At 37.7% G+C, this 57,671-nt stretch carries 46 protein-coding genes and 1 other annotated feature (2 of these 47 running past the window's edge); of the genes, 32 read left to right on the top strand and 14 right to left on the bottom strand.

Annotated elements, in window-relative coordinates; all coding sequences use genetic code 11:
* From CD31_RS14095 to CD31_RS14085, 3 genes are all read left to right on the top strand, one after another.
* Nucleotides 1-618, top strand: the 3' portion of a protein-coding gene (locus CD31_RS14095) for a DMT family transporter (RefSeq protein ID WP_036078437.1). 288 nt of this gene lie to the left of the window's left edge; the window shows 618 of its 906 coding nt (coding positions 289-906); its start codon lies off the left edge, out of view; it ends in the stop codon at nucleotides 616-618.
* A gap of 767 nt (nucleotides 619-1,385) precedes the next feature.
* On the top strand, nucleotides 1,386-2,654 hold the full coding sequence (locus CD31_RS14090) for an L-lactate MFS transporter (RefSeq protein ID WP_004226054.1): 1,269 nt from the start codon (nucleotides 1,386-1,388) through the stop codon (nucleotides 2,652-2,654).
* A gap of 266 nt (nucleotides 2,655-2,920) precedes the next feature.
* Nucleotides 2,921-3,613 (top strand): AIM24 family protein, encoded by a 693-nt coding sequence (locus tag CD31_RS14085; protein ID WP_016991793.1) that lies wholly within the window; start codon nucleotides 2,921-2,923, stop codon nucleotides 3,611-3,613.
* A 40-nt stretch (nucleotides 3,614-3,653) separates the two neighbouring features.
* Here the strand turns inward: CD31_RS14085 and CD31_RS14080 are convergent, their stop codons facing one another.
* Complete coding sequence (locus tag CD31_RS14080) at nucleotides 3,654-4,904, bottom strand: BaiN/RdsA family NAD(P)/FAD-dependent oxidoreductase (protein ID WP_036078435.1); 1,251 nt, start codon at nucleotides 4,902-4,904, stop codon at nucleotides 3,654-3,656.
* A 287-nt stretch (nucleotides 4,905-5,191) separates the two neighbouring features.
* Here CD31_RS14080 and asnB point away from each other — a divergent pair, with 287 nt between their 5' ends.
* From asnB to CD31_RS14060, 4 genes are all read left to right on the top strand, one after another.
* A complete protein-coding gene (gene asnB / locus CD31_RS14075) occupies nucleotides 5,192-7,042 on the top strand; it encodes an asparagine synthase (glutamine-hydrolyzing) (RefSeq protein WP_036078433.1) in 1,851 nt (616 codons plus the stop codon).
* 264 nt (nucleotides 7,043-7,306) lie between these two features.
* Nucleotides 7,307-8,920, top strand: a complete 1,614-nt coding sequence (locus CD31_RS14070) for a putative polysaccharide biosynthesis protein (RefSeq protein ID WP_081977500.1) — start codon at nucleotides 7,307-7,309, stop codon at nucleotides 8,918-8,920.
* Nucleotides 8,921-8,930: 10 nt separating this feature from the next.
* Complete coding sequence (locus CD31_RS14065) at nucleotides 8,931-9,644, top strand: pseudouridine synthase (protein ID WP_036078430.1); 714 nt, start codon at nucleotides 8,931-8,933, stop codon at nucleotides 9,642-9,644.
* Nucleotides 9,645-9,810: 166 nt separating this feature from the next.
* Nucleotides 9,811-11,328, top strand: coding sequence for a GGDEF domain-containing protein (locus tag CD31_RS14060; protein ID WP_036078428.1), 1,518 nt, complete (start codon nucleotides 9,811-9,813; stop codon nucleotides 11,326-11,328).
* Between the two features lie 60 nt (nucleotides 11,329-11,388).
* On the opposite strand, the gene CD31_RS14055 is transcribed toward CD31_RS14060, so the two are convergent.
* Both CD31_RS14055 and CD31_RS14050 read right to left on the bottom strand, forming a co-directional pair.
* Complete coding sequence (locus tag CD31_RS14055; RefSeq protein ID WP_036078426.1) at nucleotides 11,389-12,558, bottom strand: MDR family MFS transporter; 1,170 nt, start codon at nucleotides 12,556-12,558, stop codon at nucleotides 11,389-11,391.
* A 356-nt stretch (nucleotides 12,559-12,914) separates the two neighbouring features.
* The gene (locus CD31_RS14050) at nucleotides 12,915-13,136 is read right to left on the bottom strand and encodes a DeoR family transcriptional regulator (RefSeq protein WP_004226074.1); all 222 of its coding nucleotides are present in this window, start codon (nucleotides 13,134-13,136) and stop codon (nucleotides 12,915-12,917) included.
* A 358-nt stretch (nucleotides 13,137-13,494) separates the two neighbouring features.
* Here CD31_RS14050 and pepV point away from each other — a divergent pair, with 358 nt between their 5' ends.
* The 7 genes from pepV to CD31_RS14015 all read left to right on the top strand — a co-directional run bounded on the left by pepV (nucleotide 13,495) and on the right by CD31_RS14015 (nucleotide 20,919).
* Nucleotides 13,495-14,901, top strand: a complete 1,407-nt coding sequence (pepV, locus tag CD31_RS14045; RefSeq protein ID WP_036078423.1) for a dipeptidase PepV — start codon at nucleotides 13,495-13,497, stop codon at nucleotides 14,899-14,901.
* Nucleotides 14,902-14,928: 27 nt separating this feature from the next.
* Entirely contained in the window at nucleotides 14,929-15,783 is an 855-nt protein-coding gene (gene dat, locus CD31_RS14040) for a D-amino-acid transaminase (RefSeq protein ID WP_036078421.1), read from the top strand.
* 222 nt (nucleotides 15,784-16,005) lie between these two features.
* Nucleotides 16,006-17,010 carry a nuclease-related domain-containing protein gene (locus CD31_RS14035; RefSeq protein ID WP_036078419.1) on the top strand — a complete coding sequence of 335 codons (1,005 nt, stop codon included), beginning with the start codon at nucleotides 16,006-16,008 and terminating at the stop codon, nucleotides 17,008-17,010.
* Between the two features lie 2 nt (nucleotides 17,011-17,012).
* On the top strand, nucleotides 17,013-17,942 hold the full coding sequence (locus CD31_RS14030) for a diacylglycerol/lipid kinase family protein (RefSeq protein WP_036078416.1): 930 nt from the start codon (nucleotides 17,013-17,015) through the stop codon (nucleotides 17,940-17,942).
* A gap of 97 nt (nucleotides 17,943-18,039) precedes the next feature.
* Nucleotides 18,040-18,690, top strand: a complete 651-nt coding sequence (gene trmB, locus CD31_RS14025) for a tRNA (guanosine(46)-N7)-methyltransferase TrmB (RefSeq protein WP_016991781.1) — start codon at nucleotides 18,040-18,042, stop codon at nucleotides 18,688-18,690.
* Between the two features lie 11 nt (nucleotides 18,691-18,701).
* On the top strand, nucleotides 18,702-19,565 hold the full coding sequence (locus CD31_RS14020; protein WP_036078414.1) for a YtnP family quorum-quenching lactonase: 864 nt from the start codon (nucleotides 18,702-18,704) through the stop codon (nucleotides 19,563-19,565).
* A 127-nt stretch (nucleotides 19,566-19,692) separates the two neighbouring features.
* A complete protein-coding gene (locus CD31_RS14015; protein ID WP_016991779.1) occupies nucleotides 19,693-20,919 on the top strand; it encodes a carboxylate--amine ligase in 1,227 nt (408 codons plus the stop codon).
* Between the two features lie 52 nt (nucleotides 20,920-20,971).
* Here the strand turns inward: CD31_RS14015 and CD31_RS14010 are convergent, their stop codons facing one another.
* The gene (locus tag CD31_RS14010; protein ID WP_004226089.1) at nucleotides 20,972-21,286 is read right to left on the bottom strand and encodes a hypothetical protein; all 315 of its coding nucleotides are present in this window, start codon (nucleotides 21,284-21,286) and stop codon (nucleotides 20,972-20,974) included.
* Between the two features lie 165 nt (nucleotides 21,287-21,451).
* Here CD31_RS14010 and CD31_RS14005 point away from each other — a divergent pair, with 165 nt between their 5' ends.
* From CD31_RS14005 to CD31_RS13965, 9 genes are all read left to right on the top strand, one after another.
* On the top strand, nucleotides 21,452-22,528 hold the full coding sequence (locus CD31_RS14005; protein WP_036078412.1) for a M42 family metallopeptidase: 1,077 nt from the start codon (nucleotides 21,452-21,454) through the stop codon (nucleotides 22,526-22,528).
* Nucleotides 22,529-22,587: 59 nt separating this feature from the next.
* Nucleotides 22,588-23,109, top strand: coding sequence for a DUF84 family protein (locus CD31_RS14000; protein WP_016991777.1), 522 nt, complete (start codon nucleotides 22,588-22,590; stop codon nucleotides 23,107-23,109).
* A 94-nt stretch (nucleotides 23,110-23,203) separates the two neighbouring features.
* Nucleotides 23,204-23,722 carry a hypothetical protein gene (locus CD31_RS13995; protein ID WP_016991776.1) on the top strand — a complete coding sequence of 173 codons (519 nt, stop codon included), beginning with the start codon at nucleotides 23,204-23,206 and terminating at the stop codon, nucleotides 23,720-23,722.
* A gap of 70 nt (nucleotides 23,723-23,792) precedes the next feature.
* On the top strand, nucleotides 23,793-24,611 hold the full coding sequence (locus tag CD31_RS13990) for a DUF1444 domain-containing protein (protein ID WP_016991775.1): 819 nt from the start codon (nucleotides 23,793-23,795) through the stop codon (nucleotides 24,609-24,611).
* Between the two features lie 2 nt (nucleotides 24,612-24,613).
* Entirely contained in the window at nucleotides 24,614-25,228 is a 615-nt protein-coding gene (gene ytpR, locus CD31_RS13985; RefSeq protein WP_036078411.1) for a YtpR family tRNA-binding protein, read from the top strand.
* A 262-nt stretch (nucleotides 25,229-25,490) separates the two neighbouring features.
* Nucleotides 25,491-28,667 carry a DNA translocase FtsK gene (locus CD31_RS13980; protein WP_036078410.1) on the top strand — a complete coding sequence of 1,059 codons (3,177 nt, stop codon included), beginning with the start codon at nucleotides 25,491-25,493 and terminating at the stop codon, nucleotides 28,665-28,667.
* Between the two features lie 229 nt (nucleotides 28,668-28,896).
* Nucleotides 28,897-30,210, top strand: a complete 1,314-nt coding sequence (gene murC, locus CD31_RS13975; RefSeq protein ID WP_036078409.1) for a UDP-N-acetylmuramate--L-alanine ligase — start codon at nucleotides 28,897-28,899, stop codon at nucleotides 30,208-30,210.
* 109 nt (nucleotides 30,211-30,319) lie between these two features.
* A complete protein-coding gene (locus tag CD31_RS13970; RefSeq protein ID WP_016995594.1) occupies nucleotides 30,320-30,823 on the top strand; it encodes a DUF948 domain-containing protein in 504 nt (167 codons plus the stop codon).
* 135 nt (nucleotides 30,824-30,958) lie between these two features.
* Entirely contained in the window at nucleotides 30,959-31,459 is a 501-nt protein-coding gene (locus CD31_RS13965) for a YtxH domain-containing protein (RefSeq protein ID WP_016995595.1), read from the top strand.
* Nucleotides 31,460-31,511: 52 nt separating this feature from the next.
* On the opposite strand, the gene pilM is transcribed toward CD31_RS13965, so the two are convergent.
* Nucleotides 31,512-33,665 carry a pilus assembly protein PilM gene (gene pilM, locus CD31_RS13960; RefSeq protein WP_036078408.1) on the bottom strand — a complete coding sequence of 718 codons (2,154 nt, stop codon included), beginning with the start codon at nucleotides 33,663-33,665 and terminating at the stop codon, nucleotides 31,512-31,514.
* Nucleotides 33,666-33,838: 173 nt separating this feature from the next.
* Here pilM and CD31_RS13955 point away from each other — a divergent pair, with 173 nt between their 5' ends.
* Entirely contained in the window at nucleotides 33,839-34,924 is a 1,086-nt protein-coding gene (locus CD31_RS13955; RefSeq protein ID WP_036078406.1) for a bifunctional 3-deoxy-7-phosphoheptulonate synthase/chorismate mutase, read from the top strand.
* Nucleotides 34,925-35,098: 174 nt separating this feature from the next.
* Nucleotides 35,099-36,103 carry a catabolite control protein A gene (ccpA, locus tag CD31_RS13950; RefSeq protein ID WP_008176748.1) on the top strand — a complete coding sequence of 335 codons (1,005 nt, stop codon included), beginning with the start codon at nucleotides 35,099-35,101 and terminating at the stop codon, nucleotides 36,101-36,103.
* 190 nt (nucleotides 36,104-36,293) lie between these two features.
* Here the strand turns inward: ccpA and CD31_RS13945 are convergent, their stop codons facing one another.
* The 3 genes from CD31_RS13945 to CD31_RS13935 are packed head-to-tail and all read right to left on the bottom strand — an operon-like array spanning nucleotide 36,294 to nucleotide 38,758.
* Complete coding sequence (locus CD31_RS13945; RefSeq protein WP_036078403.1) at nucleotides 36,294-37,454, bottom strand: acetoin utilization protein AcuC; 1,161 nt, start codon at nucleotides 37,452-37,454, stop codon at nucleotides 36,294-36,296.
* Nucleotides 37,454-38,101 (bottom strand): acetoin utilization AcuB family protein, encoded by a 648-nt coding sequence (locus tag CD31_RS13940; RefSeq protein WP_036078400.1) that lies wholly within the window; start codon nucleotides 38,099-38,101, stop codon nucleotides 37,454-37,456. The genes CD31_RS13945 and CD31_RS13940 overlap by 1 nt, the downstream gene beginning before the upstream one ends.
* 24 nt (nucleotides 38,102-38,125) lie before the next feature.
* Nucleotides 38,126-38,758, bottom strand: a complete 633-nt coding sequence (locus tag CD31_RS13935) for a GNAT family N-acetyltransferase (RefSeq protein ID WP_036078398.1) — start codon at nucleotides 38,756-38,758, stop codon at nucleotides 38,126-38,128.
* 321 nt (nucleotides 38,759-39,079) lie between these two features.
* On the opposite strand from CD31_RS13935, the gene acsA reads away from it, so the two are divergent.
* The 5 genes from acsA to CD31_RS13910 all read left to right on the top strand — a co-directional run bounded on the left by acsA (nucleotide 39,080) and on the right by CD31_RS13910 (nucleotide 45,318).
* Nucleotides 39,080-40,807: an acetate--CoA ligase gene (gene acsA, locus CD31_RS13930; RefSeq protein ID WP_374116307.1), complete on the top strand. Its 1,728-nt coding sequence runs from the start codon at nucleotides 39,080-39,082 to the stop codon at nucleotides 40,805-40,807.
* A gap of 236 nt (nucleotides 40,808-41,043) precedes the next feature.
* Complete coding sequence (gene argC / locus CD31_RS13925) at nucleotides 41,044-42,078, top strand: N-acetyl-gamma-glutamyl-phosphate reductase (protein ID WP_036078396.1); 1,035 nt, start codon at nucleotides 41,044-41,046, stop codon at nucleotides 42,076-42,078.
* Between the two features lie 56 nt (nucleotides 42,079-42,134).
* Nucleotides 42,135-43,367: a bifunctional glutamate N-acetyltransferase/amino-acid acetyltransferase ArgJ gene (gene argJ / locus CD31_RS13920; protein WP_036078393.1), complete on the top strand. Its 1,233-nt coding sequence runs from the start codon at nucleotides 42,135-42,137 to the stop codon at nucleotides 43,365-43,367.
* Entirely contained in the window at nucleotides 43,330-44,115 is a 786-nt protein-coding gene (gene argB / locus CD31_RS13915) for an acetylglutamate kinase (RefSeq protein ID WP_036078391.1), read from the top strand. Before argJ ends, argB begins: the two co-directional genes overlap by 38 nt.
* A gap of 72 nt (nucleotides 44,116-44,187) precedes the next feature.
* Nucleotides 44,188-45,318: an acetylornithine transaminase gene (locus CD31_RS13910; RefSeq protein WP_036078517.1), complete on the top strand. Its 1,131-nt coding sequence runs from the start codon at nucleotides 44,188-44,190 to the stop codon at nucleotides 45,316-45,318.
* A 109-nt stretch (nucleotides 45,319-45,427) separates the two neighbouring features.
* Here the strand turns inward: CD31_RS13910 and CD31_RS13905 are convergent, their stop codons facing one another.
* Both CD31_RS13905 and CD31_RS13900 read right to left on the bottom strand, forming a co-directional pair.
* Complete coding sequence (locus tag CD31_RS13905) at nucleotides 45,428-46,309, bottom strand: NAD-dependent epimerase/dehydratase family protein (RefSeq protein ID WP_036078389.1); 882 nt, start codon at nucleotides 46,307-46,309, stop codon at nucleotides 45,428-45,430.
* A gap of 136 nt (nucleotides 46,310-46,445) precedes the next feature.
* Nucleotides 46,446-49,478: a transglycosylase domain-containing protein gene (locus tag CD31_RS13900; RefSeq protein ID WP_016991584.1), complete on the bottom strand. Its 3,033-nt coding sequence runs from the start codon at nucleotides 49,476-49,478 to the stop codon at nucleotides 46,446-46,448.
* A gap of 102 nt (nucleotides 49,479-49,580) precedes the next feature.
* Nucleotides 49,581-49,789: a binding site (T-box leader), on the top strand.
* 84 nt (nucleotides 49,790-49,873) lie between these two features.
* Between CD31_RS13900 and tyrS the strand changes: the two genes are divergently transcribed.
* A complete protein-coding gene (gene tyrS / locus CD31_RS13895) occupies nucleotides 49,874-51,142 on the top strand; it encodes a tyrosine--tRNA ligase (RefSeq protein WP_016991583.1) in 1,269 nt (422 codons plus the stop codon).
* 51 nt (nucleotides 51,143-51,193) lie between these two features.
* On the opposite strand, the gene CD31_RS13890 is transcribed toward tyrS, so the two are convergent.
* The 3 genes from CD31_RS13890 to rpsD all read right to left on the bottom strand — a co-directional run bounded on the left by CD31_RS13890 (nucleotide 51,194) and on the right by rpsD (nucleotide 54,880).
* Nucleotides 51,194-51,997 carry a cobalamin-binding protein gene (locus tag CD31_RS13890; RefSeq protein ID WP_036078385.1) on the bottom strand — a complete coding sequence of 268 codons (804 nt, stop codon included), beginning with the start codon at nucleotides 51,995-51,997 and terminating at the stop codon, nucleotides 51,194-51,196.
* A gap of 140 nt (nucleotides 51,998-52,137) precedes the next feature.
* Nucleotides 52,138-53,343 carry an iron-containing alcohol dehydrogenase gene (locus tag CD31_RS13885; RefSeq protein ID WP_036078383.1) on the bottom strand — a complete coding sequence of 402 codons (1,206 nt, stop codon included), beginning with the start codon at nucleotides 53,341-53,343 and terminating at the stop codon, nucleotides 52,138-52,140.
* Between the two features lie 934 nt (nucleotides 53,344-54,277).
* Nucleotides 54,278-54,880, bottom strand: coding sequence for a 30S ribosomal protein S4 (rpsD, locus tag CD31_RS13875; protein WP_016991579.1), 603 nt, complete (start codon nucleotides 54,878-54,880; stop codon nucleotides 54,278-54,280).
* 468 nt (nucleotides 54,881-55,348) lie between these two features.
* Between rpsD and CD31_RS13870 the strand changes: the two genes are divergently transcribed.
* Nucleotides 55,349-57,232, top strand: coding sequence for a sensor domain-containing diguanylate cyclase (locus tag CD31_RS13870; RefSeq protein ID WP_036078381.1), 1,884 nt, complete (start codon nucleotides 55,349-55,351; stop codon nucleotides 57,230-57,232).
* 83 nt (nucleotides 57,233-57,315) lie between these two features.
* Here CD31_RS13870 and CD31_RS13865 read toward each other — a convergent pair whose 3' ends face one another.
* Nucleotides 57,316-57,671, bottom strand: the 3' portion of a protein-coding gene (locus CD31_RS13865; protein ID WP_036078379.1) for a GAF domain-containing protein. The gene runs 124 nt beyond the window's last position; only the last 356 of its 480 coding nucleotides appear in the window; its start codon lies beyond the right edge, outside the window; its stop codon occupies nucleotides 57,316-57,318.

Here is a 57,671-nt window from a genome sequence, read left to right as displayed (position 1 = left end):
GCCTTAATCTTAGCCTGTGCACCGATTGTCACATCTCTACTGAATAAAATGATTTATCATGAATCACGTAACGGCATATTTTGGCTAGGTGCGATACTTTCATTTGTTGGTGTTGGCCTCATCATTACAAAGGGGGCACTTATCACCATTTCAATCGGTAAGGGTGAGGTGCTGAGCTTAATTACAATGCTAAGCTTTGCTTTGTTCCTCATTATTGTCAATCATCTTAGTCTGAAAATGTCTGCCCAGTCGATAACGTTCTATACAAATTTAATAGGTTTACTGGTGCTTGTGCCATTTTCATTTACTATTTTGCCGCAGACGAATTGGCAAGTTGCAATGCCCTACTGGTTATTGCTCATTTTATCAGCAATTATTATTCACGGGGTGAGTAATTTAATGTGGAATCAACAAATGAAGGAGATTGGCTCAACGAATGCGTCACTGTTGTTAAACTTTGAGCCAGCTATAGCTATGCTATTAAGTGCATTATTTTTAAAACAATTCCCTACAAGTGTTCAAATATATGGTTCTTTATTAATTTTAGTAGGAATTTTGCTATGTATATATTATAAAGAAATTAAAATTTTGCTTTTGCTGAAAAGAAAAGCAAATTAAAAAATGCACTTTTCTGTACAGCATGTTAGAAATGATTTCTAGCATGCTGTTTTTCTGTAGATTGTATGTATTGTTTTTGTGCAAAAATAATATTACTTCAAAAAAATCCTCTTTTAGAATATTTCCATCATGTAGAAGCAATTGATACTGAGTTAACAGAATTTTATCTCTTATTCTTTGTATAAAAAATATATATTTGGATAATAAAAATCTTGTTGTATTGAAAGCATTTTATAAAATATTCATCCGGTGTATTGTAAATAATTTATTATTTTATTAATTTAAGTAAAATTAAATTTTTTTATAAAAAATTCTGACCATTACTAAATATAAAAATTTTGTCTATTACATTTATAAAATGCTCTTTTGTTCTATAAATTTCTATATACTACATATTTACTGTGCTTCTTTTTATGAGAGATACACATAATAATACTCCTGGTAAAATAAGACGTATACATTTATTGAATGTGAAAATATGCACAAATTTAATTATCTTAATATAATTAAATATTGTTTGAGGAATAGATCAGAAAAGTAATATTAGCTAAATGGTGTTATGTTTTTTGTAAAATAAACGTAGTTATACTTAGAGACTGTAAGGTTTGTGGGATATAACATATTAATAAAAAAGAGAAAAACTTTTTGGAGAAATAATATTTTTTAGAAAAACATCTTGCATTTGAATAATTCTAAGTGGTAAATTGTTTTACATGGACGTTCATAGAATTTTCACAGGTAGCAAAAGAGGGGAGAAATGAGAATTTATGAATAAAAATAGATGGTTAATTGCATTATCTGCAATCGCTATTCACCTTTCGATCGGTGGAGCCTATGCATACAGTGTATACAAGCTACCGATTGTCACAGAAATGGGATGGAGTGAAACAAAGGTAACGATTGCCTTTACCATTATGATGGGATTAGCTGGTTTCTCAGCTGCATTATTTGGTAGTTTAGTAGAAAAAATGGGACCACGTAAATCGGCGATGGTAGCAGCTGTCTTATTTGGAGCAGGACAAGCTGGGGCAGGTGTAGCCATTTCAATGGATTCTGTTGTTATGTATTGGTTAACGTATGGTGTTCTTAGTGGATTAGGAATGGGGATTGGCTATATTGCACCGGTATCAACACTTGTAAAATGGTTCCCAGACCGTCGTGGTCTAGCAACAGGTATGGCCGTACTTGGTTTTGGATCGGGTGCACTTATTACAGCACCAGTCGCAGCCAACTTAATGGAGGCAGTTGGCATTTCTACAACATACTTTATTCTAGGAGCAAGTTACTTCACGTTAATGATTTTAGGGGCTTCATATATAGCACCACCTAAGCCAGGTTATATGCCTGCTAATATGAAAGCGGCTGCTAATAATGGCAAGGATGTAGTTAAGAAAGATTTAGCTGTTATGTCAGCACGAGAAGCTGTTAAAACAAAGCATTTCTGGATGCTTTGGTCCATGCATTTAGTCAATGTAACGGCAGGGATTATGATGATTTCTGTTGCTTCACCAATGGCACAAGAAATTGTTGGTCTATCTGTTGCAGGTGCTGCCGCAATGGTAGGAATTATGGGGTTATTTAATGGTGGTGGCCGTTTAATTTGGGCTGCTGTGTCTGATTATATCGGTCGTTCAAACGTTTTCGTTATTTTCTTTACAGCACAGCTAATCACATTTATCGTTTTACCACATACAACTAACGTAATTATTTTCCAAGCACTTATCTTCTTAGTTGTTAGTTGCTATGGTGGTGGGTTCTCAAATCTACCTGCATTTGCAAGTGATTTATTTGGAACAAAGCAGCTTGGTGTGATACATGGTTATTTATTAACAACGTGGTCATTGGGTGGAGTTTTCGGACCATTGTTAGTAAGTGCAATCAAAAATGCGTATGGAAGCTATATTCCTGTATTCTATGTATTCGCAGGTTTAATCGCTGCTTCGTTAATTATTTCCTTAACGTTACGTGCAGATGTTCGTAAGCAAACAGCTTTAAAAGCAGCGCAAAATGTTGGAGATGTTTCTGCTACACAATAATATGAACTTTCTTACTATATAGGTGTCATTTCGTGAATGGCACTTATATAGTTATTTTTTTGAAGTGATTGTTATATAACAATCGTTATTTCTTTGTTTAATGTATAACAGCACATGTCTGATGTCAATAACATTACTGGAAATAAAGTGATTTCGTTATTAAAAGAGAAATTTTGTAACGAAATGCACAATGAGGGACAATCCGTTAAAAATTGAATCTTTTCTCAAAGATCAACGTATATAAAGTAATTAGGGAGGGATCAATCATGGGGAAATTTTCTTTAGATGAATTTGTTCATAAAACACAGCAGGACGATAATGACAATGATTATTTTGAATTGGAAACTGAACGTGTATTAGAGGTTAATCTCAACGGTGAAGTGTGGTCAAAAATGGGCGCTATGATTTCCTATACAGGTGATATTAAATTTGAACGTGAGCGCGTCTTGGAGCATGGTCTTGGTAAAATGTTTAAAAAGGCTTTAACGGGTGAAGGTACGCAATTGATGAAAGCTAGCGGAAAGGGCCGACTCTATTTAGCGGACCAAGGAAAGAAAGTAACTGTTTTTGATTTGAAAAACGACAGTATTTGTGTCAACGGCAATGATTTACTTGCCTTTGAGCCTAGTATCGAATGGGATATACGTTTGATGCGTAAAATGGCTGGCATCATGTCAGGTGGTTTATTTAATGTAACACTTCAAGGAACAGGGAAGGTTGCGATTACAACTCATTTTGAACCACTGACATTATTAGTGAAACCAGGTGAAACCGTATATACTGATCCACATGCTACTGTCGCATGGTCAGGCAACCTATCACCTGAATTTAAAACAGATATTAGCTTCCGTACATTTATCGGCCGAGGCAGTGGAGAATCCATCCAGATGGCGTTTTCTGGTGAGGGCTTTGTTATTATCCAGCCATTTGAAGAAGTGTATATGGCTAGTGAAAGCTAAAAAAGCGCGTCCGTTTTCCACGGACACGCTTTTTCTTCTATTATAATGCCGCATGCATTCCTGCAATACGTCCTGTTACGAGGGCTGAAGTGATGTTATAGCCGCCTGTATAGCCATGAATATCAAGAATTTCTCCACAAAAGAACAATCCCTCTTTTTTCTTTGAGGCCATTGTTTTTGGCTCGATTTCTTTTACAGAGACACCGCCACCTGTTACAAATGCCTTATCAAGTGACTGTGTGCCAATCACTGTTAACGTGAAGTTTACTAGTAAACGTGCTAGCTGACGAATTTTCTCTTGGGATAATTCAGCGCCTGTCAATTGAACATCAATATGTGCTCGTTCACATAAGAACAAGAGCCATCGTTCAGGTGCTATGCCTTTCCAAACATTTTTCACAGCTTTTTTCGGATCTTCTTTTATTAATTTATTTAAATATTGTAGACATGTTTCTTCATTATCATGTACCAGTGTTTGAATACGCATTGTCACGGGTTCATAGCCTGTTTTCATTAATTCTTTCACAACGAATTGACTACAACGCAAAATAGCAGGACCACTTAAACCAAAATGGGTAAAGAGCATGTCCATTTGATGGGTGACGAGTGTCTTGCCTTTTTTATTTAGCACGGAGACAGCAACATCACGCAGTGCTAGTCCTTGTAGCTCACGCGCTTGAATAAAATCTTCTTTTGAAATAACAGGGACTTCTGTTGGGAATAAGGTTGTGATTGTATGACCGGCACGTTCAGCCCAAGGATAGCCATCACCTGTTGAGCCTGTTTGTGGAACCGCCTTGCCACCAACGGCTACAACGACTGCTTGACTACGGACTTCGGTGCCGTCAGCAAGACGTACACCCAAAATTTTATCTTCATCCATTAGAAGCTTACTGACAGCTGTGTGTAAACGAACTTCAATATGAAGACGTTGTAGCTGTCTAATCAGCGCATCCACGACATCTTGTGCGCGATTGGATACAGGGAACATTCTACCGTGGTCCTCTTCCTTTAGGGCGACACCAAGCCCTTCAAAAAATGCAATTATATCTTCATTATTATAAACGGTAAAAGGACTATAGAGAAAACGACCATTACCAGGTATATGCTTCACGATTTCTTCAACAGGCAAACGATTTGTAACATTACAGCGTCCTCCGCCAGAAATGGCCAATTTCTTGCCTAGTTTTGTGCCTTTTTCTAACAATAACACTTTCTTTTTACGCTCTCCAGCAGCAATCGCCGCCATTAAACCAGATGGGCCACCACCGATCACGATTACATCATACATAGTTAGAAACTCACTTTCTGTTCAAATTAGGAATCCTTCCTATTATACATGAAGTCTATATAGAGAGGGACTTTCTTTGACATTGAAAATAATAGAAAAGTGTTTTATAATTCTTTATCTCATCTTTTGAGATGAAGAGCTTATACAGTAGAATGAAACACAATATTCTTTGTTATACAAATGGATGAATGAAAGTTTTCCTTTATTAGCATTGTCAGCATGAAATGTATGTCTTTTCGTGCTATTATGGTAAAGGTTATGCACTAAATTATGAGGTGAAAAATAGAATGTGCGGATTTATAGGTTATATTAATGGAACAAATGTGATTGATCATCATCAGACGATAGAAAATATGATGAATACAATTATTCACCGTGGACCAGATAGCGGTGGTATTCATAGTGACGATAAAGTGACGTTAGGTTTCCGTCGATTAAGTATTATTGACTTATCAGACGTAGCAAATCAACCATTATATAGTGCAGATGGAAATATTGTGCTTGTATTTAATGGGGAAATTTTTAACTTCCAAGAGCTACGTGCAGATCTTATTGAAAAAGGTCATACGTTTAAAACGCAGTCAGATAGTGAAGTCATTATTTATGGCTATGTAGAATATGGCGTAGATTTTGTGAAGAAACTGCGTGGGATGTTTGCCTTCTGTATTTGGGATAAAAAGAATGATTTACAATTCATTGCGCGCGATGGCTTTGGAATCAAACCATTGTACTACTCTGAGCATACAACAGACGGTACGTTTATTTTTGGCTCTGAAATTAAATCGTTTTTACCACACCCATCATTTATTAAAGAGTTAAATAAACAGGCACTTCGCCCCTATTTAACATTCCAGTATTCATCTATGGATGAAACATTCTTTAAAGGTGTCTTTAAATTACCACCAGCACACTATATGCTGATTCAAAATGGACAAAAGCAAATCGTGCAATATTGGGATAAAAAATTCCATGCAAAAGAAGCACCGATCGAAAAATATATTGAAGATATTCGTTCCACTGTGAAAGAGTCTGTAGAGGCTCATAAAATTAGTGATGTAAAGGTTGGTTCATTCCTATCAGGTGGTATTGACTCTAGTTATATTACGTCTTTATTACGCCCAGATAAATCCTTCTCAGTCGGGTTTGCGGACTATGAAGATATGTTCAATGAGACAAATCTTGCAAAAGATTTATCAGATACGTTGAATATTCAAAATGAACGTAGATACATTACCGCAGATGAGTGTTTCGAAGCTCTTCCTAAAATTCAATGGCATATGGATGAGCCGCAATCCAATCCATCTTCAGTGCCACTTTACTTCCTATCAGAGCTTGCTTCAAAAGATGTAACGGTTGTCCTATCAGGTGAAGGTGCCGATGAAATTTTTGGTGGGTATGCTTGGTATCAAAACTCAGGAAGAATGCAAAAATACGAAAAATTACCATTAGGTCTTCGAAAAACATTACGTGGAATGGCAGAAGCCCTACCGAAAAATCAATACACTAATTTCCTTATTAAAGGTGCTCAAACAGTAGAAGAACGGTTTATTGGGGAAGCGGTAGTTTGGGATGAAGTGGATGCTATTAATGTTTTAAAGCCAGCTTATAAAAATGCCCCATCTGTAAAATCGATTACAAAACGTATTTATGATGAAGTACCTGGCGATGATGATGTGACAAAAATGCAGTATCTAGATCTAAATCTTTGGATGCCTGGTGATATTTTATTAAAGGCAGATAAAATGAGTATGGCGCACTCAATTGAATTACGTGTACCATTTTTAGATAAAGAAGTAATGGAGTTAGCTAAAAATATTCCATCAAGATACCGTGTGAATGATATCGATACAAAGTATGTTCTACGTCAAGCCGCACATCAGGAATTGCCAGAAGAATGGGCAAAGCGTCCAAAACTTGGATTCCCAGTGCCAATCCGTCACTGGTTACGTGAAGAAAAGTATTACAACATGGTAAAAGAAATGTTTACAACTGACTTTGCAAATGAATTTTTTGATACCAAACAATTAGTTGGCTATCTAGATGAGCATTACGAAGGGAAAGCAAATCGTGGTCGCTATATTTGGACGGCTTATGTATTCCTAGTATGGTATAAAAAGTTCTTTGTGGACATGGTATAAAGAAATACCTTAATCGGTGGGGATGTTCAATTCCTCACCGATTATTTTAAGGCCTTTTTTCATCAGATTTTCTTTGGAATGAACTTTTTGATGTATTTATGCGTCTCATTTCCTATAAATATGTTAAGATTACAGTTGGTTTACTTTTATTGCTCTTAGAGTGACAGCGCTTGCATAGGTGTTGTTTCAAAAGAAAAAGTTTTATAAGTATTCTTTGAAGTGTTACGATAATAATATTGATTTTACAATGAATGGATGGGTATGATGTCCAATTTAATGAAAGGTACTGCGATATTAACAATGGGGATGTTTTTATCGAAGGTACTCGGATTAATTTATATTTTTCCGTTTTATGCAATTGTTGGCGAGAAAAACATTGCGCTTTACCAATATGCATATATTCCCTATTCAATTATGTTGGCAATTGCCATTTCAGGTGCGCCAATAGCCGTCTCTAAATTTGTTTCCAAATATAATGCCATGGGGGATTATCAATCAGGTCGCAAGCTGATGAAATCCGGCATTCTAATTATGATGGTGACAGGTTTCGCAACATTTATTGCCCTCTTTCTACTTGCAACGCCAATAGCAGGGCTTGTTATTAAGAGTGAGGAACAGGTCTTTACTGTTGAACAGATTGCTTCCGTAATACGATGGGTTAGTTTTGCACTAATCGTAGTACCATTTATGAGTCTATGGCGTGGCTTCTTCCAAGGCTACGACAAAATGGAACCTACCGCCGTTTCACAATTGGTGGAACAAATTGTGCGAATTGTTGTGTTACTTGGCGGATCGTTCTTAGTGGTTATTGTGTTTAAAGGGAAACCAGAGACAGCCATCTCCTTTGCTGTGTTTGCTGCATTTATCGGGGCAATCGGTGGATTAGGTGTTCTTTATTATTACTGGAAAAAATATCAGTCTGAATTTAACTTATTACGTAGTCAAAGTGTGACTTCCACACAGCTACCAATGTCCAATATTTATAAAGAAGTAATTACCTATTCCATTCCAATGGTGTTTGTAGGGGTGGCAAATCCGTTATTCCAATTAGTCGACATGCTTACGTTTAATGGAGCAATGACGTCTATTGGTTTAGCAGAAGTAACAGATACTTATTTATCGATGATTAACTTTATGACACATAAAGTGGTTATCATCCCTGTTATGCTAGCGACTGGATTTTCGATGGCGCTTGTACCAACGATTACAAAGTATTTTACACAGGGAGAGTATTTAGCGCTCCGCCATGCAATGGATAAGACCTATCAAATTTTAATCTTTATTACATTGCCAGCTGTTGTTGGTATTTCTCTGTTAGCCAATGAAATTTATTTTATGCTTTATTCGGAAAGTGAAATGGGAGCAACCATTTTAGCGCATTATGCACCTGTTGCGATTTTATTTGCGTTATTCCAGGTCACAGCAGCCTTACTTCAAGGAATTGATTTTCAAAAGTGGATTGTCTTCAGTTTATTATCTGGGATTTTCGTGAAGCTAGCATTAAATATTCCTTTAATTCGCTGGTTAGAGGCAGATGGTGCTATAGTTGCTACAGCTATTGGCTATAGTGTTTCAATTATCATTAATATGCTTGTGTTACGAAAAACGTTAAATTATCGATCAGAAATGGTTGTGCGTCGTGTCATGCTAATTGCTTTATTGACAATGGCGATGGCCATTAGCGTGCTGATTGTGCATAAATTATTAGAATTACTAATGGGTCCAGTTGATAGTAAATTCTCAGCATTACTATTCTCAATTATTTGTGCGGGTGTGGGTGCGGCTGTCTATGGCTTTTTATCATTACGCCTAGGCTTAGCCCAAAAGCTATTAGGTGAACGATTAACCCGTATTATGAGTAAACTGGGATTGAAATAGGAGTGGAACGATGCGTTTAGATAAATTACTAGCAAATATGGGGTATGGCTCTCGCAAGGAAGTGAAGCAGCTACTAAAACAAAAAGCTGTCTCAGTAGACGGTGCTTACGTCAAGGATGCAGCTTTACACGTAGACCCAGAACAGCAAATTGTATCAGTGTTTGGAGAGCGCGTTGTTTATACAGAGTTTGTTTATTTTATGATGAATAAACCGCCTGGTGTTATTTCTGCCACTGAAGATTTAAGAGATGAAACAGTTATTGATTTATTAGAGCCATTACATCAGCATTTTCAGCCGTTTCCTGTTGGTCGACTAGATAAAGACACAGAGGGCTTGCTTTTATTAACTAATGACGGTGTGTTGGCTCACAATTTATTATCTCCTAAAAAACATGTGCCAAAAGTTTATTTTGCACAGATTGAAGGCGTTGTGACAGAAGAAGATGCCGAGAAATTTGCAAATGGTGTTGAACTAGATGATGGCTATGTTACAAAGCCTGGAAAGCTTGTGATTTTAAAGTCTGCACAGCTATCTGAAATAGAGCTAACGATTCAAGAAGGCAAGTTTCATCAGGTAAAGCGAATGTTTGAGGCGGTAGGAAAGCGTGTAACATATTTAAAGCGTATTTCTATGGGAAGCCTGACATTAGATGAAAATCTAGCGTTAGGTGAATATCGTGAGCTTACTACTGAAGAGCTAAACGGTTTACAAAACAATCATTAAACATATTATTCCTCGATGCCTCACATAGCATCGGGGATTTTTATATACAGTAATATAACTGTAACTGTATAATATGAAATGAGTTATTGTGATATAGTCATAGAATGTATCATATTTGAAATGTTTCCGAAAAGACGATGGTATAAAATAAGTAGAGGACAATTAAATGAAGAACCTGCGTATTAAATTATTACTATCTTTAATAGCATTTGCAGTCATACTTGTTGCTGTTATTTCATATGTAAACCGACAAATATTGGTAACAGAGATAGAAAAGCAAGTGAGCATGAATAAAATATTAATTGAAAATCATATTTTGACAGATATGCAAACTGTCGATAATGCCCATTTTTATTTTGATAATAATATTTCAGATAAAATGGAACAGGAGCTTAGACAGTTAAAAAACTATTACCATGAAAATCCTAATATAGCTACTTGGGATTTACAGCAAATGAAAAAGAAACATGGTATGGATATTTACATAGTGGATCAATCTAATACAGTGGTTTACACGACTTTTGCCAAAGATATTGGCTTGGATTTCTCGCGTTGCTGTCAACGTTTTTCTGCTTTATTGGATGAACGGCGCGCTAGTGGCGAATTTTTTACAGATGGAATTGATATTTCAACATCAACAGGAGAATATAGAAAATTTGGCTATCTGGCAACACATGATAAGAAATATTTGCTTGAGTTAGGTATAGACCTACTAAATGATCCTGTCTTCCAAACCTTTAATTTTGAGAAAACTGCACAGTACTTAATTGGTAAATATATTGATTTAGTGGATGTGCAAGCAATTAATGCAGGAGGCGTTTTCTTTAATGATTCGAGATCGAAGAGAATCACTGTACAGGAGCAATCTAAGAAATTTCAAAAATACTTCGAGCTGGCAAAGAAAACAATGGAGCCAGTGGAGTATGAAAAGGTTTTAGACAATGGTTATATAGAAACCCATCGTTTTCTGCCCTATGAAGCAGAGACAGTGAGAGGGGAGTCTTCCAAAAGAATTGTCTATGTGAAATTTATCAATATCACTAAAATGGAAGCACTCCAAAAAAATTCAAAACAATTTTGGAGCTTACTGTTCATCGCCTTACTAACATCGTTTATTATGTTGCTAGTCATTAATAAAATTCTATCTAAAACAATACAGCTAGCTACCTTCGATCCGTTAACTGGGGTCTATAATCGTGCTACATATATCAGGAAAATTGATAATTTATTAAGAAAAAGAAAAATAAATGTGCCGGGTTTATTGTTAATTGATTTGGATAACTTTAAACAAGTGAATGATCAATTTGGGCATGTAGAAGGAGATCATATCCTCGTTGAAACAGCGAGAATTTTAAAGCGTGTTGTGAAACAAAGTGGCTTTGTCGTACGCTTCGGTGGGGATGAATTTGCCATTGTTTTATACGATACAACAGAGGAAAAGATGCAGCACATGGCAGAGGCCATTTTGACTCAAATAAGGTCCGTTAAGTATGATGACCATGCTAGCGAGAAATGGTCTGTATTATCTGTAAGCATGGGTGGAGCCATTTATAACCATGCTGAAGATACAGAAATGAGCTTATTTGAACGGGCCGATAAAGCGCTGTATCAATCGAAAAATGCTGGTAAGGATCAATACTCTAGTTATGCAGAGGTCGCTGCTGACGAAGGCTATAATAGTTAAAAAAAACGCCCCATTTTATCGATAGCAGCATTAGCTATTTTGATAGAAATGGGGCGTTTATTAATGAGCTGCTGTTTTGGTTCTATAAAAGATACAACTACATAAAACAAGTACAGCGATGACAGGAAACATCGCATTCATATAATGAGTCAATAGCCAACCGCCTATTATTGGGCCAATAAAGCCACCTAAATTTTTAAATTGCGCAGCGCCTAAATAGGTTGCCTTTTGAGTATCTGGCGCAATTTCATCAATCATGACGTTCATCGTAGGGAAGGCAAAGATTTCACCTATGGTAAATATAATCATGCCAATGATATAGAGCGTATAATTAGTGGAGAATCCAAACATAAATAGTCCAATAGCAAAGAACAGTACACCTACTACTAATGTTGCTGTAGATGAAAAACGCTCTGATATTATACTAATTGGTAATTGTAGTAGTAACACAACTGCTGCATTGAGAGAGATTAATAACGAATAAAGTTTTGCACCCTCATCAATTTTTAATTCGATAATTTGTGGTAGCGTTGAGTCAAATTGCGAGTAACCGATATTGATTAAAATGGCTCCCAATATGAAGCTAAGCAGCACACGATTTGTCAAAAGAATTGTGAATGTACTGAGTATCTTTGTTTGTGTAACCGCTTTGGGTTGCTGCATTTGATAGCGATTTAACACAAAAAATAAAAAAACAGCGTAAATAATATACATAAGCCCTGTCAGCATAAAAGGGATACTTGGACTGGATAGCTGTGAGATATACACGCCAATAATAGGACCAATAACCGCTGCAATATTGATGGCTGTGTAACGTAAGGAAAATAGTCTTTTTCGTTTATCAGCAGGTGTAAAATCAATCATCAATGCCTGTGTAGAAGGTTCAAAAAATGAACGACAAAGTCCATTCAAAGCATTGAATAGTATAAATAGCCAAACAACATGAACCGTTGCGAAGCCAAAGAACACAAGACTCCAAACAATAATTGTTAATAGAATAACGCTTTTTCTACCAAAACGATCGGTTAGATAACCCCCGAAAAATCCACCTACTGTGGAGATGAGTGGCGCGATACCAATTGTCAATCCAATTTGTAATGGAGAGGCTTGAATTTCATTATGTAAATAAATAGCTAAAAAAGGCATTGCCATAAAACTTGCAATACGCGTAAAGATTGTTCCACCTAAAATAATCCAAACTAATGGATGAAACAACTTCGACAAAGTCATAGAAAATCCTCCTCTCAACATCATTTAGAATGTTTCGAGTTTAACGGATTGTTAAGCAACTGTAAATAGTCAAAATAATCTTGAACGAGAACAACGCAGATAATGGCGCGTATATTTTTGTCGCTCTGCTAAAATGTGAAGCACAGATTGTAGGGCAAAAGTGAATGCTCTGGTAGGTGAGCGGAAGGATTATGTAAATGATCGCTTTATCAGATAGATGAACTCACTCTCCCCCTATAGAAGTCAGTAAGTAAAGTGGGAAAAAATCTAATAATCTTCTAATGACAAAAAAGAATGACCCCGACGAAAAGGTCATTCTTTTTCCATACACAATGCTTTACGTACAAAACGTAAAACTAAGACGTTAATTTTACTTTTTTCTTCGTCGTTGTCCATCTGCCTCGACTTGGACTCGTCACCAAATCGTTAAAGGCTAACACGTTCAAATCTCTTTGAACGGTGCGAGGAGTGATACTAAACTCTTCGACTAAATCCTGTGTAGACACGGTTCCTTTGTCTAAAATAAACATGTACACGTCTTTAATACGATTAAGCATTCGATCAGTAGTTGGTTTCATTAAATGAACCACTCCTTCATCTTAATTCTCTTGGCAAAGACTAGCGGACGACAATATGTGCGGAGTGCACTTAGGCTAATAAGTAGCTGCCTTAGACATCCCCTTTTCTAATTTTATAGTCAGAACAATTATTCTGATAACTTTATTATATAGAAAAACTACTTGATTTTCTAGTGAATGCAAGAGAAATTTACAATTGATATAAAAAATTTATACTGTATTTTGTGGGAATAGGTGAAAAACATGCTATATATGGTAGTGGCAGTAGAAGTGACTGAAAAATAGTTGTCAGAAAGTTGATTGTCATATATGTTGTAAGGTGTAGAATTATGTTAATACTTTGAAGGAGGTACATGGTATGGATTGGTTACAAGCTGCAAGAGAAAGGCAAGATGAATTAATACAAGAGTTACAGGAGCTTGTGCAAATTAATAGTGTGCTCGATGAGAATACAATAACTACTGAAGTACCTTTTGGAGAGGGGCCACTTCAAGCGCTTGAATGGTTACTAGCAAAGGGCCAAAATGAAGGCCTACTCACGAAAAATGTTGATAATTATGCTGGGCATATTGAAATGGGAACTGGTGAAGATTTACTTGGTATTTTATGTCATGTTGATGTTGTTCCGATTGGAGAAGAAGCAGATTGGACATACCCTCCATTCAGCGGAACAGTAGCTGATGGTAAATTATTTGCACGTGGTGCGATTGACGATAAAGGGCCTACGATTGCGGCATGGATGGCCATGAAACTTGTGAAAGATGCAGGTATTCCATTAGAAAAAAGAGTACGAATGATCATTGGGACAGACGAAGAAACAGGATTCCGCTGTGTCGACCACTATTTTAAACAGGAGGAAATGCCGACTATTGGTTTTGCACCAGATGCGGATTTCCCGCTCATCAATGCAGAAAAAGGCATTGCAGAGCTTGTGTTCTCTCAAAATAAAGTAGGTGATGCAACGAAAGAACAACTACTATTATTTAATGCAGGAAAGCGTCCAAATATGGTACCTGATTTTGCAAAAGCAACGATTCAGCATGTAACAGCATCATTCGAACAGAATTTTCAAACATTTTTAAGCAAAAATCAGCTAGAAGGCTCTTTATTAATGGAGGAGTCTCGCTATATAATAACTATCAAAGGTAAAGCAGCCCATGCAATGGAACCAGATAAAGGTGTCAATGCAGCTGTTTATCTTGCAGCATTTTTACAACAAGAGTTGACGACAGAAGCAAGTAAACAATTTGTCGACTTTATTGCAGATGTTTTTTATCAGGATCATTATGGTAGTCAGCTCGATTTGCAGTTTGAGGATACAATGTCAGGACAAACAACATTAAATCCAGGGATCGTAAGCTATGATGTCCATAAAGGTGGCAGTTTAGTAATTAGTATGCGCTATTCTGTTTCCTATCCATTCGATGAAAAAATAACAGCAGCACAACGCTTAACCGTAGAAAAAGGGTTTTCTCTAGATATACAAGACGATTCTAAGCCTCATTATGTCAGCGAGGATGATCCATTCATCCAGACATTAGCAGCTATCTATAGACGTCAAACGGGAGATACAGAAACACCTTTATTATCAACTGGTGGTGGGACGTATGCACGTGTGATGAAAAAAGGCGTGGCGTTTGGCATGCTGTTCCCAGGGGAGCCAGATGTAGCGCATCGAGCAGATGAGTTTGTTGTCGTTGAAAACCTCGTAAAGGCAGCGGCAATTTATGCTGAAGCAATTGTTGAACTTGCAGGAAAAAAATAACTCAAAGACGAAAAGGATGAACAAAACATGGCATATTCATTATGGAATGATCAAATTGTTGAAGAAGGATCCATTGCAGTATCACCAGAAGATAGAGGCTATCAATTTGGTGACGGCATTTATGAAGTAATCAAAGTTTATAACGGAAATATGTTTACAGCACAAGAGCATATTGATCGTTTCTATGCAAGCGCCGAAAAAATTCGTCTTGTTATTCCTTATACAAAAGACGTTTTACACAAATTATTACATGAGCTCATTGAAAAAAATAATCTAGACACAGGGCATGTTTATTTCCAAATCTCACGTGGTGCCAATTCACGTAATCACGTTTTCCCGGATGCAAGTGTTCCAGCTGTATTAACGGGTAATGTAAAAGCTGGTGAACGTGCATATGAAAACTTTGAAAAAGGGGTTAAGGCTACGTTTGTAGAGGATATTCGTTGGTTGCGCTGTGATATCAAATCTTTAAACTTACTTGGTGCAGTATTAGCAAAACAAGAGGCGGCTGAAAAGGGCTGCTACGAAGCTATTTTACATCGCGGGGATATCGTAACAGAATGCTCATCCGCAAATGTTTATGGGATTAAAGACGGTAAGCTTTATACACACCCAGCAAATAACTTCATTTTAAACGGCATTACACGTCAGGTCATTTTAAAATGTGCAGAGGAGATTAGTTTGCCTGTCGTTGAAGAACCAATGACAAAAGCTGATTTATTAACAATGGATGAAATTATTGTATCGTCTGTATCTTCTGAGGTTACACCTGTTATTGATGTGGATGGCAACCAAATCGGTACTGGAGTGCCAGGTGAATGGACGCGTAAATTGCAACAAGCTTTTGAAGCGAAATTACCACTTTCTTTGAATACAAAATAAAAGAACTATTTAAGAGAGCTATCGATAGGTAGTTCTCTTTTTTTATGGATGTAATGTTTAGTGTCGTCATGTAAAATAAGAAGGATAGTAATGAATAATTTTACAGATTGAAATATGTAGAATAATTGTCGATGTATTGAATACAATGCCTCTTTTCTACCAAAGCAATCAAGATAAAAAGAGAACTATAGATATGGTGAGTAAGAATGGAGTGACCTTTACATGGCACAATTAGTGAAATTACAAGATTACATTTCACGTTATCAAATTGATTTAGCGAGATACCCAACACAATTTGTACGCCTAAAGAAAAACCAATGGGAGCGCATTAAACGACAGTGGGAATTGGGAGAAGATATTAGCGAGTGGCAACATGTTGATAATGAGGCAGAAGCGGAGGCTTACGAGGAAAAAGAACGTTTTTCTTTCATAAAAAAATTGTTTGCTGGAAGACAAAAGGAAGCAACGGAGGATGTTGAAGAAGTAGAAATATCAAATGAGCTTGTTAGTGATGAGGATATAATTCCTGAAGAAGAAACGACGCTCACATTTGAACCTAAAATTGTCTATGCACCACAATCCATTCATGAGCTAAAACGAATGTTTATTGATCAATTTTTTCATTTTCAAATGAAATGGGCCAGTTCAACATTACGAGAAAAATCATATGTAGATCCTCGTTTTATGCGTGACTCCTTGCTTCGTATGTTATTGCAAACATTGCCAGATAATTATCTATTGTTTTATTATCCGATACTACAAATTAGAAAAGCCCCTATAGAGCTAGATGTAGTGTTAATGTCGCCGACAGAGTGTATTTGTATTACGGTCTTAGAGGCTGAAAATCAAGCTGTATATGTAGGTGGCAGTGATCGCTTCTGGATTAAAAAAGTAGGGACGAAGGATTCTAAAGTTTTGAATCCAACAATTAACTTAGGGCGGATGGAATCGGTACTGTCACAATTATTTAAACAGGAGGATATTGATATGCCCATCCGTAAGGTTGTGCTATCTCGTAATGGGTATTTTGATTATCCTGGTTCACCATTTGGGGTTCGCTTTGTTGATCGTCGAAATTACCATGAATGGATAGAGCATTTAAGAAAAGTTTCCTCCCCTATGAAGCATATGCAAATCCGAGCTGCACAGACCATTTTAAATACAGTCCAAACGACCTCCTTTAACCGAGATATTTGGCAGCAAGCTCCACAGCCAACAGAGGACTGATTATGAACACTCTATTTATTGTCAATAAGGCCGCAGGAAATGGAAAAGGGAAAAAGGTTTGGCTGCAACTTCAACAGCAACTCACGATTCCTTATCAAGTGGCTTTTACTGAATATGCAGGACATGGACAGGAAATCGCACAACAATGGGCACAACAGCAGCAGGATAAAAAGTTACTAGTCGTTGTTGGTGGAGATGGCACCATTCATGAAGTGGTTAATGGTGTTGTACATAATGAATACATCCTAATTGGTGTCGTTCGGGCTGGCTCTGGTAATGATTTTGCACGTTATTTTCACACCTTTTCCAATGCCCAGCAAATCGAGGATTATGTAAAAACTACCTTGGCTAATGCGAGAATGGATGCAGGGATCGTTCAGATTGGTAATCAACGAACAGAAATATTTGTTAATAATGCTGGCATAGGCTTCGATGCATATGTGACAAAATCAATTAACACTTCTCGTCTTAAGTTTTATCTCAATAAGATTGGGCTAGGGAAACTTTCGTATGCTGTCGCTGTAATTAGAGGATTATTTCGCTTTGAACGCTTTGATGTAATGATACGTTCAGGGGAACATGAATGGCAATTTCAGCAGACATGGTTTGTGGCGATGAGTAATCAACCTTATTTTGGAGGAGGCATGAAAATATCACCTGCCGCAAAAGCGGATGATGGTAAAGTTGATATAACGATTGTACATGGTATTTCACGTATCAAATTATTACTTGTATTTGTCACTGTCTTTTTTGAAAAGCATACAAAATTTAAAGAAGTTACTTTTTTACAGGGGCAGGACTTTGATCTTATCGTAGCAAATAAGGTTGACTGTCATGCGGATGGTAATTATATTGGCATTGTCAATCAAGGGACAAATATTCACTGTACAATACAACAAAATGCTTGGCAGGTTATTGTCAAGGATTCATAAAAAATATCATTGTGCAATAATTTCATGCGAATTATAAGGGAATACGTTATACTATTAAAAAATCAATAATTTCACAGGAAAGAAATGAGGAACAACATTGAGATTAAGAAATAAGCCTTGGGCAGAGGAAATGATTACAGATCACCCAGAGGTGATTATTCCAAATCCTGAAGACTTTAAAGGAAATTGGCAGGCTGTTTTCGGCAATGACAACCCTATCCATATTGAAGTAGGCTCTGGAAAAGGACAATTTGTGACTGGTATGGCTTTGCAAAATCCTACGATCAATTATATCGGCATTGAACTTTATGATAGTGTGATTGTTTGTGCATTAGAAAAAGTGTTAGAGGCAAAGTCTCCAGCGAATTTACGTTTGCTAAAAGTAAATGGCGCAGATTTATATAAATTCTTTGACAAAAACGATGTATCACGTGTATACCTGAATTTCTCAGATCCTTGGCCAAAAACACGACATGCTAAAAGACGTTTAACGCACGGGGATTTTTTGAAATTATATGAGTCGATTTTAGTGGATAATGGGGAAGTCCATTTTAAAACGGATAACCGAGGTCTGTTCGAGTATTCTTTAATCAGTATGTCTGAATATGGGATGTTATTAAAGTATGTATCTCTCGACCTACATGCAAATATGCCAGAGGATAATGTGATGACAGAATATGAAGAGAAGTTTTCTGCAAAAGGGCAGCCGATTTATCGCTTAGAATCGCAATTTATCACTAAATTGTAGGGGGAATATGGATGGATCAGTTACAGTTTCACAATATGTCATTATCATGGCTAAACGGGGGTGTTACGTGCCTAGATGGTGGTGCGATGTTTGGTGTTGTACCAAAGCCACTTTGGTCTCGCAAATATCCAGTCAATGAAAAAAATCAAATTGAATTATCAACAGAACCTATCCTTATTCAATATGAGGGCAAAAACTACCTCATTGATACGGGTGTAGGCTTTAACAAATTAAATGAAAAGCAGCTTCGAAACTTTGGTGTAACAGAAGAATCTTCGTTAGCAGATAGCTTACAAGAGTTAGGATTAACGACATCCGATATTGATGCAGTGTTAATGACGCATTTACATTTTGATCATGCTGGTGGTTTAACGCAGTGGGAAGGGGATGTACTTGTACCAACTTTCCCAAATGCCAAAATTTTTGTAACACAAATTGAATGGGATGAAATGCGTAACCCAAATATCCGTTCTAAAAATACTTATTGGAAAGAAAATTGGGAACCAGTTCAGCATTTAGTTGAAACCTACGAAGGGTCATTGGAAGTAGTACCTGGAATCGAAATGATTCATACTGGTGGTCATAGTGAGGGACACGCTGTCATCAAGCTAACGCAAAATGATGAAGTGTTATTGCATATGGCAGATATTATGCCGACTCATGCTCATCAAAATCCATTATGGGTATTAGCCTATGACGATTATCCAATGACAAGTGTATTTGCAAAAGAGCGACTGATGAAAGAAGCCCTTGCAAATAACTATGGCTTTATTTTCTATCACGATGCTTATTATCGTATGATTCGATGGGATGAGTCAGGCAAAGAGATTGTGGATAAACTAGAGCGTAGTAGACAAGCTGTTATTACATTTTAATAGAGTAAGCAAAGGCGAGGTAGTTGGCATATAAAATGTCAATACCTCGCGTTTTTGTTCGTGAACAGGATAGAAAATATGATACACTTAACACGATACTAAAATACAAAAGAGAGTTGAAATAAACATGGCAACTGAACAACCATTTTTACCCGTTTTACTTGGATCAGATATGAATGCATATGGTATGGCACGTGCGTTTTATGAAGCATACGGTATTAAACCACTTGTCTTAGGACGTTCTCATTTAACAGCAACACAAGATAGCCATATCCTACAATTTCAAGAAATAGACCGTTTAAATGAACAAGATGTTTTTGCACCTGCCCTTGCAGAAGTTGCAAAAAAATATGCTGATAAAAAACTATTACTTTTAGCATGTGGGGACGATTATGCTAAGCTGATTATCAAAAATAAGCCAGCGTTACAAGAGCATTTTACCGTACCGTATATCGATGAATCGTTGATGGATGAAATTTTATTGAAAGAAAATTTCTATAAAATGTGTGATCAATATAATTTTAAATATCCAGGTACAACAACGGTGACAGCTGATAACTATGAAAACTTTACACCACCATTTGCTTACCCGATTATTTTAAAGGCTTCAAACTCAGTAGAGTATTGGGCTTGTAAATTCCCTGGGAAGAAAAAAGTATTTGTTGCTCATGATGAAGCGGAAAAAACGGCTATATTAAAAGCTATTTATAGCTCGACTTATCAGGATACAATGATTATTCAAGAATTTATTCCTGGGGACGATTCCTATATGCGTGTGTTAAATGCCTATGTAGGGAAGGATGGAAAAGTGAAGCTGATGTGTCTCGGTAATCCTATTCTAGAAGAACATTCTCCTGAAGGAATCGGAAGTTATGCAGCCATCGTGACAACCTATGATAAAGAATTAATGGATCAAGTACGTTTCTTCCTAGAGGATATCGGCTATACAGGTTTTGCGAATTTTGATATGAAATTTGATATTCGAGACAAGCAATATAAACTTTTTGAAATCAATTTACGTAATGGACGTTCTAGCTATTATGTAACGGCAAGTGGTCATAACTTAATGAAGTATGTAGCGGATGACCATATGTTGAATATCGAGCAAGATGTCACATATGTGCAGGACAAGCATTTATGGATGATTATTCCTAAAGGTGTATTGTTCAAATATGCATCGAATGAAAAGCTCAAACTAGAGGCAAAAAAATTAATTAGTGAAGGGAAATATACAAATTCTCTTTACTTTAATGAGGATATGAATGCGAAGCGTTGGGTGAAACTAACACTTAATAATTTAAATTATTATCGTAAGTATAAAAAGTACTTTAATAATAAAGGTTTATCTGAATAACATAGAAAAGCCATCTCCAATTCATGGGATGGCTTTTCTTGTATATACATAATTAAACTTCTGTTAGTTCCACGACAACACCAGAGCGTGCATCGGCAGCAAATTCGAATGTCTGCATCTCACCTTCATGCATACGCGAAATCCCTCCGCGATATACTGGGATAGTAATAATACCGTTTGTGAAATCTTCAGTTTTCATAAAAATCCAAGAACCATCAATCGGTGAATCCTTTTTAAATTCTCTTTTTATGTTTTCAAGTACTTGTCCTGCAGGTACGAACGGAGAAACTTTTTCACTAGCTTCTTTAATAATGACTGCGGCAGCTAAGCCAGTTGCGACACCAATTAAAAAATCACGTAATTTCATACTTTTTTCCTCCTTTTTCTATACCTTTATTTTAGCATAGCCTATAGAGTGAATGCACGTTCACAATTAAGCAGATTTAGGAAATGTATCAATATTTCGAATTCGGAAATAATTGTGTTACAATAGGCAAGGAAGAATATTCTACTTCGTGGGGAGAGAGTCATCATGAATGAGGAAACATTACAATTATTTAAAACATTAACAGAATTACCAGGCGCTCCGGGTAATGAACACGCAGTACGCGCGTTCATGCGTTCTGAGTTAGAAAAGTACTCGGATGAAATCGTTCAAGATAATTTAGGGGGTATTTTTGGTGTTAAGCACAGTGATGTTGTGGATGCACCGAAAATATTAGTTGCTGGTCACATGGATGAGGTAGCATTTATGGTTACTTCTATCACAGATAATGGAATGATCCGTTTTCAAACATTGGGCGGCTGGTGGAATCAGGTTATGCTTGCACAGCGAGTAGAAGTATATACGAAAAATGGGGCAATTCCTGGTGTTGTTTCATCCATCCCACCACATTTATTAACAGATGCAGAACGAGCGAAGCCAATGGATATAAAAAATATGCTTATCGATGTTGGTGCTGATAATAAAGAAGATGCTATGTCTATGGGTGTTCGTCCTGGACAATCCATCATACCAATTTGTCCATTCACACCAATGGCAAATCCGAAGAAAATTATGGCTAAAGCTTGGGATAACCGCTATGGCTGTGGCCTAGCGATTGAATTAATGAAAGAAGTGCAGCACGAAAAATTAGCTTCACATTTATACTCAGGTGCAAATGTGATGGAGGAAGTTGGCTTACGCGGTGCACAAGTATCAGCAAACATGATTAAACCAGATTTATTCTTTGCACTAGATGCTTCTCCTGCCAATGATATGTCAGGTGAAAAAAGTCAATTTGGACAGCTCGGCAAAGGCACTTTACTTCGTATTTTAGATCGTACAATGGTTACACATCGTGGTATGCGTGAATTTATTTTAGATACGGCCGAATCAAATCATATCCCTTATCAATACTTTGTCTCCCAAGGTGGAACAGACGCTGGTCGAGTGCATACGGCAAACGATGGCGTTCCAAGTGCAGTTATTGGTGTATGCTCACGTTATATTCATACATCAGCGTCAATTATTCACATTGATGATTATGCTGCTGCAAAAGCATTAATTGTAGAATTAGTGAAAAAAGCAGATCGTTCGACATTAGAGACAATTCACGCTAATGTATAAGAAGCAAGGAAGATGCCTTTTAGAGGCATCTTTTTCTATGGAAAGAAAGTGGGGATTAGATGAAGATAGCAATTGGCACAACTAATAAAGCCAAAACAGAAGCAGTTGAAGTAATTGCTCGAAAATACTTTGAGGATTCTCTCTTTACTCATGTCAAAGCTGCTTCAGAAGTATCAGATCAACCGATCAGTAATGAAGAAACTAGATTAGGAGCAATGAATCGTGCTAAAAACGCATTGATTTTAACGGATGCAGAATTATCATTTGGCTTAGAAGGTGGCGTAACTGAAATTGATGATGAAATGTATGTTTGTAACTGGGGTGCATTAACAGTGTCAGACGGAACAACATTTACAGCTGCTGGCGCACAAATTATACTGCCCAAAGAAATTGCCCAGGAAATAAGAACTGGTGGAGAACTTGGACCGATTATGGAGCAATATACAAAGCGTCGAGATATTCGTCAGGGTGCAGGTGCTGTAGGTATTTTTACGCAAGGTTTAGTAAGTAGACAGATGATGTTTGAGCATATTGTCTCGCTTTTAGTTGGTCAATATTTGTTCACATTTTCACAAAAATAGTTAAATGGAATTAGTGGTAAGAGGATAGTTAGGTTGCATCTTATGAATAATTTTTTTAAAATAGAAAAAAGTTAGTAGTGAAAGGAAGAGAGATATGCTATTTTCATGGCTAAGAGCAATTGGCCTAATGCTTTTACTTCTTGTCCTTTCTGGCTGCAATCAATCTATTGATGATCAAATTGCTAATGGGCTGCAATTAACGGAGAAGGTTTTTGCTGAAGAGCCAGAAGAACATACAGTAGAAATTGGGGATATCAAATTATACTTACCTTCAAACTTTAAAGTTGAAGACAGTTCAGATGCTTATAATATTGTAATTTCAAAAGGAAAAGAAAGCTACATTCTTTTTATCAATGATCGTGAAGCACAAGACAGTAAACTTTATTATAGTCTTTTAAAAGAAAATGAGGCGGACAAAATTATCGAAGAGTCGACTTTTGATAAGGATGGTCGTTTTGGTTTCACAGCGGTTCTAAAAACGGACCAAGAAAATGAAATGGAGCTCATTGTTAGTAGCGGTGGTGTGAAGATGTCAACCATTTCAAAGGCTAAACAAATTGAAAATAATTTGCGTGAGATGACGAAAATCGTTCATTCGGTTAAGATGAAGTAAATAGAAGGATTGAACAGAACGGTTCACAAACATGTGAGCCGTTTCATTTTGAAGTTAGGATGTGAAAAAGATGAAGCAAATGAAGTCTGAACAACTAGTCGAGCTATTAAAAAAGCAATTAACTGAAGAGAAATATGAATTTCATTTTGATAAAAAGTACGATAAATTACGCTTGAATCATAAGACGATTGGAAAAGGGATGGAGCTTTCTTTACCTGGGATCTTAGCAAAATATAATGAGAAGCAAGAGTCGGCGATTGAAGAAGTTTTATATACAATTGAGCAAACCTTTAATGCGATGGTACAAGAAAAGGAACAGGGTTTCCAAACGACTACACATATTTATCCCGTAATTCGTGCCACTTCTTATCCACAGGCATCGAAAGAAGGGCATGCCTTTATTACAACTGAGCATACAGCTGAAACGCGCGTCTTTTATGCGCTCGATTTAGGTAAAACCTATCGCTTTATTGATGAATCCATGCTAGAAGCCTTACAATTAACTGTAGAACAAATTCGAGAAATGGCACGCTTTTCGGTGAAACAACTACCAACCGCCTATAAAAAAGATGAGGTAGCAGGTAATATTTTTTATTTTGTCAATGTGAATGATGGCTATGATGCTAGCCGGATTTTAAATGAGAGCTTCTTAAAAGAAATGCAGGCACAAGTGGAGGGCGATATGACACTATCTGTGCCGCATCAAGATGTATTAATTATAGGTGATATTCGTAATGAAACAGGGTATGATGTATTAGCACAGATGACCATGCATTTCTTTGCAGTCGGGACTGTACCGATTACGTCATTATCTTTTATTTATGAAGATGGGGAACTAGAACCGATCTTTATCTTAGCAAAAAACAGAGTGAAAAAGGAGCAAGAATAACAATGAATGTATTTTACAACAAAGATCATGTAGGAGATGTCTTACTAGTTCAACTAGCAACAGAGGCTATTGTGAAAACGGAAGTAGAACGTGCTGGTGATATTGCTATTTTAAAGGAAGCTCAAACGGGAGAAATTAAAGCCTTTAATTTATTTAATGCGAGCAGTTACATCCAAACAGATGCAAAAGGCTTAGTAGAAGTGACACCAGAATTAGTAGCACAGCTAGCAGTGGCAATCGAAAAAAATGGAGCAAATATTAATCTTGATGTTGATTTTTCACCAAAATTTGTGGTTGGATATGTAGAAACAAAGGACAAGCATCCTAATGCTGACAAATTGAGCATCTGTTCAGTGAATGTTGGAGATGAGATATTACAAATTGTGTGTGGTGCCCCTAATGTTGAAGCTGGTCAGAAGGTAGTTGTAGCGAAAATTGGTGCCGTAATGCCTTCAGGTATGCTTATTAAAGAAGGAAATTTACGCGGTGTTGAGTCTTACGGCATGCTTTGTTCAGCACGTGAATTAGCGATTCCTAATGCTCCATCTGAAAAAGGAATTTTAGTATTACCTGAGGATGCTATTGTAGGTAGTGCTTTTGAAGCACCAACTAAATAAAAATCCCTCTATTTAAAAAAGAAATTATTAAAATTTAAATGTTTTATCATGATATTATTCCTTGTGTCAAGGTGAAATGCCCTAAATCGTTATGTTACTAATATGCTAGTAGCATAACGATTTTTTTGTTTAGAATGAGCCTCTAAATGCAAGTTTCAAGACCGTTTTTATGGTATGCTTTTTGGTGTAGACATTGAGCTATTGAATAATTTAAAACTAGACAATGCTATAAATGAAGTGTAAGAGAAATGAGTGAAACGAAGTGAACTGGTTTAAAAAACAAATTAGTAAATTTATTAATAAAGATGATGAAGACTATGAGTATGAAGAATATTATGAGGACTATGGAGAAGTTCAGTCGGAGCAATTACATACACAAAAAGAACCAACAATCGCTAAGCAAAAGACTTTCCGTTTCCCTTTGATTGACGATGATGAAGGTGAGACATCCTACACGTCCTCAAAAGACATGTTTGATCAAATGGAAGATGATGATTATGGACAAATTCGGGATTTATCGTTACCAAAGCATTTAAATCATCATATTGTCGATTCTAGTGTTTATGATGTAGAGGTTTCAGGAATTCGGGATTTACTAGCAAATCGCTCTAAACGTACAGGTCGAAAAACAATGATGAAAAGTCAGCCTTTAGAACAAGAATTTCGTTCAAGAGCAAGCTTAGTGTTTCGAGATGCACAAAATGAAACAGCTAATTTAAAGCCTATGACTGCACCTACACCAAAAGAAAAGAGTCAGCGAAAAGAACAAAAAGTTGAAAATATTGTACCAGAGAATCGCAAACGATTTGTTCCAACAGATGTACCTTCACCTGTCTATGGTTTTGCAAAGCCAAGTCCAATCAAAGAATTATTAGATAAAAGAAAAGAAGAAAATGAGAAGCAAGAAACCGATGTACAGGCAGTTGAAAAGGTAACTGTTGCAAAGCCTTTAAAAGAAGCGACAACAAATGAGGTCAATGAAAATATACTAGAAGAAAAAGAGCCGGCTAGCACAAACCAAACGGTTGTAACAGAGCACCATGCAATCATTCAACCGAAAGAGCTATCGACAGTAAATGAACCAATTATTTTTGAGGAAGAAGTGTTAGTTGAAGAGAACGATGATAAGGAAAATTTATTGTCAAATGTAGCTGTACCTCAAACGACTTCTTTTGCTATGGAGTTTGACGAGCAAGTGAAGGAAGCTGTTGGGCAAGATCAAACAGTTCAACAGCTTTCAGCAGATCAGTCTGAAATCCATGTTAAAGAAATGATTGTGGAACAAGTTCAAATTGAAAATTCTACGATCCATATTGGAGAAGTTACTGTCGTTCAACCGTCAATGGATGACCAATCTCCTGATACTGCATCGAGAGAAGAAAAAAGTCGAATTCCATTTAATGTACTAATGTTAAAAACAGATAAAGAAAAATGGAGAATCCAACAGCAATTGAAGATGGCTCAGCAGCCTCTACGTGTAGAGAGCGAGCCAGAAACAGAGAAAAACAAACTAGTGGATGTGACGGTAGAAAAATCTTCGTCCTTAGACAGCATGACAACAAATGAAATATACGTCTCACAACCAGAAGATGATCATGATTTTCATATGACAGAGAATGTTCAATCGAAAATAGATTTACCAGTGCAACTTGATGATGTAGAAAATGTTACTTCAAAAAGCAGTACTCAAGAGCCTGTAGCTGTGATTACAATGGCCCCTGTTACATCACTGCAAGGTATCTCAACAAATGAACGAATAGAAATCGAAAAAGCAGCTGCTGCTGAAATTTCTGCAACTATTGAGCCAGAGCTTGAGTTAGAACAAGAGCTTGAGTTAGAGCCAGAGCTTGAGTTAGAACCAGAACTTGAACTAGCTTCAGAACTGGAACAAGTATCAGAACCAGCACCAGAACTAGCTATCGAACCTGAAGTAGTTTCAGATATTGTAGAGTATGTTCCAGTAGAATCTGTTGAGAATCACGTAGAAACAGAAGTAGTGGAAGCTGAGATACCAGCAAAGCCCGTACACGTCTATCAAAAGCCTACGGATGAATACCTAGAGCCACCAGAGGAAAAAACACAGGATACGGATTGGATGGAGCAACAGGGCGACACATTAGTCGAAGCACTATCTTATTTCCAAGTTTCTGCGCAAATTGAATCGATTATGCAAGGCCCTGCTGTTACTCAATTTGAAATAACGGTGAGCCATGGTACAAAGGTTAGTAAAATTCGAAACTTAGCAGATGATCTAAAACTTGCCTTAGCAGCAAAGGATATTCGTATTCAAGCACCCATCCCTGGGAAAAGCTCGATCGGTATTGAGATTCCAAATCGAGTATCACGAGCTGTGCGCTTATCTGAGGTAACAAATAGTGCCTCCTTCGTTGAGTCAGATTCACCATTAGAAGCAGCATTAGGACTTGATTTGACTGGAAAGCCTGTTACGTTAGATTTACGTAAAATGCCACATGGTTTAATCGCTGGTGCAACAGGTTCAGGTAAATCCGTTTGTATTAATTCTATTTTGGTTAGTTTATTATATAAAGCTGCACCACACGAGCTAAAACTCATGCTGATCGACCCTAAAATGGTAGAGCTGGCGCCATTTAACCATATTCCGCATTTAGTTAGTCCTGTCATTACAGATGTAAAGGCGGCAACGGCTGCACTGAAATGGGCAGTAGAGGAAATGGAGCGTCGCTATCAGCTCTTTGCTCATGCAGGTGCACGTGATATTACACGTTATAACGCCATAGCGGATAAAAATAAAGAACATAGCCTAAAGTTGCCTTATATTTTAATTGTCATTGATGAGTTAGCTGATTTAATGATGATGTCTCCAGCAGATGTAGAGGAGGCCATTTGCCGTATTGCTCAAAAGGCACGTGCATGTGGTATTCATTTAATTGTTGCAACGCAAAGACCTTCTGTGGATGTTATTACAGGGTTAATCAAATCAAATATCCCTACACGTATTGCCTTTGCTGTTTCCTCTCAAATTGATTCTCGTACCATTTTAGATGGGCAGGGAGCAGAAAGGTTACTTGGTCGAGGGGATATGCTATATTTAGGTAACGGTATGTCAGCGCCAGTGCGTTTGCAGGGAACTTTTGTTACAGATGATGAAATTGAATCGATTATTGAGCATGTTCGTGAACAGGGTGAACCTGATTATATTTTCGATCAAGAGGAATTATTAAAGAAAACAGAGGTGTCTGCAGAACAGGACGATTTATTTGAAGATGTTTGCCGATTTGTCTATGAGCAAGGGGGGGCTTCTACCTCATTGATTCAACGAAAGTATCATATTGGCTATAATCGTGCTGCTCGTTTAATTGACATGTTAGAATCACATGGTTTTGTTTCAGAAGCAAGAGGAAGTAAGCCACGTGAAAGTTACATTACAGAAGAAGATTTAATTACTATGTTTGAATAAGAATTGCATTGTTTTCGTCTAGATTATCTAATTTACGTCGAATTTAGTTTTTTTAGAAAAGTTACACATCTATCCTTGTGCATAAAAAGTGCTATAATAGACAAGATGTGTTGAATAGTACGTATTTTTTAACACTTGTGAAGGTATTAATACCTAACCATTCGTGAAATAATACGATACACCTAATAGATGATAGATGGGATATTGAAATTCCCGGGGGGTTTAATTAATGACAGTTTTTCATTTCACAGGCATTAAAGGTTCTGGCATGAGTTCGCTTGCACAAATCTTATTTGATGCTGGTGAACAAGTACAAGGCTCAGATGTCGATAAATATTTCTTCACGGAGCAACCGTTACGTGAACGTAATATTCCAATTTTTACATTTAATGCAGATAATATTAAAGAAGGTATGACAGTGATCGCAGGTAATGCATTTCCTGATGATCATCCTGAATTAGTACGTGCTCGAGAAATCGGTGTAGAAGTCATTCGTTACCATAAATTTTTAGGTGAATATATTGGCAACTATACATCCATTGCCATCACAGGTGCACATGGTAAAACATCTACGACTGGTTTAATGGCACATGTGGTAGGTGGCTATAAACCAACATCTTATTTAATTGGTGATGGTACTGGTGCAGGTCATGAAAATGCTGATTTCTTTGTGATGGAGGCGTGTGAATACCGCCGTCACTTTTTAGCATATAATCCTGATTATGCTGTGATGACGAACATCGATTTTGATCATCCAGACTACTTTGCTAATATAGAGGACGTATATTCTGCATTTCAATCATTAGCATTACAAGTGAAAAAAGCAATTATAGCATGTGGTGATGATGAACAGCTTCAGCGTATTCAAGCAAAAGTACCAGTTGTGTATTATGGATTTGGTGCTGAAAATGACTTTGAAGCACGTAATGTTGAAAAAACAACTGAGGGTACAACATTTGATGTTTTTGTACGTAATGAATTTTATAGTACTTTCTTTATCCCATTATTTGGAGATCATGCTGTTTTAAATACATTGGCGGTTATTACGCTATGTGAATATGAAGGCATTTCTCCAGATATTATTCAGGAGCGTTTACACACATATAAAGGTGTAAAAAGACGTTTTACTGAGACCGATATAGGGGATAATGTTTTAATAGATGACTATGCACACCATCCAACGGAAATTCGCGCGACGATTCAATCAGCACGCCAAAAATTCCCTGACCGTGAGCTAGTTGCGATTTTCCAACCACATACATTTACACGTACACAAGCTTTTTTACAAGATTTTGCGGATAGTTTGAGCCTTGCAGATACAGCCTATTTATGTGATATATTTGGCTCTGCGAGAGAAACGCAAGGCGCGCTTTCTATCCATGATTTAGCGTCACTTATTGAAGGCAGTGCAGTGATTACCACTGAAGGAATTGATATATTAACAAAACATAATGGCGCTGTATTCTTATTTATGGGCGCTGGTGATGTTCACAAGTTCCAAGATGCTTTTGAAAACGTGCTTAAAAACAATGAAACAGCTTAGTCCGTAGGGGTTAAGCTGTTTTTTCTCAAATTTAAGCAGGAATTCCGTTTTTTTTGTCGAAGATAGGGAAAGTAATAGTAAAGACAATTTACTAGCAGGAGGTCAACTTATGGAAGTGATTTTGTATATTGCAGCCATTATTGCTGCAATCGGTTTTTTAATTTTATGTGTGAGCGTGGGCATGACATTATTCTCGCTTAAGTCCATCCTAAACAGCTTAGCTGGAACATTATCTGGGATTGAAGGCCAAATGGAAGGCATTACACGCGAAACAACGTCCTTATTATCAAAAACAAATAGCTTAGCAGAGGATATTCAACATAAATCTGAACAATTAAATTCAGTGGTTCAAGCTGTTAAAGGTATTGGTGACTCCGTTAATGGTTTAAATAATTCTGTTCAGCAGATTACTACTTCTGTTTCTAAAAGCGTAGAACAAAACGAAGAAAAAATTGCACAAGTTGTACAATGGAGTAATGTTGCGATGGGTATTGCGGATAAATGGAAAAAACGCAAAATCATCGAGCAGGAATCGGTATCACCAGATGCCTATGCATTTGAAACTGTGCAAGTAGAAGAAACACCAAAAAGAAAATGGGGTCGTAAAAAATGATAATTATTCAGTGAGTATTCCATGCTGGCTGAATAAAAATAAAGTCTTAGACATATAAGTTGAAGATGCATCTGTGAAAGTAGATGGACAACCAGTCTAGACAAATTTGATAATTAGATGGGGAGGAATTGTTGCATGACAACTCAAAAGCCAAATTTTAACGAAGTAAAGGAACAGCAGCTTGAAAGTTCTTTGCCTCAGCTTTATCATCCGCAAGACTCTATTTATGAAGAGGAGCGTGTAAACATGAAGGATTTTGTGATTGGCGCATTAGTTGGTGGAATCGTAGGGGCCGCGGCAGGTCTACTGTTAGCTCCAAAATCAGGAAAAGATTTACGCAGTGATGTGGCAGTACAAGCTGTTCAGCTAAAAGATAAGAGCGCAGACTTCTCGACAACTGCAAAAGATAAAACAGTTCAACTTTCTAAACAAATTCAAGAGCAATCTACACAATTAGTAGAGAAAGTAAAAACACTAAAAACGGCAAAAGCACCAACTGTTTTTGATGATGGTACGGTTTCCTTTGAAGGGGAAGAACCATTAGAGGATTACATGCCAAGTGAGGAACCAAAAGCTGAAGAAAAGACAGAAAAAGCAGATCAAAAAGAAGAAACAAATGAAGAAGTTCGTGCATAATGCATAATATAAAGGGATACGTTACAAGATAAAGTTGTAACGTATCCCTTTTTTAAATGATAGGTGTAGCTTCTAATATTATTTCTAATTGATCTCCACCAAATATTTCTGTATCAAAGCTCGCTGGCTGACCATTTCTTAAAATCGTAAAATTCCCCTTAAAGGCACTTGGTAGCTGCCAATTAGAGAAGCGGAAAACATCTTGATAGATCCAACGACTGCGATCCTTTTCTTTAAATACTAAAGTCGCTCCATTGTGTACAGTGGACTGTGGTGACACAACCATTTTATTAACAATCGCTTCATTTGCAGTCTTCTTTAATTCTAAAACTTCCTGTTGGAAATGAATAATGATTTTATCCTCTAGCAAAAGATTCATGTGGTCCGCGATATGTTGTACGGTTGGTAGAGATGGTTGGTGGAAGCTTATCACATCCCCATTTTTTACAGCATAGCTCAATTTGGCTACCTTTCCATTAATCATTAGCTGTGGAGAAAATTCTGGTAAATATAAAGGTTGTCCATCAACTTGAATCGTATAGGATTCAAATTGCTTTAATAAATGCCAATTATTAGTGATTTTAAATACATCCTCAATGGTTTCGGCTATATCAAAAACGACGGTATCACGATCATTTAAAACTGTATCGAGTGATGCAGAAGAGCTATTGACTGTAATTTTTGGCTCAATCACATATTTGGTGTTTTGGATTGTCACTGTCTTTATTGCTGCATCATCGATAAGATCTCTTACTGTAGCCGTCGCCTGCTGCCCATCTTGGCCTTCTATTAACTGAATGGCATCTCCATTTTTAATCAGGCTTTTTGTTGATGCCTGTTGTCCATTTACCAATATTTCAGCAGGCTGGCCATGCCCACCTGGTATAAAAATGTCCTGTCCGTTAACACTGATCGATAGCCCATGCCCTGGTTTTCCATATAATTGCTTTGCGCGAATATTTGCAGCTAGAAAGGCATCAGCCACAGTCATTTCTTTTAGTTCAAAAAGGCGAACCACTTGATTATTGACTGTTAAACTCATATATTGAATCGGCATCTTTTTAGCAGCAATGGCAATGCCAATAGGCGTGACTAATTCAGGTGAGGCTTTAATGTGTTCTTCTTTTGTTAAGTTTTGAATAGCATCAATACCTCGAACAGCAATACGATTAGCTGGTAAATCTAGAACTTGACCTAGTTCTATAGTTAGGTTGGGTGTTAAGCTACCTCCACCAACCAGCATAACGGCTTTGGGTGCTACTCGGTTATTGAGTCGTAAAATTTCTTCTCCGATAGACTTCGCCAACTGTTTTACTGCAGGTTCAATTGCTAAAAAAACTTCTTCCTTAGGATAGAACTGATCAAAGCCTAGAATATCTTGAATCAATATCTCTTCAGAGGTTTGTAGTTGACGTTTAGCCTCTTCGGCTACAGGGAAGTCTAGCAAATAGTAGTCGCTTAAAGCTTCTGTTATTTCATCGCCAGCTGTTGGTACCATGCCGTAAGCCACAACTGTACTTTTATCCGTAATGGCAATATCCGATGTTCCTGCTCCTATATCAACAAGTGCCACATTTAAGCGACGCATCGTTGGAGGAATCAACACATTAATGGCAGCGATTGGTTCTAACGTCAATGCTTCCATCTCTAAATCAGCTCGTTTAAGAGCGGCAATCAGTGATTCCACCACTACCCGAGGCAGAAACGTTGCAATCACTTCGATTTGGGCTTCATCACCTTGTTGATCCAACAGGCTTCCAATTTCCTCGCCATCCAAGCGATAATACAGGACTGAATAGCCTACACAATAATAATGGCTAATTTTTGCATCCTCTTTCTGTTGCAAAAGTTGCTGCTGTGCTTGTTGAACAGCCTGAAGTTCCAAGCGACTAATATCTTCTTCAGTAAAAATAGGTCGATTACGTATATTGATGGTCACACTCGCTTGTTCAGTTTTCAAAGATCGACCTGCTGCAGCAACACTTACCTTTGTGAGCGGCCCGTGTTTCTCTTCAAGTTCACGTTTTATTTCATTAATTAAATCTGCCACATACATGACATTATGTATTTGTCCATCTACCATGGCACGTTCTTTATGCTCTTTTACTAAAATATCTTCCACATGAAAATGGTCATTTTCTTCTTGGAGAATAATCCCGACCACTGAGCGTGTGCCAATATCAAGTGCGAATAATTTAGAACTCAATGTAATCGCTTCCTTTCGCGTCATACTTGAAAATAATTTAGCGAGTTGAAGCGCTAAATTAAAAATGCGTGACATTCTGAACAACATTGATTATAATAATGCTATTATCTAAAAATGTAACATACATTTCAGAGTTCTGAAAGTGTCTGTCATGAGGAGAGGAGCAAGAAAGCATGAGCCAAAAAGATTTAGAAAGCTTACGTAGTCAAATAGACGGTTTAAACTTAGAAATTCTTCGTCTAATTAATGAACGTGCAGCTGTAGTTGATGAAATCGGTAAAATTAAAGAAAAACAAGGTGTGAATCGCTATGATCCACTGCGTGAAAGACACATGCTTGATCTTATTAAAGAACACAATCAAGGTCCATTAAACCAAATGACGGTTGATTATATATTTAAGCAAATCTTTAAAACAGCTTTAAAACAACTTGAAGCTGATAAAAAGAAAGAGTTGCTAGTATCTCGTAAAAAGAAATCAGAAGATACAATTATTAATATCAATGGTGAATTAATTGGACAAGGAAAGCCATCTTTCGTATTCGGTCCTTGTGCGGTTGAATCGTATGAGCAAGTAGCAGCAGTTGCCGCTTCTATTAAAGCAAAAGGTGAAAAGCTAATTCGGGGTGGTGCTTATAAGCCTCGTACTTCTCCTTATGACTTCCAAGGTCTTGGATTAGAAGGTCTGAAAATCTTAAAACGTGTGTCAGAGGAATATGGTTTAGCTGTTATTACAGAAATCGTGACACCAGGTCATTTAGAGGAAGCATTGGATTATATTGATGTCATCCAAATCGGTGCACGTAATATGCAAAACTTTGAATTATTAAAAGCAGCAGGTGCAACAAATAAACCTGTTCTATTAAAACGAGGTTTAGCTGCAACAATTGATGAGTTCATTCATGCAGCAGAGTACATTATGTCTAAAGGAAATGAAAACATTATCCTTTGTGAACGTGGTATCCGTACTTATGAAAAAGCAACTCGTAATACATTAGATATTTCAGCCGTACCAGTTTTAAAACAAGAAACGCATTTGCCAGTATTCGTAGATGTTACACATTCAACAGGACGTCGTGATTTATTATTACCATGTGCCAAAGCAGCTATTGCAATCGGTGCTGATGGCGTCATGGCAGAAGTGCATCCAGATCCATCTGTTGCATTGTCTGACTCACAACAACAAATGGACATCCCAACATTTGACGCATTCTATGAAACACTACAAAAATTCATGAAAAATCATGAAATTCATGCTTAATTGTTAACAGCGAACACCGCTTGCTTACTTCGGCAGGCGGTGTTTGTTATATCGTGACAAAATAATGTCTAGAATAGGACTATTAGTACTTGGTTTTTACGTAGTTCTTCTTGAAAATAATATGAAAATTATCGTATGATAAGGCTATAATAGGAAAAAAGGGAGGCACGTACGATGACTGTTACAATTTATGATGTTGCAAGAGAAGCAAATGTTTCTATGGCAACGGTCTCTCGTGTAGTCAATGGTAATCAAAACGTAAAACCAGCAACACGAAAAAAAGTATTAGAAGTAATTGAACGATTAGAATACCGACCAAACGCAGTAGCGCGAGGTTTAGCAAGTAAGAAAACAACAACAGTTGGCGTGATTATCCCAGATATTGCAAACAATGTTTATGCGGAGCTGGCTCGTGGTGTAGAGGATATTGCCACAATGTATCGTTATAATATTATTTTAGCCAACTCAGATCAACATGAAGATAAAGAGTTACAGCTACTGGATACCATGCTTGGAAAACAGGTTGATGGTATTGTGATGATGAGTGATGAGGTTACAGAAAAAATGCAGCAAACGATGGATCATTCGCCAGTACCAATTGTGCTTGCAGGCTCTGTGGATGAATCTCAAACAATTGCAACTGTGAATATCGATTATTTCCAGGCCGCTTATGAAGCTATTTCATTACTGATTCAAAATGGCCATACACGGATTGGTTTCGTAACTGGCCCACTTTCGTATACAATTAACGGAAAATTCAAGCTAGCAGCCTATAAGAAAGCATTGCAGGATGCTGGTTTACCAATAGACGAGGCATTAATTGCCGCAGAAGAGTCCAGCTATGATATGGGCTTAGAGGCTTGGGAGATTTTATCTGCTCTTGAACAGCCACCAACTGCTTATTTTGCAGGAAGTGATGAATTGGCCATCGGTTTAATTCATGGCGCTCAAGATGCGGGCAAAAATGTTCCAGAGGATATTGAAGTTATCAGCTTTGAGAACTCTAAGTTAGCACGAATGGTTCGCCCACAGCTAACAAGTGTCGCTCTACCGCTTTACGATATTGGGGCTGTTGCAATGCGCCTGCTGACAAAATTAATGAGTAAGGAACCTGTCGAGGATGAGGCGGTCATTTTACCACACCGTATTGAACATCGACAATCTGTCAAAAGTAAATAATGATACCTAACACGTAAATCGCTTATGAAGGATTTGCGTGTTTTTATTTGCTGGATGGAACGTCAAAAATAGAGGATAGTGTTTCAAAAGTGAGGGATAGAACAAAAGAATAGATGGATATACGACCAAAAGCAGTGGAAAGCTCTTTCATCCAATAAAAAAGCCCCACGAATATCGTGAGGCCAAGAAATTAATCTCGTCTTTCATTCCGAATAATATGTAGCGATTTGGCTAACATTTGAGCATTCTTTTCTTCTATTTCTGCTTTACGAGGAATCGGCTCATATAAAGGAATCGGGTCCTCCCAAGTTGGAATAAAAGGAACAGGAGCTTCTGGTTGCCAGCGATCAAGCCATGCTTGAGGGAGTGGCCCCATTGGTAACGCTTGGTCTGTCATTTCCAACCATAACATGGACCAAGCACGAGGCACCACTCGCCAAATATCGTAGCCACCACCTCCAACTGCAATCCATCGACCTTCACAATACTCATGTGCTAATTGATGAGCAAGCTTAGGAATTTCACGATAAATATTCATTGTTCCATGTAAATGTGTTAATGGATCAAAATAGTGGGCATCTGCTCCATTTTGCGTTAATACAACATCTGGCTTGAAAAATTCAAAAATCTCTCGCATTGACTGTTCATAGATCTCTAGGAAACTTTCATCCTCAGTAAATGCATCCATTGGAAAATTAAAGGAGGTTCCATAGCCTTGACCATTGCCACGCTCGGTAATATTTCCGGTTCCAGGGAATAGATAACGACCAGTTTCATGAATGGACAGTGTACAAACAGTAGGATCCTCATAAAAGCTCCATTGGACACCATCCCCATGATGAGCATCTGTATCTACATAAAGTACACGAGCGTTGTACTTTTCCTGCAAGTAACGAATAGCCACTGTGCTATCATTGTAAATACAAAAACCTGATGCACGACCACGGAAACCATGATGGAGTCCTCCACCAAGGTTAAGGGCATGTTCGGCTTTTCCCTCCATTACATAATCAACAGCCGTTAAAGTTCCACCAACTAGCTGTGCACTTGCTTCATGCATATTTTCAAAAATGGGAGTATCTTCAGTGCCAATTCCATAGCTTTGACATTGAGCTTCTGATAATTCACCATGCCCTGCTTTTTTTACGATATCTATATATTTTGAATCATGTGCAAGCAATAGCTCTTCTTCCGTTGCAACACGTGCCGGTACAATATCTACATCATCGAGAGCATTAATATTTTTTAGTAGATCCATAGTTAGCGTCAAGCGTTTATGATTGAAAGGATGTGTATCTGAAAATTTATATCCGAGTTGTTCTGGCGAGTATACGAATACGGCCTTTTTCATTATAGCGAAACACCCGGTAAATTTGGCCATAGGACATCAAAGCCCTCTTTGCGTAGATCTTCAATCATTGCTAAAGGATTTAGTGTTTTTACTCGGACGCTTAAAATTTTGTTTTGTGTATTTTCAGAGTCAGGATAAACTAAGACGCTTTGAACATTGGCATGATGTTGATGAAATATTTTTGTGATTTCAAATAAAACTCCCGGTGTATCGGATACCCGAATCTCGATTTTTGACCCAGGCTCTGTAGCACCAGTCAGCTCTATATATGTATAGAGTAAATCGGTTGTCGTAACAATGCCTACCAATTTTCCTCCAGAGACGATAGGTAAACAGCCTATTTTCGATTCGTAAAACGTAAGTGCTACCTCTTCAACAAAATCTAGTGGATGACCTATCAGGGGGTCTTTCACCATGATATCCTCTACTTTTGCATTAAAAATAGGAGAGTTTGTTTCATCCTGCAAAGATGAGGGCAAGACCTCTTTAATATCTCGTTCAGTAATTACACCTAAAACGTGGCGTTCTTCATCTACAACTGGTAAATGACGAACTTTCTTTTCACGCATTAACTTTAGTGCCTCCTGCACTGTATTGGTAGGAGCTAATGTATAAGGCTCATCATTCATAATTTCTTCTACAATCATATATGCATCCCCTTTGTATTAGTTTTAATACATGAAACGATTTCTAAAACGAAGTCTATCAAATCTTTCCATTGTCTCAGGAGGCACCCGTTTTCCTTCGCGTGCCATCAGGCAATTGGCTGGATGTGATGTAATTTCAGGATCATCTGTTGCAAAATATTCGAAACCAGCGGAGCTCATCATTTTCTCCATCATTTTGCGGTAATCCCAAACATTTAAACCTGTGCCTTTTAAATCCCAATGCCAATAATACTCGGTAGTAATCACAAGATAATCTTCCATTTCATCCCCCATAAATGAAACGGCTAGTAGTGCCTTACCAGCACCGGTACCACGGTAGTCTGGAATGACTTCAATGGCACCTAATTCAATCATGTCATCGATACGATCTTCTGCCCATCGTTCAAGTGGATCAGGGTAGAGATAGGTAACATAGCCTACAATAATATCTTCGTTTCGAATAATAATAATTCGGCCTTCGGGTAGTCCTGCAATTTCTATAATGGCCTGCTGTTGCTGTTTTGGAGGTCTGAAGGCAACCAAGCCTTCATGGAATGAATATGTAGCTAATTTTTCTGGAGGCACAGGTCCTTCCACATACACAGTACCATGCTTTGTTTCCTTTGTGACAGAAAAAAAAGTTTTTTTATGTTCCATAATTACACCACCTGAGTTTAATAATTCCATTATAGCTGATTTCTTGCGTAAAAACGCTTATTTTTGCAAAATATACCTGTATTTTTGGAAAAATAAAAATATTGAGACAATCTATCCAAATTCGTGTAAAATAAGATTATATTGCTTCTGTTATTTAACAGCTAAAAGTAGTGCTATAAGGGATTCGAACATTAATACTACGGCTAACTGTTATATAACAAATGCTACATATCAATTTTGCTTTTGAAGAATTCTCTGAATTTCAACAGGGGGGATTGTTGAAATTTAGTCAAAAACAAAAGCAAAGAAAGGGGTATTTTCATGGGGATGAAAATGAAAGAGAAGTTAATGGCTTTACCTGGTCAACATCATTTAACAAATTATGAAGAAGTGGCAAAATCTCATAATTGGGCAGATACGGAAAAGGCATTTAGTTGGAGCGAAACAGGTTTAGTGAATATGGCATATGAGGCTATTGATCGCCATACAGAAACACATCGCAAAAATAAGGTGGCACTGTATTTTAATGATGGTAAACGGAAAGAGGCATATTCATTTAATGAAATGAAAAGGTTAACAAACAAAGCAGCGAACGTTTTTAAAACCACTACTAATCTGCAGAAAGGTGATCGTTTATTTATTTTTATGCCTCGTTCACCTGAGCTTTACTTTTCATTATTAGGTGCGTTGAAAATGGGGGTAATTGTTGGACCATTGTTTGAAGCTTTTATGGAAGGCGCGGTGTATGATCGACTTGCAGATAGTGAGGCGAAAGTATTAGTCACGACACCAGCATTACTGGAACGTGTACCTTTAGCAAAATTGCCTAAACTGGAGCATATCTTTTTAGTAGGGGAGGATGTTGAGGAAACAGCTCAAATCCTTGACTTTAGTAAACATTTAAAAGAAGCTTCAGCTCATTTTGAAATAGAGTGGGTAGACAGAGAAGATGGGATGATTCTTCACTATACCTCTGGTTCAACAGGTGCTCCAAAGGGCGTATTGCATGTCCATAATGCAATGATTCAGCAATATCAATCGACACAATGGGTACTTGATTTGCGTGAAGATGATATTTATTGGTGTACTGCTGATCCTGGATGGGTTACAGGAACAGCCTATGGCATCTTTGGTCCGTGGTTAAACGGTGTAACAATGTTAATCGTCGGAGGAAGATTTTCACCACAAGCATGGTATCAGGCTATTGAAGATTATAGTGTGACAGTTTGGTATAGTGCACCAACAGCGTTCCGTATGCTGATGGGGGCAGGGAGTGGCTTGCTTGAAAGCTATGATCTAACATCTTTACGCCATGTGCTATCTGTTGGTGAGCCTTTGAATCCAGAAGTTATTCGCTGGGGAGTAGAGGAATTAGGGCATCGTATACATGATACATGGTGGATGACAGAGACAGGAGCCCATATGATTTGTAATTATCCATCAATGGATATTAAGCCAGGTTCAATGGGGAAACCTCTTCCTGGTATTCATGCGACGATTGTAGATGATGCAGGTAATGAGGTGCCACCTTTTACAATGGGGAATCTAGCTATTCGTCGTGGCTGGCCTGCCATGATGCGCCAAATTTGGGGCAATCCAGAGCGCTATGAATCTTATTTCCTCAAAGGAGAATGGTATGTATCTGGAGATTCAGCCTATATGGATGATGAAGGTTACTTCTGGTTCCAAGGGCGTGTGGATGATGTTATCATGACGGCTGGAGAACGCGTAGGACCATTCGAAGTGGAAAGTAAACTACTTGAGCACCCAGATGTCATTGAAGCAGGTGTTATTGGGAAACCAGATCCAGTGCGTGGGGAAATCATTAAAGCGTTTGTATCCTTACGTGAGGGGGTTGAACCCTCTGATGCATTAATTGAAGATATACGTGATTTTGTGAAAAAAGGTTTATCTGCACATGCAGCACCACGTGAAATTGAATTTAAAGATAAATTGCCAAAAACACGTAGTGGTAAAATTATGCGTCGCGTATTGAAAGCTTGGGAATTAAATTTACCAACTGGTGATTTATCAACCATGGAAGATTAAGTAACTATCTAAGACAACAATTGATATTTATACAACATGTGCATAAAAAGAAGGCAGGGATTCATTCGATGAACGAAAGGATTCTTGCCTTCTTTTTTCTGAAATTACAATGATATAGAAGTGGTGTAAGGTCGAATAATATCTATTTAAAAAAATAGTTAATTTAATAAAAATTCAGTTGACTTAATAAATATGCAGACGTATACTATTTTTAACTTATTTCAGAGGTGAGTGCAGTGAAAGTAGGTATTGTTGGAGCAACTGGATATGGTGGACTAGAGCTTATTCGTTTTTTACATAATCATCCAGCTGTAGAGCAGATTGATTTATTTACTTCTTCAGAAGAGGGTGTTCAATTTTCCTCCAAATTTGGTCATCTTGTTAAGATAGCTGATACACCGTTACAAAAGATAGCGTATGACACTTTAGCAAAATTTGATGTTGTTTTTACAAGTACACCATCTGGGGTGACAAGTGAGCTATTACCGCCTTTGGTTGGGAAAGGACCAAAGTTAATCGATTTATCTGGTGATTTTCGGTTAAAAGATCTCGCAAGCTATGAAACCTGGTATGGCAAAAAGGCTGCACCGTACCATAGTGTTCAACAAAGTGTGTATGGTTTAACAGAATGGAATACAGAGCTTATACGTCAAGCAACACTCGTTGCCAACCCGGGTTGCTACCCAACCGCGGTTTTATTATCCTTACTGCCACTTGTAAAAGAGCGTTTAATTGATCCTAGTTTTCTAGTTATTGATGCAAAGAGTGGCATTTCAGGAGCTGGCAATAAGCCCTCACAAACTACCCATTTTAGTGAGACAAATGAGAATTTCTCGATCTATAAAGTAAATACACATCAACATATTCCCGAAATTGAACAGGCACTTTCCATGTTTGCTCAAGCAGATACAGCAATTACTTTTAATACGCATCTGGTTCCAATGACCAGGGGAATTTTGGCGACATCCTATGCACCGGTAATGCAGGGAATTACAGAGGCGCAATTGATCTCTTGCTTACAGGCAACCTATGAAAATCATCCATTTGTTCGAATCGTTACGGATGCATCTAGTTTAGGGACAAATCGTGTCAAGGGATCAAATTATTGTGACATTCTAGTAAAAGTAGATTCTCGTACAAATCGCGCCACAATTGTTAGCGTAATTGATAATCTTGTCAAAGGAGCAGCAGGGCAAGCTATCCAAAATATGAATGTGCAATTTGACTTACCACAAACGACAGGGCTAGATGTCGTACCGTTCTTTATTTAACAGCATGCAGGAAACTGTATGCTTCTCTTATTTATTAATCTAAGGAGGAATTTCGGATGACAGTTACCACTTCAACGAATGTAATGAAAAAACTATCAAGTAAAAATATTGTTTCACCAAAAGGCTTTAAGGCAGCAGGATTACACTGTGGTTTAAAGCATAAGAAAAAGGATTTAGCTATTTTAGTAAGTGAAGTCCCAGCAAGTGTTGCAGGTGTTTTTACAACAAATGCTGTGCAAGCAGCGCCATTAAAAGTCACGAAGGAAGTTGTTTATGCAACTAAGAAAATGCAAGCGATGATCGTCAATTCAGGCAATGCGAATGCTTGTACAGGTAAACAAGGTGTAAAAGACGCCCAAACAATGCAAGCGCTAGCTGCTGAAAAATTAGGGATTGCGCCAGATTTGGTGGGTGTTTGCTCGACAGGTGTTATTGGAGAAATGATGAAATTAGAGCCAGTAGCAAACGGTATTCTACAGTTAGAGCCAAAGGACAATTTAGAAAGTGCTATTGACTTTGCGCAGGCTATTTTGACAACAGATACTGTCATGAAAAACACAAGCTATAGTACAACTGTGGATGGCAAGGAAGTTATTATTGCAGGTGTAGCAAAAGGCTCAGGTATGATTGAACCTAATATGGCAACAATGCTAGGCTTTATTACAACAGATGCCAACATTGAATCTGATGTATTGCAGGCAGCTTTATCGACGATTACTAATTTAACATTTAACGCTATTACAGTTGATGGGGATACATCTACTAATGACACAGTGGTAGTATTAGCTAATGGCTTGGCAGGGAATGATTCTTTAACACCAGAGCATCCAGATTGGCAAAATTTCTATTACACTTTACAAACAGTAGCGGAAGATTTAGCAAAAATGATTGCCAAAGATGGTGAAGGGGCAACGAAGCTTATCGAAGTGGAGGTTGTTGGTGCAATTTCAGACGAGGAGGCACGTAAAATTGCAAAAACAGTCGTTGGTTCACCACTTGTAAAGACTGCTGTTTTCGGCTGTGATGCTAACTGGGGGCGTATTATTGCAGCAGTAGGGTATAGTGGCGCAACAGTGGATCCAGATAAAATTACCATCCAAATCGGTGGTGCTACGATGGTAGAAAACGGTGAGCCAATTCCTTTTTCTGAGGATGAGTTAATTCAAATTTTAAAAATGCATGAGGTAAAAATCTATGTGTCTCTTGGCGTGGGTGATGGTAAGGGGCATGCTTGGGGATGTGACTTAACATATGACTATGTCCAAATCAATGCATCATACCGCTCGTAAACGTATGGTCATTAAGCTTGGGGGCAGTACACTGGAAGGTTTAAATGAGGCTTTCTTTGATAATTTTAAAAGATTACAAGAGAGTGGAGTAGAGCTGATTATTACCCACGGGGGTGGACCAGCCATAAATCGAGAACTAGCTGCTCAAGGTATACAATCGCATACATTAAATGGAATACGTGTCACGAATGAGGCTGCTATTAAGGTTGTCCAGTCGACCCTAATAGGCCAAGTGAACACTGCATTAGTTCATGAGTTAACAACAGCCGGTATAGCAGCCATCGGATTAAATGGCTTTGATGGTCAGCTAATGGTCGTAGACTTTTTAGATCAAGAGACTTATGGCTATGTTGGAGCTATTAAAAATATCAATACTTCCTTATTGGAAGCTTTAATGGGTGTAGGGATTGTACCTGTTATTGCCTGCGTAGGTGCGACCGAAGCAGGTCAGGCTCTTAATATTAATGGCGATACGGTAGCAAGTGAAGTTGCTTTAGCGGTCGGAGCAGATAGCCTATTACTTGTTACGGATGTGAGTGGAATCCGTATTCAGGATGAATATCAAGCAATAGCTACACCTACTCTTATAGATCAATGGACAGAGCAGGGTCATATTTACGGTGGAATGATTCCGAAAGTACAAGGAGCGATCGACTGTTTAAGAGCAGGGATTCCTTCCGTACAAATCGTGGGCGCAACATTAATTGGTACAACGATTGTAGCTTCAAGTGAACTTCATTCTTTCTAGTGTTCTAATAGGATAGCTTGAGAAGTATAGTTGTTGAAAGAAACTATTTTAAATGATAGTGGAGATGATAACATGAGTGTTTTATTCGAGAACTACGGCAAGCGTCGTGCACAAATTGTCAAAGGTCAAGGGACAATTGTTGAGGATTCAACAGGGAAGCAATACTTGGATTTTACTAGTGGCATTGCTGTGGTGAGTCTTGGTCACGCCCATCCAGCTATTGTACAGGCACTTCAAGAGCAAAGTGAACAGCTATGGCATATTTCAAACCTTTTTGATATACCAGGTCAGGAAAAGGTGGCGGAAAAATTAATTGCTAATACACACTTTTCACATGCCTTCTTCTGTAATAGCGGGGCTGAGGCTAATGAAGCGGCCATTAAATTAGCTCGTAAGCATACAGGCAAACATCATATTATTACATTTGAAAAATCATTCCATGGTCGTACCTTTGGAGCTATGTCTGCAACAGGTCAAGGCAAAGTACATAATGGCTTTGGTCCACTCGTAGAAAAATTTTCGATTTTGCCATTTAATGATGCTGTTGCACTTGAAGCAACCGTTGATGATTCTGTGGCAGCTATAATGCTAGAGATGATTCAGGGAGAGGGGGGCGTCAATAGTGTATCAGCAGAATTTGCAGCAGCTATTGCAAAAGTCTGTAAGGAGCGAGGTATACTACTAATTGTTGATGAAGTGCAAACCGGTATTGGACGAACAGGAACACGTTATGCATTTGAACAAACTGTTTTAATGCCACATATCATAACATTGGCAAAAGGCTTAGGTGGCGGTTTCCCTGTTGGTGCAATGCTAGGAACTGCTGAACTTCATGCTACATTTAGTCCGGGAACACACGGTACAACTTTTGGTGGAAACCCTCTTGCGATGAATGTTGCACAAGCCGTTTTGAGTCATGTATTTGAGCCAGATTTTTTACAGCAGGTACGAGAAATATCTGCCTATTTTGTGGCACAACTAAAGGCTCATTTACCTTCTAGCTATACTGTTCAAGGAAAGGGTCTCTTGCTAGGGATTGGTTGTGGGGACACGGAAGTAGCGCCTTATATCGCGGCAGCAGAACAAAGTGGCCTTTTATTAGTGGGGGCAGGGCCAACTGTTATTCGTCTCTTGCCTCCATTAACGATCACAAAGGAAGAGATTGATAAAGCAGTAGCTATTTTAAAGAATATATTACCGTGATACACTTCAGTTTAGCAATGAAAGTGAAGCATCAGTGGCAAAAAGATTGAGACATAATGGATGAACAAAGAATCTGCTAGCTTCTAGCAGATTCTTTGCATTATCAATGCTATTGTAGCTGTTTTACTAATATTGACACTAATTTTGGTAGCCAATCCTCAAGCTGACTAAACGTAAATCCTGCCTTCTCTGCCTTTGCATTGGACATATACCAATCAGCAGGCACCCCATAAGGAGACTGGGACTCCTCGTCACCACCAATGAGGGAAATTTTTGCGCGCTGACCACTTGCTTCTTCGATTAGAGCAATGAGGTCTTTGAGAGATATGGCCCCAGATGCCGTAGCATTGTAGGGTCCCTCAATAGGAGTAACACCCGAAAAGTATAAAAATTCAGCTGCTTCCTCATCTGTAATATAGCTCATCTTTGCATCAATGTTTGGTAAAGTAATCGGCTGATTCTGCAAAATACGTTCAACGTGGAAATGTAAACGACGTGTATAGTCATCTTCGCCCATCACAATTGGGAAACGTACAGCTACGACTGGGAATGAAGCTTCTTTAAATAAGACAGCCTCCGCTTGTCGTTTTCCTTCCCCATAAGAAAATTCCTCTTGATGTCCCATGCGTATTTGATATTGGTATGGATCAAAGTCTTCTTCCTTTTTCACCTTACCATCTACCTCATATGTTGAAAGAGTAGAAGTAAAGACCAGCTTTTTCGTTTTCTCTTTTAATATCTCGCAAATTGCTATTGCCTCATTGGGCGAATAGCAAATATTATCATAGACAATGTCCCATGTTGTATTGGCTAGTGCCTGTGCTAACGCATCCCGATCATTACGATTTACTACTAACTGCTTAACATTTGTACCAAATGGATTGCCACTTTGACCTCGTGTTAAAATCGTTACATTATGTCCATTTTGAATACAAAGATCCACTAGCTTTTTTCCAAAAAAACGTGTGCCTCCTAAAATCAATATGTTCATATATTTCCACCCTTCAAAATAGTAGTCCTCTTTATAATGACAAAAAAACAGACTTACTACAATTTATAAGTAATATGCAGTAAGTCTGTTAAATTGATTATCTAATACAAATGCTTTTCCCTAGGAGGATAATAGACTATCGCCTTGACGTTTCAGATGGAGTAGTAGTATTACCATTGTCTGCTCCGTTTGAGCCATCTCCTGGGTTACCAGTCCCATCACCATTGCTTCCAGACCCATTACCATTATTGGAGCTATTGCCGTTATTACCAGATCCATCACCATTATTAGAACCGTTACCGTTATTACCAGATCCGTTTCCATTAGAAGAGCCATTGCCATTACTACCCGAACCGTTGCCATTGCCATTCGTAGGTGGCGTTGTTGGTGGTATTGGTTCTTGGTCGTTTTCCTCTGGGTCAGGTTCCTTTTCACTACCGCCAGTAGACACAACATTCGATTGTGGTGATGTTAAGCCTGTAATATCTACAGCGACCACTACATAAGCTTGTCCACTAGCAACCGTAATGCTTTGTGTTGACTCTAGTACGGATTTTACAAGCGTATTACCACCATTCGTAACGTTGTAGATACGATAACCAACAACATCATTCGATGACTCTGACCATGATAATGTAGAGCCATTTACTGAAGCCGAGACTGCCGCTGGAGGGCTACCATCTGCTGGGAAATCAACAGCTGATACAGATGAATTCGACAATGTTGAATTCTTTGGTAACAGACTAGCAGGGTTACCGCCAAGTCTTCCTAACATTCGTTTAATAAACTCTTGATTAATGCCTGCACCACCTGCTTTTACAAATTCTGCTGGTGTATTTGGCAACGCATTATAAGTTTTTCCTTTAATCGTCACAACACTTGAAGAGGCTAAGCTATCATCAGGTTGAGATGGTAAAAATACCTTCGCATTAAATAAATCTGAGCGTACAAGACCTGCGCTAGCACATGCTGCAGAAGGAGCCATGCCAGAAATGCCACAGAATGACGCAGTTACAACATTTTTAGGCGCCTTAAAGCTTGTTGGTGGATCGATTAGCTGAGGGTCCGCATCGTAAACCGCATTCATTAAAGTACCCCATAGCTTATTCACACGAACGCTTGGCTGTAAATAGGTGTTGTTAAATGCATAAAGTGAACGTGGTTGATCGTAACCCATCCAAACACCAAGAGATACATTTGGGTTATAACCAACTAACCAAACATCTTTATATTCTTGAGAAGTCCCTGTTTTTGCAGCGAAATCAGAAGAGAATTTTAATGTATTTCGTGCCATTGTCCCTGTTCCTTTAGTGAGAACATCGCGTAACATATCTGTCACGATATAAGAGGTTTCTGGACTAAATACTTGAACAGGCTCTACTTCATGTTGGTAAACAATATTTCCTTCTTGGTCTTCAATTCGATCAATCATATAAGCGTCAATGAATTGGCCACCATTTGCAAAGGTAGCGAAGGCATTTGTATTTTCTTCAACAGTAGTTCCTTCCCTTAAAGCACCGATCCCAGTTGCAAGGTTAGTAAAATCGTCTGGATGTAATTTTGAGAAGCCCATTTTTACTAATAAATCTGCAGGGCGTCTACTAATAATATCGTTATATAAACGTAGCGCTGAGATGTTTTGAGAATCTGCTAAAGCTTCACGTGCTGGGATAAGACCTCTCTCATCACTCGTAATATAGTTACTTGGACTCCAAGAACCGATTGAGAATTTCACGTCAACTAATGGGCTACCTGCACCGATTACACCATACTCAATGGCAGGACCATAAACAAGTAAAGGTTTCATTGTAGAACCGTTAGAACGATAAGCTTGTGTTGCATGGTTTACTTGAGTTGTTTTAAAGTCTCGACCACCAACAAAGCTTAAAATGCGACCTGTCGTATTTTCTATTAAAATACTACCTACTTGTACTGGCATCTCAATATCAATCTCTTCACCAGTAACAGGGTCCTTCCCTTTACCAGTATACGTATGACCATAATACTGGAAGTCCTTTGCTGCTTTTTGCATCGCATCATACATATCTTTATTAATGGTTGAGTAAATACGATAGCCTTTTGAACGAACATCACGATCTGCTAAAATCGTATACTTATCTTTTAATTTTTTTTCTGACTTTAAGCGCTCTGGGTCAATCCCATCATCTTTTGCTAGTTTTTCTGCAATAATGTCTTTTGCGCGAGCTTCAAGCTCATAAGTCAGCCAAGGATAACGATCCTCCGCGCGCATTTCTGGTCCGCGGAAATCTGCAGCAATATCATAGTTTAACGCTTCATTATACTGTGCATCGTCAATATAGCCAGCTTCTTTCATACGATAAAGTACTGTTTTCATACGATCAATACCAGGTTTCAAAGCTTCTTCACTTTTCAGTTCACCAGTATTTGTAAATGGTGTATAAGCGAATGGCGCCTGTGGAATACCAGCTATGTACGCAGCTTGAGGAAGAGACAATTCTTTTGCTTTTACGCCAAAAATCCCTTCAGCAGCTGTTTCAACACCTGCAATATTTCGTCCTGAAGAGTTACGACCATAGGGAATAATATTTAAATAAGCCTCTAATATTTCTTCCTTCGTCATAAAGTGCTCTAAACGCATCGCCAGTAAAATTTCCTTAGCTTTACGTTCATAGGATACTTCATTTGTTAGTACTTGGTTTTTAATAAGCTGTTGGGTAAGTGTAGATCCACCTGTCTGCGTAGCAGAATTTGTAACATCTTGTAATAACCCACGTATAACCGCTTTTGGTACAATTCCATTATGCTCTCGGAAATATTCATCTTCTGTTGCCAGAACAGCATTCACGACCTCTGGTGCCACATTGCTAAGCGAAGTTTCACGTCGATCTAAATCTGTCCGTAATTTCCCAATATAAATATCGTTGGCAAAATAAATCTCACTGGTTTCCTCATAGCTAAAAATTTGATCACGCAGCTCTTGTTTTGAGCGTAACGGTTCTTCTTTTACAAGAGAAGCAAAATAACCAGCTCCAACTGAACCGACAAATACAGTGCCAACCAATGCAAAGACTAAAAATAGTAAAAATAAGTTCCAGGTAACACTACCTGAAATACGTAATTTCTTCATCCATTTTTGTTCAAGTAATTCATCGATCTTTGCATTGATTTTTTCAATCCAATCTTTCAATGTATCGACCTCCTAAAATCTTGTCTATTATAGCACATATTGTTTTAGCACGAACATAGTTATTGACATTGAAAAAGAATCGTATAGAATTATGTTTATAGTTTTCTGGTGATGAAAAGTTTGCAGTAGTGTCTATATTCCCTGTTTAGAGAGCCAGTGGTTGGTGAAAACTGGTCATAATGTAGAGACGAATTACGTGCTTGGAGCTTAGACGTGCGCGCCTGCGATAAAGGCGGTTGAATGAAGTGGAAGGTGGATGACATCTTCAAGCTGGGTGGTACCGCGTTAGTTTGTAACTTAACGTCCCTGCATGCAATTGTTTGCGTGTAGGGACTTTTTTTATTTAAATCTGTCCATGCACGTAACGAATTTTAACCATTTTAGGAGGAATGAACATGACAAACGAATTATTACAAGATTTAGAATGGCGTGGTTTGCTCTACCAACAAACAGATGCAGAAGGCATGGCAAAACTATTAGATGAGCAATCAGTATCTTTATACTGTGGAGTAGATCCAACAGCTGACTCCATGCATATTGGCCATATTGTGCCATTGTTAACACTTCGTCGCTTCCAAAAAGCAGGTCACCGTCCGATTTTACTTGTCGGTGGTGCGACAGGAATGATCGGTGATCCATCTGGTCGTTCAGAAGAGCGCCAATTACAAACAGTCGAGCAAATTGATAAAAACGTCCAAGGAATTCGTAGTCAATTAGAACGTATTTTCGAATTTGCGGAAGATGGCAATGGAGCTCAGCTGGTGAACAATCGTGACTGGATTGGAAATATAAACACAATTGAATTTTTACGTGATTACGGGAAATTAATTAACGTAAACTACATGTTAGCGAAAGATACGATTGCTTCTCGTCTTGACACAGGAATCTCGTTTACAGAGTTTGCCTATACGTTAATTCAAGGTATTGATTACAATCATTTATATAATCACTACAATTGCCGTATACAAGTAGGTGGCTCTGACCAATGGGGGAATATTACAACTGGTTTAGAGGTTATTCGTAAAACACATGAGGAAGAAACAAAAGCCTTTGGTATTACGATTCCTTTAGTAACAAAAGCAGATGGTACAAAATTTGGTAAAACAGCGGGTGGTGCTGTATGGTTAGATGCGAAGAAAACATCTCCTTATGAGTTCTACCAATTCTGGATTAATGCTGCGGATGCAGATGTCATAAAATACTTAAAAATCTTTACGTTCCTTTCTCGTGAAGAAATTGAAGCTTTAGCCGTTTCTGTAGAGGAGGAGCCACATTTACGTAAGGCACAAAAGGCGCTAGCTGAAGAAATGACTCGTTTAATACATGGTCAAGAAGCATTAGAGCAAGCTATCCGTATTACGGCAGCTTTATTCTCAGGAGATTTAAAAGCACTGTCGGCTGAAGAAATGAAGGATGCTTTTAAAGATGTTCCTTCTATTGAAATGGCGAAAGAGGACAAAAATATTGTTGATCTTCTTGTGGAAGCAGGCATTTCATCTTCAAAACGTCAAGCACGTGAGGATGTATCAAATGGTGCAATTAGTGTAAACGGTGAAAAGGTAACAGATTTAGAATATGTAGTCGATGCGAAGGATCGTTTAGAGGATGCATTCAGCATTGTCCGTCGAGGTAAGAAAAAATATCATATGGTGAAATTTGTATAATTTCGATGAGCAAAACCACATCCCCAAAAAAGAGGGGATGTGGTTTTTTTATCATAAAAAGCTTGGAGATTTTATTTCTTCATATTGTTTAGGATGCAGTATTTTTGCAAGCTTGATAGCACCTTCAATAAGTCGTGGAGAAGGGCGACAATACAGCCATTCTTCCATTACATGAAGCTGTTCTAATTGAACGGCATGTAGCTCTTTAGCATATGGACGTTTTAATAAATTAGCAGGTTGGATACGTTCAAATGCTACACCAACCCAAGCCATCATGATATAGTCGGGCTTGCGTTCAACAACATCAGTCCAATCTGTTTGAACACTAGCAAGTTCAACATCTTGAAATAGATTAATGCCACCAGCAAGAGCACTAATTTCTGTTAGCCAATTTATTTTTCCAGGAGTGAAAATAGGGTTTGGCCACCATTCCCAATAGAGGGTAGGCTTCTTCGAAATTGTTTGTGCAATCGAATACATTTTTTCGATGGAATGCATGTACTCTTCAGCAATTGTTTTTGCCTGTTCCTCCACTTGACAAGCTTTACCAAGGGTCAGAAGATCTTGCGCAATTTCTTCTAATGAGTTTGCATTAAAAATAATATGAGGAATATTTCTTTCTTTTAGTGCCTCAATGTTTTTTTCCATACCTGGTACACTCAAGGAAGCCAGAACAAGATCAGGCTGTAATGCCTCTAATGCATCCATGTTAATTGATAAATCAGGCCCAAGCTGTGGCAGATCTTTAACTGTTGATGGCCAATCGGAATAATCATCGACTCCAACGAGCTGGTCTGTCAGCCCTAAATAGGCAACTAATTCTGTATTACTAGGACAAATTGAAATTAAGCGCATATCGTATTCTCCCATCCTTTTTAAGAAAAGTATAGCGAGAGTTTCCATGATAGACAATGTGTGTATTTCGAGCCCATAAAAAAGTGGAGAAAACATTTGTTTTCTCCACCCTATGTCATAGGCTTATAGGAAACCGTCGATTAAGAAAGGGCAACTGCCTCGAGTGACTCTTCTTTTTTCACAATAGGTCCCATTGCATTTGTGATGATTTGTTTGATATCCTCTAGTGTTGCTTTACGAGGGTTCGTCTCAGCACACACATCTAACAATGCATTTTTTGCTAAGATCTCAATATCCTCATCTTTTGCCCCTAATTCACGGAAGCCACTAGGAATATTTAAATCTTGTGATAATTTCTCAATAGCTGTAATAGCCTTTTCAGCGGCATCGCGCTTACTTAAACCTTCTACGTTTTCTCCTAATAATTCAGCGATACGAGCAAAGCGCTCTGTACGTGCTGTAACATTAAATCGACAAACATGTGGCAATAAAATAGCATTACACACGCCATGCGGTAGGTTATAGAAACCACCCAATTGATGAGCAATTGCATGAACATAGCCAAGTGATGCATTATTAAAGGCCATTCCTGCTAAAAATTGTGCATATACCATTTGTTCACGAGCTTCTATATCGGCTCCATTTGCATAGGCACGTGGTAAAAATTCAGGAATCAGTTGCAGTACTTTTTCAGCACATGCATCTGTAATTGGTGTAGCATTCGTAGAAACGAATGATTCGATGGCATGTGTTAATGCGTCAACGCCAGTAGCTGCTGTAAGAGCAGGAGGTAAACCAATCATTAGTTCTGGATCATTAATAGAAAGTAACGGAGTCACATGTTTATCCACAATGGCCATTTTTACTTTACGAGCTGTATCCGTAATAATGGTGAAACGAGTCATTTCACTTGCAGTGCCTGCCGTTGTATTAATTGCAATTAATGGCACAAGTGGATTTTGTGATTTATCAACGCCTTCATAATCATGAATGCGTCCACCATTCGAAGCAATAAGTCCGATACCTTTTGCTGCATCGTGTGCGCTACCTCCTCCAAGAGAAACAATAGAATCGCAGTTTTCAGCATGATACACTGCAATACCATCTTCAATGTTTTGATCTGTTGGATTTGGTTCTGCTTTAGGGAAAATTGCTACATCAATTCCAGCAGCTGTAATGATGTTTGCAATTTGTTCTGAGAGACCTAATTTGTGTAGGCCCTCATCTGTTACGATTAATGTCTTTTTCACTTCTAAATCATTTAAGCGCTTACCAACTTCTTGAATTGCTCCAGGTCCAAATAAGTTTGTTTTCGGCATAACAAATTGCTTTAGAACGTCTGACATATTTCCAACCCCTTTTAAAAAATTATTATTGCTTGAATGGTGGTGAACCACCTTTCGCAATTCATCGTATTCTATTTTTTGTAAAAGTTCAACTCGTATTTTTATTAAAAATGTTAATTTTCTTCATGTTATTATTTTACAAAAAAGTTAAAGCGATGAAAGGGGTATGGAATGTTGTTTTGTAGTAGAATATTGAATTTAAAAAGGTTTTAAAAATATTTTATTATGAAAGTAAAATATATTTTTTGGAAAACAGTTCTATTTTGATGATCTAATGAATAGTAAATAACTGATATTTTGTTTTTATTATAAAGGTAGTGATTATGTTATTTTGAAACTATGTAATTGCTATTTTAAAGTACATAAAATTGTCACAATAGTAAGAGAGAAAAATTATTGTTAGTTATAATTGGGGCAATGCGTCTGCACTAAAAAAGTAGTGCATCATTTTGAAGAAATTAGTGGAAATAAAAATTCTTGCATTCGATAATCTAGTTAAAAGGTGATTTTATTGACAAAAAGCAAGAAAACGTACACACATAAAGATGATTTACCAGTATTAGGGGTAGGGCCGTATATTCAGATGTCTTCTTCAAGTGATACAAATCAAGATGCCAAGCTGTGATTAATGTTGTTACGGTTAAGTGATTATGTGTTGGATGTAGCAAACAATGAGTTAGCTTCTTTGGGCATTACAGAAAGTAAATTAGACTTCTTATTATTGCTGACTCTACATGAAGTTAAACGAGCGACTCCATCCGCTGCTACATTCGTTTCAGCATTAATGATTCAAAGCAAAAAACGTAGGTTTGAATTGATTGTTCAGAGGAGTTAGAATCATTTAGATTAAATGGTAAAAAATAAAAAAGCCCTGAAACCTTGATGTACAAGGGATTTCAGGGCTTTTGTTGGCATCATTTGCAGAGCAAATTGATTAACGAGAGTAGAACTCTACGATGAATGCTTCGTTGATTTCAGCTGATAATTCAGAACGCTCTGGAAGGCGAGTGAATGTACCTTCTTTTTTGTCAGCATCGAATGTTAAGTAGTCAGGTACGAAGTTGTTTACTTCGATTGCTTCTACTACTACAGCAAGGTTTTGAGATTTTTCACGAAGAGAAATCGTTTGACCTGGTTTTACGCTGTATGATGGGATATCAACGCGTTTGCCATCTACTAAGATGTGACCGTGGTTAACTAATTGACGAGCTCCACGACGAGTACGAGCTAAACCTAAACGGTAAACTAAGTTGTCAAGGCGAGTTTCAAGAAGGATCATGAAGTTTTCACCGTGAACACCTTTCATTTTACCAGCGCGGTTAAATAGAGTACGGAATTGACGTTCGTTCATACCATACATATGACGAAGTTTTTGTTTTTCTTGAAGTTGTAAACCGTATTCTGATAATTTTTTACGTTGGTTTGGACCGTGTTGTCCTGGTGCGTAAGGACGTTTTTCGATTTCTTTACCTGTACCGCTTAGTGAGATACCAAGACGACGTGATAATTTCCAAGATGGACCTGTATAACGAGACATATTGTTGTCTCCTCCTTTAAATTTGGTTTTTTTGTTGTAAAACAAAAACCAGTAGTACCCGTTCTTACACGCATTTTATTTTCATGTACTTTCGCCTATGCAGCCGTTAGGTTACACAATACACCATCTAATTTTCATAACTGATCATCTAAGTAGTTGTATATCAGAAAATAGAGGAATAAAATACAATCATAAGCTTATACCACTGCTGCGTTTATTTTACACAACCTCCATTGTAACTGCTTAGGACAAGGACGTCAATTATTAGCTAGTAAAAAAATATAAAAGAACATAGTAGGAAATTCCTCACTACCTATTTTTAATAATATGGGAATAGTTAATGATACGCTGTGTTATGTAAATTGTAAAAGTAAGGGATAATTACATAGTCAAAATGACACAAATTATGTATAATATATTATAAGTTAATAGTAATTGATTTGGACGTTATATAGAAAAGGTGATTTCATGACAGACCATTTACAAACGCTAAAATATATAAAATCTGATGTTTTGAGCTTTTGGGTGAGTTCTTATGAAGAACAAACTAGTTTTAATGGGTATTTTTGTTCATTGAAACAGTTTCTAAAGAAGCGCTTGAAAATTGATAATGCTGCTTTTCTTAGTTTTGAAGGTAATTCCTTAATCCCAATAGAAGAGATGGCTTCATTAACAATTGAAACAAAGCTAAATGCTGTGTCATGGCTGATGATCGAAGCTAGTTTTTATCAACAAAAAGTAGTGAAAATTCCTTATATATTGAAAGCAAGACAGGCCTATTCAATGATGACAGATATGGTGCTTTTCCAAGCAGAGGGCAAAAATCCCATTGGTGTATTACTTGTGGAGGCAACAGAGTCTTGGACAGACTTTATGACCTCGGAGTATGGTGAAGAGTGTATAGAAATACTTTCAAAGGTTCTTCAAATGATTAAAGACAATTTAGATGTCAAAATAAATGAAGACCAATATAGAAAACTATATAACATGACTGATTTATTTCATTCAACAATGGATATTGATTTAATTTTAGAAAATGTATTAAAAAATATACGGGATAATTTTCCTGAGTTTAATGTGGAGCTTATTTTATCGAATGATCAAGATCGACACACGACCATCGATATTAAGCTTTTTGATTATTTATCAGAAAGACCTGCTACAATTGAAGCCTTTGTATCAGGAGAGTTAACCACAGAGCTAGCGAGCGATTTAAATTGTCGGTTGTTAAATGCACCGATTAAGGGCAGGCAAGCTATTTATGGCATCTTGCAAGTAAGTGCTCCCACCACTTATCTTTTTTCAACAACCGAAAAAGATTTTGTACGGATGCTTGCACAAGCTTCAGGAAATGCTCTTGAAAATGCAAAATTATATCATCAATCGCATCGCCTCGTAAGTGATTTACAACTCATCAATGAAACTTCGCATCGTTTAAATATGCGAATTGACATTCATGAAATGTTACTTTTCCTACAAAAGCAGTTACTGAAATCCTTTCAGCCAATGGAAGTTTGTTTCGCATTTAAAAAACATGATACATTTGAAATAACAGGTGCAAGTACCTCCCTGTTCCATTCAGAAAATGGTCAAAGTTATATAAAACATGTTGAACAGCACTTTGCTCAAACGAATGATCCACTATTTGTTGCAGATTTCAGCCGTCTAACTCCTAATCAAATTGAGTATCGCTCGATTATGGCGATTCCTATACTTATGGAGGAAAAGATTAATGGTTTCAGTATTGTTTTACATAAAGAGCCATATTTCTTTTCATTCGATAGTTTCAAATTAATGCAATCTTTAATTCACCACTCATCATTAGCCATTGCAAACTCAATTTTACGAACACAGCTACAGGAAATGGTCGATTTGGATCATTTAACGAAACTGTATGCCCGCAGTTACCTCGATCAGTTTGTAGAAAAATCACTTGAATATGATCAATCGGGTATGTTTTTGTTAATTGATATTGATAATTTTAAACGTATTAATGATACGTATGGTCACCAAGTTGGAGATAAAATTCTTGTTCAGATTGCGGTTCAATTAAAAGAGACTATTGGAAGTCGTGGGATATGTGCAAGATGGGGTGGAGAAGAAATGTCTGTCTATGTGCCTAACATCGATGAAAAAGAAGCTTTAGAATTAGCATCAACCATTGTGGAAGTCATCCCAAGTGCCACAGATCCACAAGTAACCATTTCTGCGGGTCTTATAACATGGGATGAGCGAGATCGACCAGCATTCCAATCTGTGTTTTTGCATGCCGATACCGCCTTGTATGAAGCGAAAAATAGCGGGAAAAATCGCTTTTGTACTCACAATGGTTCGTACCAAACGAATTCATAGGTTTGATAAATGTAAATGGTTGTTTAAATAAATTGCCCTGAAATGACAATATAAAACATTTCAGGGCAATTTTTAATATTGTATTATAAATGATTAAGGAGTGTTTTAACAAATTCCTCTAAGCCATTGCGATCTTCCGCTGAAAATCGATTCACAATAGGACTATCGATATCTAACACACCAAGAATTTCACCTTGCTTCATTAGCGGTATAACAATTTCAGACTGCGATGCAGCATCACAGGCAATATGCCCTGGAAAATCATGTACATCTTTTACAACAACTGTTTCTCTTGTTGCCACAGCTGTACCACAAACACCACGCCCAATAGGGATTCTAACACAGGCAGGCAGGCCCTGGAATGGTCCTAACACAAGCTCATTTTCCTGTAAAAGATAGAAACCAACCCAGTTAATGTTCGTTAAAAATTGATTTAACA

It is taken from the genome of Lysinibacillus boronitolerans JCM 21713 = 10a = NBRC 103108, assembly GCF_000772935.1.
Taxonomy (GTDB): domain Bacteria; phylum Bacillota; class Bacilli; order Bacillales_A; family Planococcaceae; genus Lysinibacillus; species Lysinibacillus boronitolerans.
Note: the sequence above shows the minus strand (reverse complement) of the source record. Positions and strands in the feature narration are given on the sequence as shown.

What these genes read in the sequence shown, in the direction of transcription:
- CD31_RS14010 (WP_004226089.1), bottom strand. Translation starts at nt 21,286, where the DNA reads ATGAAATTACGTGATTTTTTAATTGGTGTCGCAACTGGCTTAGCTGCC.
- CD31_RS13885 (WP_036078383.1), bottom strand. Translation starts at nt 53,343, where the DNA reads ATGTCAGACGTTCTAAAGCAATTTGTTATGCCGAAAACAAACTTATTT.
- CD31_RS14080 (WP_036078435.1), bottom strand. Translation starts at nt 4,904, where the DNA reads ATGTATGATGTAATCGTGATCGGTGGTGGCCCATCTGGTTTAATGGCG.
- CD31_RS14005 (WP_036078412.1), top strand. Translation starts at nt 21,452, where the DNA reads ATGAATGAGGAAACATTACAATTATTTAAAACATTAACAGAATTACCA.
- ytpR (WP_036078411.1), top strand. Translation starts at nt 24,614, where the DNA reads ATGAATGTATTTTACAACAAAGATCATGTAGGAGATGTCTTACTAGTT.
- CD31_RS14015 (WP_016991779.1), top strand. Translation starts at nt 19,693, where the DNA reads ATGGCAACTGAACAACCATTTTTACCCGTTTTACTTGGATCAGATATG.
- CD31_RS14000 (WP_016991777.1), top strand. Translation starts at nt 22,588, where the DNA reads ATGAAGATAGCAATTGGCACAACTAATAAAGCCAAAACAGAAGCAGTT.
- argB (WP_036078391.1), top strand. Translation starts at nt 43,330, where the DNA reads ATGACTATGTCCAAATCAATGCATCATACCGCTCGTAAACGTATGGTC.
- CD31_RS13905 (WP_036078389.1), bottom strand. Translation starts at nt 46,309, where the DNA reads ATGAACATATTGATTTTAGGAGGCACACGTTTTTTTGGAAAAAAGCTA.
- CD31_RS13970 (WP_016995594.1), top strand. Translation starts at nt 30,320, where the DNA reads ATGGAAGTGATTTTGTATATTGCAGCCATTATTGCTGCAATCGGTTTT.
- CD31_RS14055 (WP_036078426.1), bottom strand. Translation starts at nt 12,558, where the DNA reads ATGACTTTGTCGAAGTTGTTTCATCCATTAGTTTGGATTATTTTAGGT.
- CD31_RS14085 (WP_016991793.1), top strand. Translation starts at nt 2,921, where the DNA reads ATGGGGAAATTTTCTTTAGATGAATTTGTTCATAAAACACAGCAGGAC.
- CD31_RS14050 (WP_004226074.1), bottom strand. Translation starts at nt 13,136, where the DNA reads ATGAAACCAACTACTGATCGAATGCTTAATCGTATTAAAGACGTGTAC.
- CD31_RS14070 (WP_081977500.1), top strand. Translation starts at nt 7,307, where the DNA reads ATGTCCAATTTAATGAAAGGTACTGCGATATTAACAATGGGGATGTTT.
- CD31_RS13945 (WP_036078403.1), bottom strand. Translation starts at nt 37,454, where the DNA reads ATGAAAAAGGCCGTATTCGTATACTCGCCAGAACAACTCGGATATAAA.
- CD31_RS14065 (WP_036078430.1), top strand. Translation starts at nt 8,931, where the DNA reads ATGCGTTTAGATAAATTACTAGCAAATATGGGGTATGGCTCTCGCAAG.
- CD31_RS13995 (WP_016991776.1), top strand. Translation starts at nt 23,204, where the DNA reads ATGCTATTTTCATGGCTAAGAGCAATTGGCCTAATGCTTTTACTTCTT.
- CD31_RS14090 (WP_004226054.1), top strand. Translation starts at nt 1,386, where the DNA reads ATGAATAAAAATAGATGGTTAATTGCATTATCTGCAATCGCTATTCAC.
- CD31_RS13940 (WP_036078400.1), bottom strand. Translation starts at nt 38,101, where the DNA reads ATGATTGTAGAAGAAATTATGAATGATGAGCCTTATACATTAGCTCCT.
- CD31_RS13965 (WP_016995595.1), top strand. Translation starts at nt 30,959, where the DNA reads ATGACAACTCAAAAGCCAAATTTTAACGAAGTAAAGGAACAGCAGCTT.
- pepV (WP_036078423.1), top strand. Translation starts at nt 13,495, where the DNA reads ATGGATTGGTTACAAGCTGCAAGAGAAAGGCAAGATGAATTAATACAA.
- dat (WP_036078421.1), top strand. Translation starts at nt 14,929, where the DNA reads ATGGCATATTCATTATGGAATGATCAAATTGTTGAAGAAGGATCCATT.
- CD31_RS13990 (WP_016991775.1), top strand. Translation starts at nt 23,793, where the DNA reads ATGAAGCAAATGAAGTCTGAACAACTAGTCGAGCTATTAAAAAAGCAA.
- CD31_RS13935 (WP_036078398.1), bottom strand. Translation starts at nt 38,758, where the DNA reads ATGGAACATAAAAAAACTTTTTTTTCTGTCACAAAGGAAACAAAGCAT.
- murC (WP_036078409.1), top strand. Translation starts at nt 28,897, where the DNA reads ATGACAGTTTTTCATTTCACAGGCATTAAAGGTTCTGGCATGAGTTCG.
- CD31_RS13955 (WP_036078406.1), top strand. Translation starts at nt 33,839, where the DNA reads ATGAGCCAAAAAGATTTAGAAAGCTTACGTAGTCAAATAGACGGTTTA.
- acsA (WP_374116307.1), top strand. Translation starts at nt 39,080, where the DNA reads ATGGGGATGAAAATGAAAGAGAAGTTAATGGCTTTACCTGGTCAACAT.
- argJ (WP_036078393.1), top strand. Translation starts at nt 42,135, where the DNA reads ATGACAGTTACCACTTCAACGAATGTAATGAAAAAACTATCAAGTAAA.
- CD31_RS13890 (WP_036078385.1), bottom strand. Translation starts at nt 51,997, where the DNA reads ATGCGCTTAATTTCAATTTGTCCTAGTAATACAGAATTAGTTGCCTAT.
- CD31_RS13870 (WP_036078381.1), top strand. Translation starts at nt 55,349, where the DNA reads ATGACAGACCATTTACAAACGCTAAAATATATAAAATCTGATGTTTTG.
- tyrS (WP_016991583.1), top strand. Translation starts at nt 49,874, where the DNA reads ATGACAAACGAATTATTACAAGATTTAGAATGGCGTGGTTTGCTCTAC.
- CD31_RS14060 (WP_036078428.1), top strand. Translation starts at nt 9,811, where the DNA reads ATGAAGAACCTGCGTATTAAATTATTACTATCTTTAATAGCATTTGCA.
- CD31_RS14035 (WP_036078419.1), top strand. Translation starts at nt 16,006, where the DNA reads ATGGCACAATTAGTGAAATTACAAGATTACATTTCACGTTATCAAATT.
- CD31_RS14020 (WP_036078414.1), top strand. Translation starts at nt 18,702, where the DNA reads ATGGATCAGTTACAGTTTCACAATATGTCATTATCATGGCTAAACGGG.
- asnB (WP_036078433.1), top strand. Translation starts at nt 5,192, where the DNA reads ATGTGCGGATTTATAGGTTATATTAATGGAACAAATGTGATTGATCAT.
- ccpA (WP_008176748.1), top strand. Translation starts at nt 35,099, where the DNA reads ATGACTGTTACAATTTATGATGTTGCAAGAGAAGCAAATGTTTCTATG.
- CD31_RS13910 (WP_036078517.1), top strand. Translation starts at nt 44,188, where the DNA reads ATGAGTGTTTTATTCGAGAACTACGGCAAGCGTCGTGCACAAATTGTC.
- CD31_RS14030 (WP_036078416.1), top strand. Translation starts at nt 17,013, where the DNA reads ATGAACACTCTATTTATTGTCAATAAGGCCGCAGGAAATGGAAAAGGG.
- rpsD (WP_016991579.1), bottom strand. Translation starts at nt 54,880, where the DNA reads ATGTCTCGTTATACAGGTCCATCTTGGAAATTATCACGTCGTCTTGGT.